This window comes from Enterobacter cloacae complex sp. P13B (assembly GCF_014895915.1).
Taxonomy (GTDB): Bacteria; Pseudomonadota; Gammaproteobacteria; order Enterobacterales; family Enterobacteriaceae; genus Enterobacter; species Enterobacter bugandensis.
On sequence record NZ_JADBQN010000041.1, the window covers coordinates 1 to 57125 of the forward strand.

The 57125-nt window shown below is 58.6% G+C and carries 52 protein-coding genes (1 of these 52 running past the window's edge); 25 read left to right on the top strand and 27 right to left on the bottom strand.

Annotated elements, in window-relative coordinates; genetic code table 11:
- Window positions 1–243: 243 nt before the first annotated feature.
- The 4 genes from IM273_RS17140 to IM273_RS17155 all read right to left on the bottom strand — a co-directional run bounded on the left by IM273_RS17140 (window position 244) and on the right by IM273_RS17155 (window position 3650).
- Window positions 244–1941, bottom strand: coding sequence for an NAD-dependent malic enzyme (locus IM273_RS17140; RefSeq protein WP_028013235.1), 1698 nt, complete (start codon window positions 1939–1941; stop codon window positions 244–246).
- A 176-nt stretch (window positions 1942–2117) separates the two neighbouring features.
- Window positions 2118–2255 (bottom strand): stationary-phase-induced ribosome-associated protein, encoded by a 138-nt coding sequence (gene sra / locus IM273_RS17145; protein WP_008501714.1) that lies wholly within the window; start codon window positions 2253–2255, stop codon window positions 2118–2120.
- Between the two features lie 95 nt (window positions 2256–2350).
- Window positions 2351–2566 carry a biofilm-dependent modulation protein gene (gene bdm, locus IM273_RS17150; RefSeq protein ID WP_028013234.1) on the bottom strand — a complete coding sequence of 72 codons (216 nt, stop codon included), beginning with the start codon at window positions 2564–2566 and terminating at the stop codon, window positions 2351–2353.
- A 232-nt stretch (window positions 2567–2798) separates the two neighbouring features.
- Window positions 2799–3650 (bottom strand): Vmh family MBL fold metallo-hydrolase, encoded by an 852-nt coding sequence (locus IM273_RS17155; RefSeq protein ID WP_192971107.1) that lies wholly within the window; start codon window positions 3648–3650, stop codon window positions 2799–2801.
- 110 nt (window positions 3651–3760) lie between these two features.
- Between IM273_RS17155 and IM273_RS17160 the strand changes: the two genes are divergently transcribed.
- Entirely contained in the window at window positions 3761–4636 is an 876-nt protein-coding gene (locus IM273_RS17160; RefSeq protein ID WP_047365094.1) for a LysR family transcriptional regulator, read from the top strand.
- A gap of 7 nt (window positions 4637–4643) precedes the next feature.
- Here the strand turns inward: IM273_RS17160 and IM273_RS17165 are convergent, their stop codons facing one another.
- Window positions 4644–5603 carry a hypothetical protein gene (locus IM273_RS17165; protein WP_048960013.1) on the bottom strand — a complete coding sequence of 320 codons (960 nt, stop codon included), beginning with the start codon at window positions 5601–5603 and terminating at the stop codon, window positions 4644–4646.
- A gap of 115 nt (window positions 5604–5718) precedes the next feature.
- On the opposite strand from IM273_RS17165, the gene IM273_RS17170 reads away from it, so the two are divergent.
- Window positions 5719–6147: an OsmC family protein gene (locus tag IM273_RS17170; RefSeq protein WP_028013230.1), complete on the top strand. Its 429-nt coding sequence runs from the start codon at window positions 5719–5721 to the stop codon at window positions 6145–6147.
- Window positions 6148–6170: 23 nt separating this feature from the next.
- Here IM273_RS17170 and IM273_RS17175 read toward each other — a convergent pair whose 3' ends face one another.
- A complete protein-coding gene (locus IM273_RS17175) occupies window positions 6171–7076 on the bottom strand; it encodes a LysR family transcriptional regulator (RefSeq protein ID WP_193051601.1) in 906 nt (301 codons plus the stop codon).
- Window positions 7077–7188: 112 nt separating this feature from the next.
- Here IM273_RS17175 and IM273_RS17180 point away from each other — a divergent pair, with 112 nt between their 5' ends.
- Window positions 7189–7938, top strand: coding sequence for an SDR family NAD(P)-dependent oxidoreductase (locus IM273_RS17180; RefSeq protein WP_047368601.1), 750 nt, complete (start codon window positions 7189–7191; stop codon window positions 7936–7938).
- On the opposite strand, the gene IM273_RS17185 is transcribed toward IM273_RS17180, so the two are convergent.
- From IM273_RS17185 to IM273_RS17215, 7 genes are read right to left on the bottom strand one after another with little or no spacing between them, the layout of a single operon-like run.
- Window positions 7935–8864 carry an ABC transporter ATP-binding protein gene (locus IM273_RS17185; RefSeq protein ID WP_193051602.1) on the bottom strand — a complete coding sequence of 310 codons (930 nt, stop codon included), beginning with the start codon at window positions 8862–8864 and terminating at the stop codon, window positions 7935–7937. The two genes, IM273_RS17180 and IM273_RS17185, sit on opposite strands and share 4 nt — an antisense overlap.
- Window positions 8857–9843, bottom strand: a complete 987-nt coding sequence (locus IM273_RS17190) for an ABC transporter ATP-binding protein (RefSeq protein ID WP_193051603.1) — start codon at window positions 9841–9843, stop codon at window positions 8857–8859. Before IM273_RS17190 ends, IM273_RS17185 begins: the two co-directional genes overlap by 8 nt.
- Entirely contained in the window at window positions 9843–10736 is an 894-nt protein-coding gene (ddpC, locus tag IM273_RS17195) for a D,D-dipeptide ABC transporter permease (protein ID WP_059355564.1), read from the bottom strand. The genes IM273_RS17190 and ddpC overlap by 1 nt, the downstream gene beginning before the upstream one ends.
- The gene (locus IM273_RS17200) at window positions 10733–11755 is read right to left on the bottom strand and encodes an ABC transporter permease (RefSeq protein WP_041909885.1); all 1023 of its coding nucleotides are present in this window, start codon (window positions 11753–11755) and stop codon (window positions 10733–10735) included. Before IM273_RS17200 ends, ddpC begins: the two co-directional genes overlap by 4 nt.
- A gap of 23 nt (window positions 11756–11778) precedes the next feature.
- A complete protein-coding gene (locus IM273_RS17205) occupies window positions 11779–13311 on the bottom strand; it encodes an ABC transporter substrate-binding protein (RefSeq protein ID WP_041909887.1) in 1533 nt (510 codons plus the stop codon).
- A 14-nt stretch (window positions 13312–13325) separates the two neighbouring features.
- Window positions 13326–13901 carry a D-alanyl-D-alanine dipeptidase gene (gene ddpX, locus IM273_RS17210; RefSeq protein WP_193051604.1) on the bottom strand — a complete coding sequence of 192 codons (576 nt, stop codon included), beginning with the start codon at window positions 13899–13901 and terminating at the stop codon, window positions 13326–13328.
- Between the two features lie 12 nt (window positions 13902–13913).
- Window positions 13914–14768 carry a MurR/RpiR family transcriptional regulator gene (locus IM273_RS17215; protein ID WP_045260565.1) on the bottom strand — a complete coding sequence of 285 codons (855 nt, stop codon included), beginning with the start codon at window positions 14766–14768 and terminating at the stop codon, window positions 13914–13916.
- A gap of 266 nt (window positions 14769–15034) precedes the next feature.
- Between IM273_RS17215 and IM273_RS17220 the strand changes: the two genes are divergently transcribed.
- From IM273_RS17220 to dsbG, 14 genes are all read left to right on the top strand, one after another.
- Window positions 15035–16516: an alpha/beta hydrolase gene (locus IM273_RS17220; RefSeq protein ID WP_193051605.1), complete on the top strand. Its 1482-nt coding sequence runs from the start codon at window positions 15035–15037 to the stop codon at window positions 16514–16516.
- A gap of 95 nt (window positions 16517–16611) precedes the next feature.
- Window positions 16612–17823, top strand: coding sequence for a diguanylate phosphodiesterase (locus IM273_RS17225; RefSeq protein WP_193051606.1), 1212 nt, complete (start codon window positions 16612–16614; stop codon window positions 17821–17823).
- An 88-nt stretch (window positions 17824–17911) separates the two neighbouring features.
- On the top strand, window positions 17912–18802 hold the full coding sequence (locus IM273_RS17230; protein WP_193051607.1) for an aminoimidazole riboside kinase: 891 nt from the start codon (window positions 17912–17914) through the stop codon (window positions 18800–18802).
- A gap of 172 nt (window positions 18803–18974) precedes the next feature.
- Complete coding sequence (locus IM273_RS17235) at window positions 18975–20492, top strand: carbohydrate porin (protein WP_193051608.1); 1518 nt, start codon at window positions 18975–18977, stop codon at window positions 20490–20492.
- Window positions 20493–20558: 66 nt separating this feature from the next.
- Window positions 20559–21929: a sucrose-specific PTS transporter subunit IIBC gene (locus IM273_RS17240; RefSeq protein ID WP_028013216.1), complete on the top strand. Its 1371-nt coding sequence runs from the start codon at window positions 20559–20561 to the stop codon at window positions 21927–21929.
- On the top strand, window positions 21929–23335 hold the full coding sequence (locus IM273_RS17245) for a sucrose-6-phosphate hydrolase (RefSeq protein ID WP_193051609.1): 1407 nt from the start codon (window positions 21929–21931) through the stop codon (window positions 23333–23335). Before IM273_RS17240 ends, IM273_RS17245 begins: the two co-directional genes overlap by 1 nt.
- Before the next feature lie 28 nt (window positions 23336–23363).
- Window positions 23364–24380 carry a LacI family DNA-binding transcriptional regulator gene (locus IM273_RS17250; protein ID WP_126818094.1) on the top strand — a complete coding sequence of 339 codons (1017 nt, stop codon included), beginning with the start codon at window positions 23364–23366 and terminating at the stop codon, window positions 24378–24380.
- A gap of 89 nt (window positions 24381–24469) precedes the next feature.
- The gene (locus tag IM273_RS17255; protein ID WP_193051610.1) at window positions 24470–26020 is read left to right on the top strand and encodes a methyl-accepting chemotaxis protein; all 1551 of its coding nucleotides are present in this window, start codon (window positions 24470–24472) and stop codon (window positions 26018–26020) included.
- Window positions 26021–26222: 202 nt separating this feature from the next.
- On the top strand, window positions 26223–26642 hold the full coding sequence (locus IM273_RS17260; RefSeq protein WP_193051611.1) for a hypothetical protein: 420 nt from the start codon (window positions 26223–26225) through the stop codon (window positions 26640–26642).
- 5 nt (window positions 26643–26647) lie between these two features.
- The gene (locus IM273_RS17265) at window positions 26648–27208 is read left to right on the top strand and encodes an RNA polymerase sigma factor (protein WP_193051620.1); all 561 of its coding nucleotides are present in this window, start codon (window positions 26648–26650) and stop codon (window positions 27206–27208) included.
- Between the two features lie 87 nt (window positions 27209–27295).
- Complete coding sequence (locus IM273_RS17270; RefSeq protein WP_193051612.1) at window positions 27296–27664, top strand: hypothetical protein; 369 nt, start codon at window positions 27296–27298, stop codon at window positions 27662–27664.
- A 48-nt stretch (window positions 27665–27712) separates the two neighbouring features.
- A complete protein-coding gene (locus tag IM273_RS17275) occupies window positions 27713–29737 on the top strand; it encodes a protein-disulfide reductase DsbD (RefSeq protein WP_193051613.1) in 2025 nt (674 codons plus the stop codon).
- A 6-nt stretch (window positions 29738–29743) separates the two neighbouring features.
- Complete coding sequence (locus IM273_RS17280) at window positions 29744–30355, top strand: DsbA family protein (RefSeq protein ID WP_063942440.1); 612 nt, start codon at window positions 29744–29746, stop codon at window positions 30353–30355.
- A 41-nt stretch (window positions 30356–30396) separates the two neighbouring features.
- A complete protein-coding gene (gene dsbG, locus IM273_RS17285; protein WP_059357572.1) occupies window positions 30397–31155 on the top strand; it encodes a thiol:disulfide interchange protein DsbG in 759 nt (252 codons plus the stop codon).
- 40 nt (window positions 31156–31195) lie between these two features.
- Here dsbG and IM273_RS17290 read toward each other — a convergent pair whose 3' ends face one another.
- The 9 genes from IM273_RS17290 to IM273_RS17330 form a co-directional block, all read right to left on the bottom strand.
- Window positions 31196–32488, bottom strand: coding sequence for a glycoside hydrolase family 10 protein (locus tag IM273_RS17290; RefSeq protein ID WP_028013206.1), 1293 nt, complete (start codon window positions 32486–32488; stop codon window positions 31196–31198).
- A 7-nt stretch (window positions 32489–32495) separates the two neighbouring features.
- Window positions 32496–32783, bottom strand: coding sequence for a VF530 family DNA-binding protein (locus IM273_RS17295; RefSeq protein WP_041909918.1), 288 nt, complete (start codon window positions 32781–32783; stop codon window positions 32496–32498).
- 94 nt (window positions 32784–32877) lie between these two features.
- Window positions 32878–35052 (bottom strand): glycoside hydrolase family 2 TIM barrel-domain containing protein, encoded by a 2175-nt coding sequence (locus tag IM273_RS17300; RefSeq protein WP_193051614.1) that lies wholly within the window; start codon window positions 35050–35052, stop codon window positions 32878–32880.
- Entirely contained in the window at window positions 35049–37715 is a 2667-nt protein-coding gene (locus tag IM273_RS17305) for a response regulator (RefSeq protein ID WP_193051615.1), read from the bottom strand. Before IM273_RS17305 ends, IM273_RS17300 begins: the two co-directional genes overlap by 4 nt.
- 11 nt (window positions 37716–37726) lie before the next feature.
- Window positions 37727–38152 (bottom strand): hypothetical protein, encoded by a 426-nt coding sequence (locus IM273_RS17310; RefSeq protein ID WP_028013202.1) that lies wholly within the window; start codon window positions 38150–38152, stop codon window positions 37727–37729.
- Complete coding sequence (locus tag IM273_RS17315; RefSeq protein ID WP_193051616.1) at window positions 38149–39543, bottom strand: DUF3131 domain-containing protein; 1395 nt, start codon at window positions 39541–39543, stop codon at window positions 38149–38151. The genes IM273_RS17310 and IM273_RS17315 overlap by 4 nt, the downstream gene beginning before the upstream one ends.
- On the bottom strand, window positions 39528–41075 hold the full coding sequence (locus IM273_RS17320; RefSeq protein ID WP_193051617.1) for a DUF3131 domain-containing protein: 1548 nt from the start codon (window positions 41073–41075) through the stop codon (window positions 39528–39530). Before IM273_RS17320 ends, IM273_RS17315 begins: the two co-directional genes overlap by 16 nt.
- Window positions 41072–42391: a DUF3131 domain-containing protein gene (locus tag IM273_RS17325; RefSeq protein ID WP_193051618.1), complete on the bottom strand. Its 1320-nt coding sequence runs from the start codon at window positions 42389–42391 to the stop codon at window positions 41072–41074. Before IM273_RS17325 ends, IM273_RS17320 begins: the two co-directional genes overlap by 4 nt.
- Window positions 42388–44205 carry a glycosyltransferase gene (locus tag IM273_RS17330; protein WP_193051619.1) on the bottom strand — a complete coding sequence of 606 codons (1818 nt, stop codon included), beginning with the start codon at window positions 44203–44205 and terminating at the stop codon, window positions 42388–42390. The genes IM273_RS17325 and IM273_RS17330 overlap by 4 nt, the downstream gene beginning before the upstream one ends.
- 280 nt (window positions 44206–44485) lie before the next feature.
- Here IM273_RS17330 and opgC point away from each other — a divergent pair, with 280 nt between their 5' ends.
- From opgC to IM273_RS17355, 5 genes are read left to right on the top strand one after another with little or no spacing between them, the layout of a single operon-like run.
- A complete protein-coding gene (gene opgC / locus IM273_RS17335; RefSeq protein ID WP_193049932.1) occupies window positions 44486–45703 on the top strand; it encodes an OpgC domain-containing protein in 1218 nt (405 codons plus the stop codon).
- 11 nt (window positions 45704–45714) lie between these two features.
- A complete protein-coding gene (locus IM273_RS17340) occupies window positions 45715–46614 on the top strand; it encodes a hypothetical protein (RefSeq protein ID WP_193049934.1) in 900 nt (299 codons plus the stop codon).
- 9 nt (window positions 46615–46623) lie between these two features.
- A complete protein-coding gene (locus tag IM273_RS17345; protein ID WP_193049936.1) occupies window positions 46624–47838 on the top strand; it encodes a PP2C family protein-serine/threonine phosphatase in 1215 nt (404 codons plus the stop codon).
- Window positions 47828–48166 (top strand): STAS domain-containing protein, encoded by a 339-nt coding sequence (locus tag IM273_RS17350; protein WP_028013194.1) that lies wholly within the window; start codon window positions 47828–47830, stop codon window positions 48164–48166. The genes IM273_RS17345 and IM273_RS17350 overlap by 11 nt, the downstream gene beginning before the upstream one ends.
- Window positions 48167–48592, top strand: coding sequence for an ATP-binding protein (locus tag IM273_RS17355; RefSeq protein WP_041909935.1), 426 nt, complete (start codon window positions 48167–48169; stop codon window positions 48590–48592).
- 24 nt (window positions 48593–48616) lie between these two features.
- Here the strand turns inward: IM273_RS17355 and IM273_RS17360 are convergent, their stop codons facing one another.
- The gene (locus tag IM273_RS17360; RefSeq protein WP_193049939.1) at window positions 48617–50104 is read right to left on the bottom strand and encodes a UbiD family decarboxylase; all 1488 of its coding nucleotides are present in this window, start codon (window positions 50102–50104) and stop codon (window positions 48617–48619) included.
- A gap of 113 nt (window positions 50105–50217) precedes the next feature.
- On the opposite strand from IM273_RS17360, the gene IM273_RS17365 reads away from it, so the two are divergent.
- Window positions 50218–51102, top strand: coding sequence for a LysR substrate-binding domain-containing protein (locus IM273_RS17365; protein WP_041909939.1), 885 nt, complete (start codon window positions 50218–50220; stop codon window positions 51100–51102).
- Here the strand turns inward: IM273_RS17365 and IM273_RS17370 are convergent.
- From IM273_RS17370 to IM273_RS17385, 4 genes are all read right to left on the bottom strand, one after another.
- Window positions 51093–52004 (bottom strand): LysR family transcriptional regulator, encoded by a 912-nt coding sequence (locus IM273_RS17370; RefSeq protein WP_193049941.1) that lies wholly within the window; start codon window positions 52002–52004, stop codon window positions 51093–51095. The two genes, IM273_RS17365 and IM273_RS17370, sit on opposite strands and share 10 nt — an antisense overlap.
- Window positions 52005–52008: 4 nt before the next feature.
- Window positions 52009–52995 carry an MBL fold metallo-hydrolase gene (locus IM273_RS17375; RefSeq protein ID WP_193049943.1) on the bottom strand — a complete coding sequence of 329 codons (987 nt, stop codon included), beginning with the start codon at window positions 52993–52995 and terminating at the stop codon, window positions 52009–52011.
- A gap of 141 nt (window positions 52996–53136) precedes the next feature.
- Complete coding sequence (locus IM273_RS17380) at window positions 53137–53889, bottom strand: 5'-nucleotidase, lipoprotein e(P4) family (protein WP_193049945.1); 753 nt, start codon at window positions 53887–53889, stop codon at window positions 53137–53139.
- Window positions 53890–53966: 77 nt separating this feature from the next.
- Entirely contained in the window at window positions 53967–54494 is a 528-nt protein-coding gene (locus IM273_RS17385) for an N-acetyltransferase (RefSeq protein WP_041909946.1), read from the bottom strand.
- 132 nt (window positions 54495–54626) lie between these two features.
- Here IM273_RS17385 and treZ point away from each other — a divergent pair, with 132 nt between their 5' ends.
- Both treZ and treY read left to right on the top strand, forming a co-directional pair.
- Window positions 54627–56414, top strand: coding sequence for a malto-oligosyltrehalose trehalohydrolase (gene treZ, locus IM273_RS17390; protein WP_193049947.1), 1788 nt, complete (start codon window positions 54627–54629; stop codon window positions 56412–56414).
- Window positions 56411–57125, top strand: the 5' portion of a protein-coding gene (gene treY / locus IM273_RS17395) for a malto-oligosyltrehalose synthase (RefSeq protein WP_193049949.1). It continues 1754 nt past the right edge of the window; the window shows 715 of its 2469 coding nt (coding positions 1–715); the start codon lies at window positions 56411–56413; its stop codon lies off the right edge, out of view. Before treZ ends, treY begins: the two co-directional genes overlap by 4 nt.

Here is a 57125-nt window from a genome sequence, read left to right on the forward strand (position 1 = left end):
GCTCCTTACTTTCCTCGCAATTATTAGTAATGCAAAACGTTACTAAACTCTTAAAAAAATACGTTTGTTAGACAAAAAGTGTTATGCGAAATTTTTATATTTCAATGGGGTATGAATAGTTGTTGAAATATTTATTTTTTTAATAAGGGGAAGAGGAATGCCGTAGAAGCGGCAAAGAAAATAAAGGGAGGAGGGTGTTCACGTTCCCTCTCCCTTTTGAGGAGAGGGAAGGGTCGGAGCTAATTAAATCGAGGTACGGCGATAGCTGCGGTATTCCGGCATCCAGAAGTTATCATCAATAGCCTGCTGCAGCGCGTCGGCAGAGGTTTTCACCGCCACGCCCTGCTGCTGCGCCATTTTACCCACCGCAAACGCGATAGCGCGCGACACCTTGTGAATGTCCTTCAGTTCCGGCAGCACCAGCCCTTCGCCGTTGTTGACCAGCGGCGAATAGCCCGCAAGGGTTTCGCTCGCTGACATCAGCATCTCATCGGTAATGCGGGACGCGCCGGAGGCGATCACGCCCAGACCAATGCCCGGGAAGATATAGGAGTTGTTGCACTGGGCGATCGGATAGGTTTTATCCTTCCATACCACCGGATCGAACGGGCTGCCGGTGGCAACCAGCGCGTTACCTTCGGTCCAGGCGATGATGTCCTGCGGCGTCGCTTCCACGCGGGAAGTCGGGTTAGACAACGGCATCACGATAGGGCGCTCACAGTGCTTGTGCATCTCGCGAATAATCTCTTCGGTGAAGAGACCGGTTTGCCCGGAAACGCCGATCAGAATATCCGGCTTCACGTTGCGCACCACGTCCAGCAGGGAGAGCACTTCGTTGTCGGTGTCCCAGTTCTTCAGGTTCTCGCGCTTCTGCACCAGCTTGGTCTGGAACGGCAGCAGGTTCGGCATACCGTCCGTCAGCAGGCCGAAACGGTCAACCATAAAGACGCGGGAGCGGGCCAGCTCTTCGCTTAAGCCTTCGCGCTGCGTCTGGGCAATAATCTGCTCGGCGATGCCGCAGCCCGCAGAGCCTGCGCCCAGGAAGACGATTTTCTGGTAGCTCAGCTGGCTGCCTGCCGCGCGACTGGCGGCGATAAGCGTGCCCACGGTCACTGCTGCGGTGCCCTGGATGTCGTCGTTAAAGGAGCAGATCTCATCGCGATAGCGGTTCAGCAGCGGCATCGCGTTTTTCTGCGCAAAGTCTTCAAACTGCAGCAGAACGTCCGGCCAGCGGTGCTTCACGGCCTGAATGAAATCGTCGACAAACTGATAGTACTCGTCGTCGGTAATGCGCGGATGACGCCAGCCCATGTACAGCGGATCGTTCAACAGTTGCTGGTTGTTGGTGCCGACATCCAGCACCACCGGCAGGGTGTACGCCGGGCTGATGCCGCCGCAGGCGGTGTAGAGAGAGAGTTTACCGATTGGGATCCCCATCCCGCCAATGCCCTGGTCGCCGAGGCCGAGAATACGTTCCCCGTCCGTCACCACAATCACTTTAATATTGTGGTTCGGCACGTTCTGCAGAATGTCGTCCATGTTGTGACGGTTCTGATAAGAGATAAAGACGCCGCGTGAGCGACGGTAGATCTCAGAGAAGCGTTCGCACGCCGCACCCACCGTTGGGGTGTAGATCACCGGCATCATCTCTTCGAGATGGTTTTGCACCAGGCGATAGAAGAGGGTTTCGTTGGTGTCCTGGATGTTGCGCAGGTAGATGTGTTTGTCGATCTCGGTTTTGAAGCCCTGATACTGGATCCACGCGCGCTCCGCCTGTTCTTCAATGGTTTCAACCACTTCCGGCAGCAGGCCAAGCAGGTTAAAGCTGCTGCGCTCTTCCATGCTGAAGGCGCTGCCTTTGTTGAGCAGGGGGAATTCGAGTAAAACCGGGCCGGCGTATGGGATGTATAAGGAACGATGTTTTTTCAGTTTGTTGTCCATGTCACTCACTCTTTTTTTGAAGATCCGTCCCTGACACTGCTGTTTGTCATCTTTCTGGCCTGTGCTACGGGGTGCGGTCGGGCGGTATTATAAAGGAGCTAAATATTAATTACCGCAACACATAAACAAAAACACCATCGGTTTTGCCGATGGTGTTCTGGATCTCAGTCGGGAACTTACTTGCCCGCGTGGCGTTTTCTGCCGGTGGCGTGAGTGACTTGCGTTTCGTGGTCGCCTTCAATCACCACTTTACGCTGATTAGAAAGCTTGTAGTTCAGTCCCAGAATGTGGCGTGCCTGACGGTTCGATTTCATGTTAACTCCTCAATCCTGTTGATAGTTTTAAGGACCAGTTTGCTTTCGCAAACGAAATGTAACCCCTTAGGTTGCAGATCCAGCTTAGCAGGTTTTTACAAAGGTGCGCTTTGCCCGCTGACGACGTAGTTAATGGTCTGCTGGTAGATGTCACTGAGGATGTCATTATCCGTGGATTCCACCCACTTGGTCAGTTCCATTAAAATGTCATCTTCAGTCACAGCACCGTGCTCAGCGTGAAGACCCTGCGCAATCGCGTTAACGAGTTCAGGTTGTGCTGCTGTGGTATTAGCCGGGTAATAAGTAAACATGCTGCCTCCGTGTCGTTGTCTGTTTAATGGTACGGCTCGCAAAAAATTTAATTCATAAACAGAATGGCAAATATTTCCCCGGTTGTGTCTCAGATTCATCTTAGAAATAAAAATGACATAAGTGCATGCTTTTATGCGTTTTTAAAACGGAGGGATATATTGGCGTGAGGCAGTGCGGATATTATGGCGGTGCTCCTGCTATCGCGGGAATATAGCAGGAGCCGTTTTTAAATTACCACTTCATTTCGCCGGTATTCACTTTTGCGCTTAATTCCAGAGAGCTCTCTTCTGCCAGATCCGGATACTGTTTTTTCACTGCACCGATGACGCCCGCAGAGTTTTTATGTGCCGATAACGCCTGTTCAAAATGCTGCAGATAGCCACGGGTAAAATCAATAGCCCCGGTTCCGGACGGTGGTGTGCCCAGATAGTGGCCTGGGATCACGCGTTCCGGCTTGTGCGCGGCCATGTTGTCCAGGGTCTGCTGCCACTGCTGACGGCGAGCCGGCGTCTGGGTATCAGCCGTCCAGACGTGAATCCCCCAGGAGACCCCGGTGCCGCCGAGGATGGTTTTCACGGACGGGATCCACACGTAGGCCGCGTAGCTGTCCGGCTGCTCGATATCGACCTTTTCCCCGTCAATCATAAAGGTGGTGGAGGCGAGCACCTGCGGCACCACCAGTTCAGTTGGCGCGCCGTCTTTCATCTGCGGGCCCCAGAAGGCGAGCTTGGCGTCTTTGGTGGCCTTAATATGGTCAACCACCTGCTGCGTGGCCACCACTTTGGCATTCGGGAAGGCTTTCACCAGCGGCTGCAGGCCAAAATAGAAATCCGGATCGCCGGAGGTGATCACAATCTTATTCAGCGTTTTACCGCTGCGGCGAATTTTCTCTACCAGCGCTTCGCCATCCTTCACGCTGAACTGGGCGTCAAACAGCACCGCCTCTTTCGGGCCGGAAACGAGCGTGGAGGAGACCGCGAAAATGCCTTTTTCCTGCGGGTTATAGGTATCAATCGTCAACGGCGCGGCAAAAACGGCCGGAGCGAAAAGGGTGGAAAGCAGGGCAATATGAGTGAGTTTCATGCTGTTGTCTCTGTTGTTCAGTAATGTCTCTATTGTACGGATATTCTCATTTGCCAGAATTCCTGAAACAAGACATGCTTAGTTTCATAAATCGAGCAGATGGAGCTTATATGGATCGCGTTATTGCCGCTCAGGTCTATAACCGGATATGCGAGCTGGGAAGCCTGAGCGCGGCGGCCCGCGCGCTGGGCATTTCCCGGCCGATGGTGAGCCGTTACCTTGAACAAATGGAGAAGTGGGCGGGGACGCGGCTGGTAAACCGCTCCACGCGCAAGCTGACGCTGACGGCGGCAGGGGAAAAGGTGCTGCAAAAAACGCGGACGCTCTCGCAGATCTCGCAGGAAATCGAAGGTCAGTCGGAAAAAGATCTGCCGTCCGGCACGCTGCGGGTAGCCTGCGCGCACTTTACCGCCATGCACCTGATTGCGCCGGTCCTGCCCGGCCTGCTCTCGCGCTACCCGCAGCTGCGCATTGAGCTGGACGTGAACAACCATCCGGTCAGCCTGGTGGGAGAGCGCATTGACGTCGCGGTGCGCATTACCGATAACCCGGAGCCCGGCATGATCGCCCGCCGGCTGGGGGAGTGTCGATCGGTGCTCTGCGCCTCGCCGGCGTATCTGGCACAGCACGGCACGCCCGTCAGCCCCGAAGAATTGGCGCAGCATAACTGCCTGCACTACAGCTTTTTCGCGGGGCAGTCCTGGCACTTCCTGACGCCGGAAGGCGAAAGCCTGAGCGTGGCCGTCAGCGGCAACCTGAGCGCCAGTATCTCTTCACTGCTCATGAACGCGGCGATCGAGCACTGCGGCATCGCCATGCTGCCGGAGCGCGAAGCGCGCGCCGCGCTGGAGCAGGGATTACTGGTGCCGGTACTGGCGTCGCTGGAGCCGAAACCGCTTGCCATCCACGGCATTTATCAGTCACGGGAATACCAGCCTGCCGCGCTGCGCGTGTTTCTTGACGAACTGTCCCGCCACCTTGCCTGAGGGGCGATTATTTTGCCTTTAGCCAGGGAGAGGCCGTGCTCCAGAAAATAATATCGGCCCCGAGATAATTTTCGCCGAAGCGGACAAACTCGGCTTTGGTGAACGGTTTTCCGGTCTGAGGATCCTTATAGGTCAGAGTCGGCTCCTGAACCGCCATGGCGATGAGCGGCAGCGCCTGTTTATTTTTATGGAAGAAGGGATAGGCATTCTTCATGTGCGCCTTGCGGTTGGGCACAATGTCCGGCCCGCCCAAGCCAATATTGTTGGCGCTGGCATACGCAAAAAGACGCCCCATATAGTTGTGGTCGTTATCCCACTCGCACGGCCAGAAGTTCACGTACTGCACCACATGTGATTTCTGAAAAACCTTGCGCGCAAAGGCCAGATTTTCCATCTCACCCGCGAAATAGCTGTCGCAGGTGAAGCCCGCTGGCGGATTTTTCTCGTCAATATCAATCGCGGTTTCAGGCAGGTTTACGCCATACACCTCGCCATCAAAGCGTTTTGCGAGCGCTGCCAGCAGTGCCTGGTAGCGCTGGCGCACCGTGGGATCCCACTGACGCGCTACCCATCCCGCGCCGACAGGCTTGCCCTCGCCGGGGTTATCAAACTGCGGCGCAATCCCGCCGCTGTATTGCTTATCGTGCATCAGATAGTCCGGAACGTAGCGGGCGTCCCGCTCAAAGAAACGATCCTGGATCTGAATAAAGAGTTTTTTCCGGGCGGCCTTAAGACGCGCCAGATCCTGCTCAATCCGCGAGAAGTCATAGCTGTCCTTCTCGGGTTCAAGCTGGCGCCAGTTGTACACGATCTGCACGCCGCCGATGTCGCCACGCGCAACCAGCGGGAGCGCCGCGTCGAGGTCGCCTGAGCTGGTATAGATAAAGTTTTCCGGCGTTTTGGCCAGTGAAGAAAGAGAGAGAGCCAGCGTGGCTACCGCGACGGCCATCCTGATTTTTAGCGTCATATCATTATCCTTGTTGTCGGTACAGCAGGTGAAAGACACGGAATCGTCTGTGTTCCAGGGCGTGTCAGATGCGTAGTCTATACTTAACCCTTTGTAAGCCAAAAGGAGAGCAAGAATGACGATTCATAAGCACGGTTCGGCACACTGGTCTGGCGACATTAAGCGCGGGAAAGGAACGGTTTCCACCGAGAGCGGCGTTCTCAACCAACAGCCTTACGGCTTTAACACCCGCTTTGAGGGTGAAAAGGGGACCAACCCGGAAGAGCTGATCGGCGCGGCACATGCGGCTTGTTTTTCCATGGCGCTGTCGCTGATGCTGGGTGAAGCGGGCTATACCGCTGATTCGATTGATACGACCGCGGACGTCTCTCTGGATAAAACCGACGGCGGCTTTGCCATCACTAAGGTTGCGCTGCAAAGTAAGGTCACCGTACCGGGCATTGCGCCACAGCAGTTTGACGGCATTATTCAGAAAGCCAAAGCGGGCTGCCCGGTTTCACAGCTTCTGAAAGCCGAGATCACCCTGGACTATAAGCTAAATTAACTTCCCGCCGGGTTTGCGCCCGGCTATCCCTTCAGCGCGGCGGGGAACACCTCCGCCAGCCAGGCGATAAACACCTTCAGTCTGTGCGTTAAATGCCGGTTCTGCGGGTAGACCACGTGAAACGGGTACGCGGCAGGCTGCCAGTCACCCAGAATCGCCACCAGCGCTCCCGTCTGCAAATAGGTCTTTGCTGAATACTCAAAAGTTTGAACGATCCCCAGACCCGCCGCGGCAGCCGCCAGATGAGCGTTACTTTCATTGACGCCGAGAAAGTGCGGAATAGTGATTTCCAGCGCCTCGCCGTTCTGCCGGAAGCGAAACGGAAACGGCCGCCCGGTGACGGGAGAGAGATAACTAACAAGCTTGTGGCCGTTGCGCAGCTCCTGCGGATAGGCCGGAACGCCGTGGTTTTTAAGGTAACCCTGCGTCGCGCAGGTGACCATCTGAGCGTCACCGAGATGACGGGCGATAAGCGTTGAATCGTTCAGCGGGCCGCCGCGGATCACGCAGTCTACGTTACCGCTGATAAGATCGACCGGACGATCGGCCACGCCAAGATCGATACGGATATCCGGGTAGCGCTGCATAAAATCCGGCAGCAGGGGGATGAGCACGTCCCGTGCGGTGGAACCGCCCACGTCAACCCGCAAATGTCCCTTGGGCGTCGCGCGGGAAACGCGAAACGAGGTGTCGATATCTTCGATATCAATCAGCACCCGGCGCGCTTTTTCATAGTATTCCAGCCCTTCAGGCGTCGTGACCACCCGACGAGTCGTCCGGTGAAGGAGACGTATCGCCAGGTGCGCCTCAAGGGATTTAACCAGTTTGCTCAGCGTGGCGATCGGCATATTCAGCGAGTCCGCCGCGCGGGTAAAACTGCCGGATTCCACCACCCGCGTGAAGGCGCGCATCGCCATTAGCTGATCCATGATGACCTCTGATTATTTCCATAGGTGAATAGTCATTTTCATTTTTGCCCATTTTTCATAAATGCCGCAAGGGATAAAGTCTGTCCAACGCAAACACAAAAAGGTAAATGACATGAACACGACTCTCTCAGGAAAAATTGCACTCGTCACCGGCGGCAGCACCGGTATCGGTCTTGCCACGGCGCAGGAGCTGGCGGCACAGGGCGCGAAGGTGTACATCACCGGGCGTCGTCAGGCCGAACTTGACGCCGCGGTAGCAGAGATTGCTTCTGACGCAGTGGGCATTCGCGCGGACGTCTCTAAGCTTGCCGATCTGGATGCGGTTTATGCCCGGATAGCAAAAGAAGAAGGCCGTCTCGATATTCTGTTCGCCAATGCGGGTGGCGGCGATATGCTGCCGCTGGGCGCGATCACCGAAGAGCAGTTTGACCGGATTTTTGGCACCAACGTTCGCGGGGTGCTGTTCACGGTGCAGAAGGCGCTGCCTCTGTTATCAACCGGCTCGTCGATCATTCTGACCGGCTCGACGGTGTCGATTAAGGGGACGGCTAACTTCAGCGTCTACAGCGCCAGTAAGGCCGCGGTGCGTAACTTTGCCCGCTCCTGGGCGCTGGATTTGCAGGGCCGTGGGATCCGCGTCAATGTCGTAAGCCCGGGCCCGATCAAAACGCCTGGTTTAGGGGACCTGGTGCCGGAAGAACACCGCCAGGGGCTGTACGACGCGCTGGCCGCGCAGGTGCCGCTCGGACGTTTAGGTGCGCCGGGCGAGGTGGGTAAAGCGGTGGCGTTTCTGGCCTCCGACGCGGCCAGCTTTATTAACGCCACCGAGCTGTTTGTGGACGGCGGGATGGCGCAAATTTAACCCAGGCTGCGCCAGCAGCGAACGTGACGGCCCTCGCGAGAGGGCTGTAGCGGCTGAGGACGTTCGCACCCCTGCGCGGCCATCGGGCAGCGGTCGCGGAAAAAACAACCTTCGGGCAGGTGACGGTTGCCGGGCAGCTCCGTTTTGCGTAACGCCAGCGTTTCATCCAGCGGCTCTCCGGTGCGGGGAACCGAATCGAGCAGCAGGCGGGTATAGGGGTGGCGCGGTTCGCCAAGTACCTGCGCGGCGCTGCCCAGCTCCACAATCTGTCCGAGATACATCACCGCCACGCGGTCGCTCATGTGTCTGACCACCGAGACGTTATGCGAGATCAGTACGTAAGTCAGATTACGCTGCTGCTGTAGCGTCACCAGCAGGTTGAGGATTTGCGCCTGCACGGAGATATCCAGCGCGCTGGTGGGTTCATCGAGCACGATGATATCCGGGTCGGACGAAAGTGCCCGGGCGATGGCAATGCGCTGGCGCTGCCCGCCGGAGAAGGCGTGTGGAAGGCGGTCGAGATATTCCGGGCGAATGCCCACCTGCAGCGCCAGATCCGCCGCCAGCTGGCGGCGTTCGCGCTCGCTGCTGCGTTTTTGCACCCACACCGGCTCGGTGATGATGCGCCAGACCGGCAATCGCGGGTCGAGCGAGGAGAGCGGATCCTGAAACACCATCTGCATGCCGCCCGCGTGGTGCGCCCGCTGGCATGCGCCGGTGCTGGGTTTAAGCATCCCCATCAGCAGTTGGGCCAGCGTGCTTTTCCCGCAGCCGGATTCCCCGACAACGCCCAGCGTTTCGCCCCGACGGATCTGGAGATCCAGCCCGTTGAGCGCATGGACCCGTTCCGTCACGCGGCCCAGCCAGTTTTTGCGCGCCGTAAAGTTCACGTGCACGCTATCCAGTTCCAGCAGTACATCAGACATGGTGTTTCTCCCGTTGTGGATACCAGCAGGCAGCCAGTTGGCCCTCTGCGCCATGCGGCTGAAGGCGCGGCGTTTCGCTGCATTTTGCCCCCGCGGCAAAGCAGCGCTCGCGGAACGCGCACCCCTGCGGAAGCTGGCTCAGGTTAGGCACCGTGCCGGGAATGGCGGGAAGCAGATCGCGCGGCTGGCCGTTTTCCGGCGCGCACCGCAGCAGGCCGATAGAATAGGGATGCACAGGGCGGTGGATCAGCGTTTGCGTGGCACCGCTCTCTATCACGCTGCCCGCATACATTACGTACATTCTGTCGCAGAGCTGGGACACTACGGCCATATCATGGCTGATAAACAGCACCGAGGTGCCGCTGGCCTTCGCCTTATGCTTCAGTAAGCGCAGCACCTGGAGCTGGACGGTCACGTCCAGCGCGGTGGTCGGCTCGTCGGCGATGATCAGCTCCGGCTCGCAGGAGAAGGCAAGGGCGATCATCACTCGCTGGCGCATGCCGCCGGAGAGTTCAAACGGATAACGCGCCATGACCTGCTTCGCGTCCGGAATTTGCATCTCTTCCAGCAGGGCGATCGCCTTCTGCTGCGCCTCGCGCCGGGAACGCGGCTGATGCTGGCGGATCACCTCCACCATCTGTTTGCCAATCCGCCGCGTCGGGTTGAGGGCGGTCATGGGCTCCTGAAAAATCATCGCCACTTTAGCGCCGCGCCACTGGCGAAGCTGTTTCTCGGACGCTGTCAGGACGTTTTCACCGAGTAATCTCACCTGACCGTGATGAATACGGTAGCTGCCCTCTGGCAGCAGGCGCATGGCGAGCATGGCGGTAACGGATTTGCCCGACCCTGATTCGCCCACCACGCCGACAATTTCGCCCCTGCCGATCTCAAGCGAAACGTGGTTCAGGGCGTGGACCTCCCCGCGAAAAACCGGGAAGCTCAGATGCAGGTCTTCAATATTGAGTACCGGTTCGGTCATTACTGTTTGCCTCCTGACTTCGGATCCAGCAGATCGCGGATACCGTCGCCAAACAGATTAAAGCCCACGGCGGTAATCAAAATTGCCGCACCGGGAAAGGCGCAGTACCACCACTGGTCCAGGACGTAGTTACGGCCCACGGCCACCATCGCGCCCCATTCGGCGGTGGGCTGCTGCGCGCCCAGGCCAATAAACCCCAGCGTGGCGGCCATCAGAATGGCGCTGCCGATATCCAGCGACGCCTGCACGATCAGCGGCGGCAGGGCGTTGCGCAGGATATGCCAGCGGATCAAATGCCAGCGGGACGCGCCAAACGTGCGGGCGGCCTGAACGTAGGTGAACTGTCGCACCACCAGGGTTTGACCGCGCGCCAGCCGCACGTAGAACGGTATGCGGACAATCGCAATCGCCAGCATGGCGTTAAACAGGCTCGGACCGAGCGCGGCGGCCAGCGCCATGGTCAGCACCAGAGAAGGAATGGAGAGCATAATGTCCATCACCCGCATGATGACGGCGTCGCCGCGCCCGCCCAGTACGCCGGACAAACAGCCCAGCAGCGAGCCAATGCCGCCCGCAATCACCACCACCGCCAGCCCGGCGGTAATCGACTGCTGGCTGCCCGTCAGCACGCGGCTGAACAGGTCGCGTCCCACCTCATCGGTACCAAACCAGTGTTGCGCAGAAGGTGCCTGCAGGCGGGCGGTGAGATCCAGCGCGTTCGGGTCATGCGGCACTATCCACGGCGAGGTCACCATCAGCAAAAGCATCGCGATCATAATGACGCCGCCGACAATCGTGAGCGGGCTTTGGCGCAGCATCCAGAACAGCTTTGCCCAATTGATACGTTGTCTGGCGGTTTTCGCCGGGACGGGCGTTTCCTGCGTTAACATCATTCGGCACCTCCGCGCCCGATTCGCGGGTCAATCCACAGGTAAAGCAGATCGACCACCAGATTAACCAGCACGTAGGCCAGCGAAACGACGACGGCAAAGCCCATCACCGCCGGGAAGTCCAGCGCCTGAATAGATGTCACCACCCAGGCGCCCATACCCGGCCAGGCAAAGACGGTTTCGGTCAGGACGGCGCCGTAAAGCAGATCGCCCAGCGCCAGCCCGAGCACGGTAATGGACGGGATCATCGCATTTGGCAGGGCGTAGCGCAGGACGATGTACCAGCCGGGCAGCCCGCTGGCGCGAGCGGTGCGGATGTAGTCCTCGCTAAGCTGCTCCAGCATCGCCGAGCGCACCTGGCGCGCCACGATGCCCAGGTGAACAAACGCCAGCGTCAGCGAGGGTAAAATCAGGTGCTGCAGCGCGTTGAAAAAGACTTCACCGTTGCCTTCCAGCAGGGCGTCCAGCAGATAAAACCCGGTGACGTGCGTCGGCGGATCGAGCCAGTCGTCCAGCCTGCCGCCGCCCGGCAGAATCTGCAGATGCCCGTAGAACAGGACAATCACGCCCAGCCCAAGCCAGAATGCAGGCGTGGAAATCCCGGTCATCGCCATTAAACGCACCAGGTGATCCAGCCAGCGGTTGCGGTACACCGCCGACAAAATCCCCAGCGGCACGCCGATAACCAGCGCCAGCAGCAAAGAACAAAAGGCCAGCTCCAGCGTGGCGGGGAAAAAGGCCTTCAGGTCTTCCGCAACCGGGCGTCCGGTACGGATGGAGGTGCCTAAATCACCGTGGGCCAGGGCGTCCACGTAGCGGCCAAACTGCACATACAGCGGCCGATCCAGCCCCAGCTGCTGGCGAATGTTCTGCACGATTTCGTCGCTGGCGCGATCGCCCGCCAGCAAACGCGCCGGGTCGCCGGGGATCATGTGTGAAATAATAAAGGTAATAATACAGACACCGGCCACCACCAGGAGTAACCCCCAGCAGCGCTGGCGCACGATGCTCCAGAACGTCATACGCTTTCCCCCGACGAGAACCGTTATTTACTCATGGTGGCGATGTTGAACACCTGCTCGAGCATCGGATTAAAGGTGAAGCCTTTGACCTCTTTGTTCATCGCCAGCTGGTAGTTCTTCTGGAACAGATAGACGTAGGCCGCTTCGTCAATCACCACTTTTTGCGCCTGCTGGTAATCTTTGGTGCGTTCCGCCTGGTCGGTGGTTTTCAGCGCGGCCTGCAGCAGCGAATCCACCTCTTTGTTCTCATAGAACGAGCGGTTGCCCGGCAGCCCTTTTTTGTCCGATTCGAACCAGTAGTTCATGAACATGTATGGGTCGGCAAAGTCCGGGCTCCAGTTGCCGATGGCAATGTCGTAATCGCCTTTGCCGACGCGGTCGCGCATGGTGGCATTGGCCAGTTTTTCCAGCTTGACGTTAATGCCGATCTTGCCAAGGCTCGCCTGAGTGGAGAGGGCGATAGGCTCCCAGTTCGGATCGTTGTCCGAGTAGAGGAAGGTCAGGCTGGCGGGTTTGTCTTTGACCTTCTCCAGCGCCGCTTTGGCTTTGGCCTCGTCGAAGCTGTACTGCATTGCCGCGGCGTCAAAGCCCCACATGCCTTCCGGGATCGGGCCGCGCATCTGCTTGCCGTTGCCGCTCAGAATGCCTTTTACCATTCCCTGATAGTCCGTCGCCCAGGAGATGGCCCGGCGTAAATCCACCTGATTGAGCGGCGCTTTGCTGTTGTTGAGATAGAGATAGGTCACGCGCAGGGAGGGGTATTCCGCGACGGCGACTTTACCTTCCTGCTTCAGGGCCGCAAGCTGATCGACCGGCAGGGAGTCGGCAATGTCCAGATCGCCGCGGGAAAGCTGCAGTCGGCGCGAAGCGCTCTCGCCGATAATTTTCACCGAGACGCGCTTAAAGTGCGGCTTGTCGCCCGGCCAGTGAGGGTTCGGCACCAGGATCAGCTGCTGGCCTTTCTGCCAGCTCTTCAGCATAAACGGCCCGGAACCGGCGGTGTTTTGCGCCAGAAAACCGCGCGCGTCGTCCGCGGCATTGGCCTTCAGCACCGCCGGGTTAATGATGGACGCCCCGTCGTTTGCCAGCGTGTAGAGGAAAGGCGCGAACGGCTGGCTGAGGGTGAATTTCACCGTGTGGTCATCGACGGCATCAATTTTCAGATCCTTCGGGAAGGCTTCAGACGGCCCCTGGCCGAGCTTCAGCAGGCGCTCAAAGGAGAGCTTGACCGCTTCGGCGGTGACCGGCGTGCCGTCGGAGAATTTGGCGTTATCCGCCAGGGTAAAGGTCCACTCTTTCTGGTCGTCGGACGCCTTCCAGCCCGTCGACAGATCGCCCTCGACCTCGGTAGAGCCGGGCTTGTACTTGACCAGACGCTGGTAGGACGGATAGGTGACGGTCCAGTCGTTGTTATCGATGGTGATGGCAGGGTCGAGCGTTTGCGGGTCGGCGGCTTTACCGATCGCCAGCATGTCTTTCGGGACGGCGGCCAGCGCCAGCGGGGCGCTCAACGCCAGCGTGGCGGCAATCAGAGTCGTGAGAAGCGATGTTTTCATGGCAGTGCTCCAGGTTAAAGAGAGGTGTGCGTCAGGGGAAAACAGGCAAAACGGTCATCAAGCAGCGGGTAGCTGGCGGCGTTCGGCAGTTCGAAGTGCCACCACTCGCTGCTAATCCCCACAAAACCGCCGCCGAACATGATGGCGTTCAGCAGCAGACGGTTGCGCTGCGCGTGCGGGGGTACGGAGGGGTGATAGGGATGCGAACGGTCATGCATTTCGTCAAAACCGGCGCCCATATCCAGCACGCTGTTATGCTCGTCCATCAGGGTGACGTCGATGGCCGTACCGCGGCTGTGATTGGAGCCAATTGCCACATCGACCACATACTCCGGGTTCGGGCAGGCGTCCCACAGCTGGGCCTGCGCCTGCTGCGGCCGGTAGGCGTCGTACACCATCAGCTTCAGCCCGGCCAGGGCGGCAATGCTGATGGCTTTTGCCAGCGCGGTGGCGGCGTCGGTATGCAGCAGGCACAGCGCCTCCTGATAGATCGGCCTGCCGGTGATGTTGTCGGCGGTGGCGTACTTCAGATCGATATGCAGCGTGGGAAACGTCTTCGCCACGTCAATCAGTTCACTCTCTTCGGGCATAGCTCCGCTCCTTTAGCGTTCGAATTGACCAAACTCTTGTTGTAATTGTCGGTTTACCGCCAGACGCGTCGGGAGCGCATCACCCAGCGCTTCCACTACGCCCGACAGCAGCAGGTTGAACAGACAGCTCACGGGGGCAAGTGAATCCCAGAAATGACCGGTATCGGTTTTCACCTGCAGTAAATCCATCGGGTAATCCCGCGCCCACGGGCACCAGATGTCGGTGATTAAGGCCAGCGGGATCCCTTTTTCGCTCGCCACGCGGCAGTACTGGCGGGCCATCGTGGAGTAGGTGCGCGTATCGGTCAGCACAACGTAAGGGTGCGAAAACCCGGAGTTGAGGGATTCCACCCAGCTGCCGGACGCGCCTTCGGAATAGCTCACGCGCGGGCGAAGGTACTCGAGGTGGCTGAAGAAGGCGTTGGCGATCCCGCGCGTGGACTGGATCCCCAGCACAAACACCGCGTCGGCGTGGGCCAGGTTGTGCACCACCTGACGGAAGGCGTCCGTTTGCGCCAGCTGATACACCTGCGTAATGGCGTCCACCTCCAGCGAGAGGGCATGCTGAAGGCGGTTGGGGAGGGGACGCTGCTGCTGCCAGGAGTCCAGCCGCTCGTTCATGCCCCAGGGCTGATACGGATCGCGCAGGCTCTTTTTGACATCTTCCAGGTTGCGATACCCCAGCTTGCGCAGGAAGCGTCCGACGGTGATCCCGCTGGTCCCGCTCGCCAGACCGACGCTCTCCGCGGTTTCAAACGGGATTTGCGCGGCGTGCGCCAGCAGCCAGCTCCCGACCCGCTTTTCGCTGGGAGTGAGCTGGCTGAACGTCGCTTCGATACGGCTCAACATCTCGGGTTTCGTCGTCATACCGCCTCGCTGTTAACTGGCTGTCAAAAGCTGGTTTTGTGTTACCGGGTTAACAATGCACGACGCGTGCCATGTTCACGGTGAGGTAAAAACCCGCCGTGCTGTTAATTTCACGCAATATTTAGTTAACCAATGATCAACATTTGTGCAGCGTAGTTCACTTTTGGTGCAGCGGCTGACGCGGCAGGTATGAATTTGATGAATACGTCAGTCCGTTCACATTTTTGATAAGATAAAAGGACAGTGAACATAAAAGGGATCCCGGCATGGCGAATTTGCCCTGGCGAATCAGCGTGCGCCTGGCGGCGCTTGCAAAGAAAACAGGGATGGTCGGGGGGATCGTCCTGGTCGTTCTGTTGGCGGTGCGGGGCTATCTCTCGCAGCAGGGGCCGGACCTGCACCTCTGGCACACCTGGCGGGCGGACGAGATGTCCGTGCGTGAACTCGATAACGCCAACTTTGCCGGGTATGTTGCCCGGGAAAACGCCATTTTCGCCGAGCTTGATAGGGCGGTGACGGCGAAAACAGCGGGCGAGGAACAAACGCCGCTAAACCGCTATTATCGCCAAAGCCTGGTTTGGCCGGGACAGTTCACGCCCGATGCCAACCGTTCGTTTGTGCTGATGCCAGCAGGAAAACCCCGTGGCGCGGTGGTATTGCTGCACGGACTGACGGACTCGCCTTACAGCGTCAGGCACCTTGCCGAAAATTATCAGCAGCACGGCTTCGTGGCCGTGGTCCCGCGCCTGCCCGGACACGGCACCGCGCCCGGCGCGCTGACCGACGTTGACTGGGAGATGTGGCTCGCGGCGACGCGTCTTGCCGTGCGGGAAGCCACGCGCCTGACGGGAGATAACGTGCCGCTGCATCTTGTGGGGTACTCCAACGGCGGGGCGCTGGCGATGAAATATGCTCTCGATGCGCTGGATTCCTCTGCGCTTCGTCGGCCGCAGCAGGTAATCCTGCTCTCACCGATGATCGGCGTAACGGCCTTTGCGCGTTTTGCCGGTTTTGCGGGGCTACCGGCGCTGCTGCCGCCGTTTGCCAAAGCGGCGTGGCTGAATATCTCCCCGGAATATAATCCGTATAAATACAACTCGTTCCCGGTGAACGCCGCCCGCCAGTCGTGGCTGCTGACGAAGGCCCTGCAAGAGCAGATTGGCCGCGAGGCGCGGGAGAACAGGCTGGCGAATTTGCCGCCGATCCTGGCGTTCCAGTCGGTGATGGATTCTACGGTCAGCACCCGCGCGGTGGTGACCGGCCTGTTTGACCAGCTTCCGGCAAACGGCAGCGAGCTGGTGGTGTTTGACATCAACCAGGCGGCGAGCTTCCGCCCGCTGTTCAAGCCGTCGTCGTGGACGGCAACCTTGGCGCTGCTGCCGGTTGCGCAGAGACGTTACGGTGTCACGATAATTACCAATGCGGACGCACACAGCTTCTCGACGGTGGCGAAAACAACGCCAGCAGGCAGCACGCGGGAGACGGTTGTGCCGCTTGTGCAGACCTGGCCGCAGGATGTCTATTCCTTGTCGCATATCGCCGTGCCGTTCCCGCCGGATGACGATCTCTATGGCCGTGAGCCTGGGGTGAAAAACCGCTACGGGATAAGCCTGGGGACAATTGCGCTGTGGGGAGAAACGTCCGTGTTGAGCGTCGGAAAAGAGGCGCTGATGCGGGTCACCTCGAACCCGTTTTACGACTATATGCAGGAGAGGATCGACAGCAGGATTGGCGATGGGGAAAAGTAATGTTCCCTTGTGGCGTGAATATGTTAGGTCGCATTGATTAAGTATGTTACATAGTAGCTTCAAGGCACCTCTCATCATCATTGGAACCCCTTTTTGTGCTGACGACGCTGATCTACCGAAGCCAATTGAATTTATCCCGCCCGTCCACAGAACTGCGGGAGCTGGTGGAGCGCGCCAGAGGCCGCAACACAAAACTGGATATTACCGGCGTCCTCCTGGCAAAAGGGAATGACGTTCTGCAGATCCTCGAAGGGTCGGAAGAGAGTGTGGTCAAACTGTTCCACACCATCCGTGAGGACAAGCGTCACAGTGGGGTGGTTGAACTGCTGCGGGACTATGGTCCGCGCAGACGCTTCGAAAACGTCGGTATGCTGCTGTTCGACCTGCAAACGCAGTCGCCGAAAGAGGTGCTGCAGTCGGTGCTGCGCTACAGCAAGCTGGACAGCTATCTGACCTCCGACGATCGGGTGTTCAAATTTATTCAGACCTTTATAACCTGTAAACGTCCGGCCCCGTCGGGGACGCGTTACACCTCGGACAAATGGACGCTCTCGACCGAAGCGCTACCCTTTGGCGAACATCTGGGCCTGATTGCCGGGCAAACCTGCCAGTTTGCGCTGCAGCCAATTGTCGAGCCCTCGGAAGGGAAAATCAGCTCCCTTGAGGCGCTTATCCGTAGCAATGACGGCGGCAGCCCGGAACATTTCTTCAGCTCCCTGGACCCGGCGAAAATCTATGAAGTCGATCTCCAGACGAAAGCGTATGCCTTCGCGCTGGCGGAAAAGCTGGGCATTGGTAGCCATAAAATCGCGGTAAACCTGCTGCCCATGTCGCTGGTGAATGTCCCTGGCGCGGTGGAATTTCTGGTCGATGAGATTAAAAAACATGGCCTTCAGCCGGAGCAGGTGGTCATTGAAGTTACTGAAAACGAGATGATCTCCGGGTTCAACCAGTTTAACAGCGCCATCAAGCGGCTTCGCGGTGAGGGGGTTGGCCTGGCGATCGATGATTTTGGCTCGGGCTATGCCGGTCTTTCGCTGCTGACCCGCTTCCAGCCGGATAAAATCAAAATCGATCGCGAAATCATCAGCGATATCCATCTCAGCGGCCCGAAGCAGGCGATAGTGCGCTCCATCATCAGCTGCTGCTCCGATCTTGAAATTACCCTGGTGGCCGAAGGGATCGAGAAAATCGAGGAGTGGTGCTGGCTAGAATCTGCCGGGATCCGCCGCTTCCAGGGCTTCCTGTTTGCCCGTCCGCAGCTTAACGGCGTTGGCGATATTCGCTGGCCGCATCTGAAGCGTTAGGCAATTTTCCTCCCGCGTTATTTCCCCTTTTCCCTGCCTGTGCTTAAATAGCTAAAACGGTTTAATATGGTTTAGCTAAGAGGATCACATGGAAAAAATCTGGGTACTTGGCGATGCGGTGGTGGATTTATTGCCCGATGGCGAAGGGAAATTACTGCAGTGCCCCGGCGGTGCACCGGCAAACGTCGCGGTGGGCATTGCCCGGCTGGGGGGCAAAAGCGCGTTTATCGGCAGGGTTGGCGACGATCCTTTCGGGCGCTTTATGGCGAAAACGCTCGCTGACGAGCGGGTCGACGTGAAGCATATGCGCCTTGACCCGGCGCACCGCACCTCTACGGTGGTGGTGGATCTGGACGACCACGGCGAACGCTCGTTTACCTTCATGGTGCGCCCGAGCGCCGATCTGTTTCTTGAACCCGCCGACCTGCCGACCTTCAGCGCGGGCGAGTGGCTGCACGTCTGTTCCATCGCGCTAAGCGCAGAGCCGAGCCGATCGGCGACCTTTCAGGCGATGGACGCTATCCGGAAGGCGGGCGGCTACGTCAGCTTCGACCCCAATATTCGCCCGGATCTCTGGCCGGATGAGAACGCGCTGCGTCGCTGCCTGGAACAGGCCCTGCAGAGCGCCGACGTGGTCAAGCTCTCCGTTGAGGAACTGGCATTTTTAACCGGCGATGCGGATGTAAGAGAAGGTCTGAACACGCTGATGGAGCGCTGCCCGGCGCGCCTGGTGCTGGTCACCAAGGGAAAAGAGGGCGTTATCGCCTGGCATCAGGGCGCGGTGAAACACTATCCGGCTACCCCTGTGCAATGTGTCGATACCACTGGCGCGGGCGATGCCTTCGTCGCCGGGCTGCTCTACGGGCTTGCCGCCGGTCAGGAGCTGGTCCCGGCAATCGCCTTAGCCCAGCGCTGTGGCGCGTTAGCCACCACGGCAAAGGGGGCGATGACCGCGTTGCCCTGGCAGCACGACCTGTAATCCTTCCTTCACTGGCCGCCGTCCGGCGGCCTGAATTGTCGCCTCGATCACACTTACTAAATCGGTTTAGCAAAAAAGATTGCCGATCCAAAATTCCCGGGTTTAGTATCAGCAGCCTAAACCGGTTTAGCAATTTAGCACGTTCGATTAATACTTTTAGGGATGCGACAAAATGTATAAAAAACGCAGACTTGCCGTGATGATAGGCATGCTGGCCGGCAGTACCTCTGTTTTTGCCCAGACGGATATGACAAGTATCGAAGCGCGCCTTGCCGCGATGGAGCAGCGCCTTCAGGCTGCTGAAACGCGTGCGCAGGTCGCCGAAAAACGCGCCACCGAAGCCGAACAAAAAACGCAGCAGCTGGTCGCCGCCCAGCAGCAGACGCAAACCACAACCCAGGCGGTGGCGCAGCGTACCGCCGCGCTGGAGAAAAAAGCGGATCAGAGCAGCGGATTTGAGTTCCACGGCTATGCCCGCTCCGGCCTGCTGATGAACGACGCGGCCTCCAGCAGCAAAAGCGGCCCGTACCTGACGCCAGCCGGGGAAACCGGCGGTGCGGTAGGGCGTCTGGGTAACGAAGCCGACACCTACGTCGAGCTGAACCTGGAGCACAAGCAAACCCTGGATAACGGGGCGACCACGCGCTTCAAGGCGATGCTGGCCGACGGTCAGCGAACCTATAACGACTGGTCAGCCGATACCAGCGATCTCAATATTCGCCAGGCCTTTGCGGAGCTGGGTAACCTGCCTGATTTTATCGGCGCGCTGAAGGGCAGCACCTTTTGGGCGGGTAAACGCTTCGACCGCGACAACTTTGACATTCACTGGCTGGATTCCGACGTGGTATTCCTGGCCGGTACCGGCGGCGGCGTCTACGACGTGAAGTGGAACGACTCGCTGCGCAGCAACTTCTCGATCTACGGCCGCAACTTCGGCAGCGTGGAGCAGACCGACAACAACGTTCAGAACTACATCCTCAGCATGAACCACTTCGCCGGGCCGCTGCAGGTGATGGTGAGCGGCCTGCGGGCGAAGGATAACGACGATCGTAAGGACGCTAACGGCGATCTCATCAAAACCGACGCGGCCAATAACGGCGTTCATGCCCTGGTGGGGCTGCACAACGAGAGCTTCTACGGCCTGCGGGAAGGGAGTGCCAAAACGGCGCTGCTGTACGGTCACGGCCTGGGCGCAGAAGTTAAGAGCATCGGTTCCGACGGGGCGCTGCTGTCTGATGCCGATACCTGGCGCTTCGCAAGTTACGGTGTCACGCCTGTCGGCGGTGGCTGGAGTATCGCGCCTGCCGTGCTGGCGCAGAGCAGCAAAGATCGCTACGTCAAGGGCGACAGCTATGAGTGGGTGACGCTCAACACCCGCCTGATTAAAGAGGTGACCCAGAACTTCGCGCTGGCGTTTGAGGGAAGCTATCAGTACATGGATTTACATCCGGAAGGCTATAAGGACCGGAACGCCGTTAATGGCAGTTTCTACAAGCTGACCTTTGCGCCAACGTTAAAAGCGAGCAAAATCGGCGATTTCTTCAGCCGCCCGGAGCTGCGCCTGTTTGCCACCTGGATGGACTGGAGCAGCAAACTGGATAATTACGCCAGCGATGATGCCTTTGGCAGCAGCGGCTTCAACGCTGGCGGGGAATGGAACTTTGGGGTCCAGATGGAAACCTGGTTTTAACCCATCACGCTCCCGCCCGGCGGGAGCGTTTCGCACATCATAAAAAGAAGTCAGGCAGAGGTATCTATGGATGTTAATCAAATCGCCCGCGAGCTTATTCCGCTGCTGGGCGGCAAGGAAAATATCGCCAGCGCTGCGCACTGCGCTACGCGTCTTCGTCTGGTGCTGGTCGACGACGCGCTTGCCGATCGGCAGGCGATTGGCAAGGTCGAGGGCGTGAAGGGCTGTTTTCATAACGCCGGGCAGATGCAGGTCATTTTCGGCACGGGCGTGGTGAATAAGGTCTACGCCGCGTTTATTCAGGCGGCGGGGATTAGCGAGTCCAGCAAGTCTGAAGCGGCGGATATCGCGGCGCGCAAGCTGAACCCGTTCCAGCGCATTGCGCGTTTGCTTTCCAATATCTTTGTCCCGATCATTCCCGCCATTGTGGCGTCCGGCCTGCTGATGGGCCTGCTCGGCATGGTGAAAACCTACGGCTGGGTCAATGCGGATAACGCCCTCTACATCATGCTGGACATGTGCAGCTCGGCGGCGTTTATCATTCTGCCAATCCTGATCGGCTTTACCGCGGCGCGGGAATTTGGCGGGAACCCGTATCTGGGCGCGACGCTGGGCGGCATTCTGACCCACCCGGCGCTGACCAACGCCTGGGGCGTGGCCTCCGGCTTCCACACCATGAACTTCTTCGGCCTTGAGATCGCGATGATTGGCTACCAGGGCACGGTATTCCCGGTGCTGCTGGCCGTCTGGTTTATGAGCATCGTCGAGAAAAACCTGCGCCGCGCTATCCCGGACGCGCTGGATCTTATTTTGACGCCGTTCCTCACCGTCGTTATCTCTGGCTTCATCGCCTTGCTGATTATCGGCCCGGCAGGGCGCGCGCTGGGCGACGGCATCTCCTTTATTCTGAGCACGCTGATTGAACACGCGGGCTGGCTGGCCGGGCTGCTGTTCGGCGGGCTGTATTCAGTGATTGTGATCACCGGTATTCACCACAGCTTCCACGCGATTGAAGCCGGGCTGCTGGGTAACCCGTCCATTGGCGTAAACTTCCTGCTGCCGATCTGGGCCATGGCGAACGTGGCGCAGGGCGGCGCCTGTCTGGCGGTGTGGTTCAAAACCAAAGACGCCAAAATCAAAGCCATTACCTTACCGTCGGCGTTTTCTGCGATGCTGGGCATTACCGAAGCGGCCATTTTTGGTATCAACCTGCGCTTCGTGAAGCCGTTTATCGCGGCGCTGATCGGCGGCGCGGCGGGCGGAGCCTGGGTGGTGTCAGTGCATGTCTACATGACCGCCGTCGGGCTGACCGCTATTCCGGGCATGGCTATCGTTCAGGCCAGCTCGCTCCTTAACTATATTATCGGCATGGTGATTGCCTTCGGCGTGGCGTTTACCGTCTCGCTGCTGCTGAAATATAAAACGGACTCTGAATAATGACGCAACTTTCCCGCTGGCCTGCGATCCTGCAGGCCGTTATGAAAGGGCAGCCGCGGGCGCTGGCGGATAGCCATTACCCGCAGTGGCACCCCGCGCCGGTGACGGGGCTGATGAACGACCCGAACGGGTTTATCTGGTTTGCCGGACGCTACCACCTGTTTTATCAGTGGAACCCGCTGGCCTGCGAGCATCGCTTTAAATGCTGGGGGCACTGGAGCTCTGCGGACCTGGTGCACTGGCAGCATGAGCCGCTGGCGCTGATGCCCGACGAAGAGTATGACCGCAACGGCTGCTACTCCGGTAGCGCCGTGGACAACCACGGCGTTCTCACGCTGTGCTACACCGGCAACGTAAAGTTTGATGACGGCAGCCGCACCGCCTGGCAGTGCCTCGCCGTGGAGCAGCCGGACGGAACCTTTACGAAGCTGGGGCCGGTGCTGGCGCTGCCGGAAGGCTACACCGGCCACGTGCGTGACCCGAAGGTATGGCAGCACGACGGGGAGTGGTACATGGTGCTGGGTGCGCAGGATGTGCAAAAGCGCGGCAAAGTGCTGCTGTTTAAATCAGCCGATTTGCATGCCTGGACGTCCTGCGGGGAGATCGCTGGTCACGGCGTCAACGGCCTGACGGATGCGGGATATATGTGGGAGTGCCCGGACCTGTTCGCCCTCGACGGAACGCACGTCCTGATCTGCTGCCCGCAGGGGCTGGCGCGCGAGCCGCATCGCTACCTCAATACCTATCCGGCCACCTGGATGAGCGGGGCGTTTGACTATGCCAGCGCCGCATTCGATCACGGCGAGCTTCACGAGCTGGACGCGGGCTTTGAGTTTTACGCGCCGCAAACCACCCTGGCGGAGGATGGACGCCGCATTCTGATCGGCTGGATGGGCGTACCGGACGGGGAAGAGATGCTTCAGCCAACCCGGGCGTACGGCTGGATGCACCAGATGACCTGCCCGCGCGAACTCAGCTATCGCGACGGCAGGCTCTGGCAGACCCCGGCGCGCGAGCTGGCGGCGCTGCGTGAAGATGAGCAGCGCTGGCAGGGGCGCGCCAGCGAGGCGCCGGAACTGGACGCGACGCGCCTGGAGTTTGAGCTGGGCGCATCGCAGGTGAATATCGATTTCGCAGGCGCGCTGCGCCTCACGGTCGATGAGCAGGGTTTACGCCTTGAACGCGCGAGCCTGAAAACCGGTGAAACATTGACCCGCTACTGGCAGGGTGAGGTTCGTCATTTACGCGTTCTGTGCGACCGCTCCAGCGTCGAAATTTTCATCAACCACGGTGAAGGGGTGATGAGCAGCCGCTATTTTCCTGACCATCCGGCCCGGGTGCGATTCGAAGGTGCGTCCGACATCACATTACGCTACTGGTCGCTGCGCGCCTGCATGATAGAATGAGGGTTTTGGCAGCCGGATCTAAGTCGTTGTGAGAAAAACAAAACGCGTCACCATAAAAGACATCGCGGAGCTGGCGGGTGTGTCAAAAGCCACCGCCAGCCTCGTCCTGAACGGGCGCAGCAAAGAGCTTCGCGTGGCGGAAGAGACGCGCGAGCGCGTGCTGGCGATTGCAAAAGAGCACCACTATCAGCCCAGCATTCACGCTCGCTCGCTGCGCGATAACCGCAGCCACACCATTGGTCTTGTCGTTCCTGAGATCACCAACTACGGTTTCGCCGTCTTTTCTCACGAGCTGGAGACGCTGTGCCGCGAGGCCGGCGTTCAGCTGCTTATCTCCTGCAGCGATGAAAATCCGGGGCAGGAGACGGTGGTGGTGAACAATATGGTAGCGCGTCAGGTGGACGGGCTGATTGTGGCCTCCAGCATGCTGAACGATGCGGACTACCTGAAGCTCAGCGAGCAGCTGCCCGTGGTGCTTTTTGACCGGCACATGAACGACAGCGCACTGCCGCTGGTGATCACCGACTCCATTTCCCCGACAGCGGCGCTGGTAGCGGACATTGCGCGCCAGCATCCGGATGAATTCTACTTCCTCGGCGGCCAGCCGCGCCTGTCTCCGACGCGCGACCGTCTGGACGGTTTTAAGCAAGGTCTGCGAGAGGCCGGCGTTGAGCTTCGCCCCGAGTGGATCATTCACGGCAACTATCACCCGAGCTCCGGATACGAGATGTTTGCCGAACTCTGCGCCCGCCTGGGGCGTCCGCCAAAAGCGCTTTTCACCGCCGCCTGCGGGCTGCTGGAAGGGGTGCTGCGCTATATGGGCCAGCATAACCTGTTGCAAAGCGATATCAGATTAGCCAGCTTTGACGATCACTATCTCTACGATTCACTGACGATCCCGGTGGATACCATTCGTCAGGACAATCGTCAGCTGGCGTGGCACTGCTTTGATCTGATTGGCAAATTGATCGAAGGGGAGACGCCGCAGCCATTGCAGCGCAAGCTGGATGCCACCCTGCAGCGGCGCTATAAGTCAGGGGTATAGCGTCGTTCGATACATCAATAACTTTAATTAATTTAAGTTTTGGAAGCGCCGATAACCATAAGGAATAATTCTCCTTGAGGTATTGGTTTATGTCGTTGAAAAAGTCGTCCCTGATTGTCCTGTTCTCGCTGCTTTTGTTCTTTATCGTCAGCACCGTCACCAGCGTTGGCCTCATCATTAAAAGTAATAACTCGCTGGATAACGTCAACAAAGAGATCCAGGTGGTACTGTCGATTATTGACCCCATCAACCACAGCCGTACGCTGCGCGTGCGGGTGATGGAGTACGTGAAGATGGTGGAAGCGGGCAACGCGGCGGACGGCGCTGCAAAGCTTACCGCCGTGAAAGAGGCGCTGACCAAAGCGGATCACGCCTTTGCGGCCTTTATGGCGTCGCCGCGTCTGCCGGATGAAGCGCCGCTGGTGAGTGCCTATCAGGACGCCTGGCAAAACTACCGCAACCAGGGGCTGGCGCCGCTGATCGATGCCGCTGCGGCGCACGATGTCGCCAAATTTGACACGCTGATCCCGGAAGTTTCCCGTCTCGATCGTCAGTACGAAATCGTGCTCGACCAGGTGCTTTCGGTCCACCAGAAATACGCTAAAAGCCTGAACGAGGATGCGAGCAGCAATTTCGTCTCCGGCCTGGTGATGATTGCCGTTATTGCTTGCCTGTTTGTGGTGGTGATCGTTGCAGTCAGCATCTTCATGAAGCGCTTTGTCTTTGCCCCGGTCAACCTGGCGCGCGAGCACTGCAGCCAGATTGCGGCAGGCAAGCTGGACGTTCCGGTGCCGGTGAAGGGCAGTTCACATAACGAAATCGACCACCTGATGGGCTCGATGGAGCAGATGCGTCAGGCACTGCTGGCGACCATCGCCCAGGTGCGCGATGCGAGCCATACCGTGACGCACGCGGCGCAGGAGATTGCCTCCGGGAATATCGATCTGGCTTCGCGTACCGAGCAGCAGGCTTCCGCGTTGACCCAGACGGCGGCGAGCATGGAGGAGCTGAGCGCGACGGTGGCGAACAATACCGATAATGTCTATCAGGCCGGAAAACTGGTGCAGGACGCGGTGAACAATGCCCACACCGGGGAAGCGGTGACCCGCGAAGTCATCGACACGATGAACACCATCGCGGCGAACTCGAAGCGCATCGAAGACATTACCAGCGTGATCAACAGCATCGCCTTCCAGACCAACATTCTGGCACTTAACGCGGCGGTTGAAGCGGCGCGCGCCGGTACGCAGGGCCGGGGCTTTGCAGTGGTGGCCAGCGAAGTGCGCACTCTGGCGCAGAAAAGCGCGGTGGCGGCTAAAGATATCGAAAGCCTGATCGCGCAGTCGGTCTCCAGCGTCAAAAACGGTGCGGAGCTGGTGAGTCGCTCGGGCGAGGTGATTGATTCGATTATTTCGTCGGTGAATAAGGTGAATACGCTGATGGAGCAGATCTCCGTCGCCTCCGAAGAGCAGAGCCGCGGGATCGGCCAGGTCGGGCAGGCGGTGACCGAGATGGATGGCGTGACCCAGCAGAACGCCGCGCTGGTGCAGCAGTCCGCGGCGGCAGCTGCCTCGCTGGAAGAGCAGGCGCAGCAGCTTTCGCGGAGTATTTCGAGTTTTAGGTTGCCGGTGCAGGCGTAAGTCTTTGACACGTGCCGGGTGGCGCTAACGCTTACCCGGCCTACGAAACCTGCAGGCCCGTGCAAGCGTCAGCGCGCCGCCGGGCATTAACCGCGAATGTGCGGCCAGAGTAATTATTTAATTCACCCCAGCAATATTTCCCTCCCTCATCCGTCTACTTCATCACAAGCCATAATCAGTTACTGCACACGAGGTAAACACCATGAGAGATTTTGAACTGCACGGCAGAGGTCACGGGCGCGGATTTGGTCGCCACCGTATGGGCAAGGGATTAATCATCGGCGCGGTGATTTTCATCGCGCTCGGCCTGCTGGTGATGTCCCTGTGGAATGCCTTGCTCCCCGCGATCCTGGGCGTGAAGGCCATCGGATTCTGGCAGGCGCTGGGCATTCTGGTGCTGAGCCGCATTCTGTTCGGCGGGTTAGGTTTCCGCCCGGGGATGTTTGGCGCGCACCGCCGGATGCACGAGCGCTGGATGAACATGACGCCCGAGCAGCGCGAGGCGTTTATTCAGCAGCGTCGCGAAGGCTTTGGTCGTCACGGTCGCGGTCACTGCGGCTGGCACGGCCATCGTGACGATAAGCGCGATGACGCCGCGCCCAAAACCCCGGAAGCAGAGTGAGCGAAATGAAAGCCGGGGAGGCGGGCGGATCCATGCTGATATCGGCGCTCAACGCCTGCCGCGCCCGGCTGAAAGCCTTCATTCGCGGACGGACGTCCGTTCGCGATGATGCCGACGACATTTTGCAGGAAGTCACGTATCAGCTGATGAAAGTGGAGCAGCCGGTCGAAAACGTCGCGGCCTGGCTGTTCCGCGCGGCGCGTAACGAGATGACAGACCGGGCGCGCAAAAAGCGCGAGGTGCCGCTCTCCGGCTATTTTACGGGCGAAGACGAAGAGAGTTTTCCCGAGGACGAGCTGGCCGAAACCCTGTTCGGCGTACCGCAAACGCCGGAGGAGGAGTATCTCAAAACGCTGCTGTGGGAAGAGCTGGGGCAGGCGCTGTCAGAACTCCCGCCACCGCAGCGCGAAGTGTTTGAAAAGACCGAGCTGCACGGCTACAGCATTAAAATGCTGGCAGAGGAGACGGGGGCCAGCGAGCAGGCGCTTCTATCCCGCAAGCACAAGGCGGTGCTGTTTCTGCGCACGCGGCTGCGGGATATCTACGACGCGCTGACGGGTGAATAGCGGCGACAGACAAAACCTTACACTTCCGGCACTTGTAGATTCATCACTATCGTTTATGATCGGGGCATCTTGTTACTCTGGAATATTATGCGCAACCGTCAGCTCCTCGGAAAATGGCTTCTGATCATCACCTGTCTCGCGATGGCGATTTGCCTCGTGCAGCGTGCGGTGATGCTCAACCATTTTTTACAGGGACTGGATCCGCAGATTTCACTGAGTGCAGATGCCCCAACCCAAAGCAGCACCGAGCAGTCCGGGCCATCGCCCTGCCAGCTGGGCGCCCAGTCGCTTCTTTGTGCCCAGCCGCTGTTCTTCGACGGCGCGCTGCCGGCTATCATTATCTTCTTCGCGCTGTTACAGCTGCTGACGCAAGGGCGGGCATTCGCTCCCGCGGAACAGCCGGTTCAGGCACCGCCTCTCCGAATACACCTTAAAAACTGCGTTTTCCGTGAATGAAAATCATCGTCACCACACGATAATTTTTCACTGTTCACGGAGTAATACATGGTTAACCTCTTCAGGGGATTCGTCTTCCTGTGGCTGTCCTGCATCGGCATTGCCCATGCGGCAGACACCGGCTGGCAGGTCTCCCCACAAAACGATCACGCCCGCATCCGCTTTCAGGCGGAAAGGGAACAAACGCACGTTAAAGGCCTGCTCACCGTTGAGCTAAAGCCCGGCTGGAAAACCTACTGGCGATCGCCGGGCGAGGGCGGCGTCGCGCCAAAAATCAGCTGGCCGGAAGGCGTAACGGATAGCTGGTCCTGGCCGGTACCCTCGCGCTTCGATATCTCCGGCATGACCACGCAGGGATATCACGATAAGGTCACGATTCCGATCGTTCTCGACGGGGTGAAGAGCGACGCGCTCAATGGAACGCTCACGCTCTCCACCTGCAGCAACGTCTGCCTGCTGACGGACTACCCGCTGCATCTCGATTTTACCCAGCCGGTGGATGAGGGCTTCCGTAGCGAGTTCGAACAAGCGATGCGCGCCGTGCCCGGTACGTCAGGCGTATCCGCAGATCTTTCCGCATGGCTCTCTGGTGACAAGCTGGTGATTACCGGCACGACGGACGGGAAGTGGGACAATCCGGGGATCTACTTTGACCCGCTGGAGGGTGACATTCTGCCAGGCGAGCCGGCCATTAAGCACGACGGCAACATGCTTCGGGTGACGGTACCCGTGACCGACGAATGGGGCGATAAACCCGCCTCGCTAGAAGGCAAGAGGCTGTCATTTGTGCTGACCAATGGCGGTAACGCGCAGCAAACCACCATGACCGTTGGGGCAACTCCCGCAGAGTCTTCCGCGCCTGAAGGAACGGGTAAAATGGTGCTTTTTGCCCTGCTGGGCGGATTGATCCTGAACCTGATGCCCTGCGTGCTGCCGGTAATGGGCATGAAGCTTAACAGCATCCTGCAGGCGGGATCGGACAGGCGCGCCATCAGGCTACGCTTCCTGGCCACCAGCGCCGGGATCCTCACCTCCTTTGCGCTGCTGGCCGCGATGGTGACCGCGCTTAAACTGACCGGGGCGTCGCTGGGGTGGGGCATTCAGTTCCAGAACCCGTGGTTTATCGGCCTGATGGTCGCCGTCACCTTCCTGTTTGCGCTGAACCTGTTTGGGGCGTTTGAGATGCTGCTCCCTTCTGCCGCCACCGGGCGGCTGGCAACGGCAGGCGGCAGAGGGCTTGGCGGCAGTTTCTGCGAAGGGATGTTCGCCACGCTGCTTGCCACGCCGTGCTCCGCGCCGTTCCTCGGCACGGCGGTTGCCTTTGCCCTTGGCGCGCCGCTGCACGCCCTGTGGCTTATCTTCCTGATGCTGGGCGTGGGCATGAGCCTGCCGTGGCTGTTTGTGGCCCTGGTGCCGAAAACGGCCATGCTGCTGCCAAAACCCGGCCGCTGGATGAACACGCTCAAAACGATCCTGGGCCTGATGATGCTGGCCTCCAGCCTCTGGCTGGTTACGCTGCTGAGCCTGCATCTGGGCGAGGCGGTCAGCCAGGTCGTGATGTTGGTGCTGATCGTTATCGCGCTGGCGCTGTTCGCGAAGAAGGGGCAAACCTCCTCGCCGTTATTCTGGGTCGTGGTCATCGCGCTGTCGGTGTTCGGCGGGTATCAGCTGCGCGGGTTGCTCAACTCACCGTCTGACGCCACCACGCAAAGCGTCGCACAGACCATCCCGTGGCAGCCGCTCAGCGAGGAGGCCATTGAGCAGGCGCTGGCGCAGGGGAAACGGGTGTTTGTGGATATCTCGGCGGACTGGTGCGTGACCTGCAAAGTTAACGAGCACCGGGTACTGCGTCAGCCGGACGTTATTGCCGCGCTGAGTCAGCCGGACGTGGTGGCCCTGCGCGGAGACTGGAGCCAGCCCTCCGCGCTGATCGCGGAGTTTCTCGCGAAGCGAAACCGCTACGCCATTCCCTTTAATGAGGTCTATGGCCCCGGCACGCCTGAGGGGGACATCCTCTCGCCGCTGCTGGACAAGCGCACCCTGGTCACCACCCTGAATAACGCAAAAGGCTAATTCATTATGAAAAAATTCTTTATTACGCTTATGCTCCTGCTGGCCTCGGCTCAGGTCATGGCAGCCCAGCCGCTGACGCCGGACCAGGAACAGCGTGCGCAGAAGATGATCGCTGATTTTCTGTTTAACGATCCGAACTCCCCGCGCATCGGCGCGAAAAATCCAAAGCTTACCCTGGTGGTGTTTACCGACTATAACTGCCCGTACTGTAAGAAATTCGATCCTTACCTGGAGAAGATCGTCGAAAAACACCCTGATGTGGCGGTGGTCTTTAAGTTTTTACCTTTCCGCTCGGAAAGTTCGCTGACCGCCGCGCGCGACGCGTTAACCGTCTGGCGCGCGCATCCCGAGCAGTTTATGAAATTTAACCATACCCTGATGGCAAAAAAGGGATACCACGATGACGCCAGCATTCAGGAGGCGCAAAAGCGCGCGGGGGTGAGCGTGACCGCGCCGGATGATGAGAGCATGGTGTCGATCAAACGCAGCCTGATCGTCGCGGAAAAAATGGGAATTCAGGGCACGCCCGCCACGCTTATCGGCGAAGGGCTACTGCCCGGCTGGGTTCCTTTTGAACAGTTCGACGAAATGGTCAGTGACGCACTGAAAAACCGCTAACCTGAAGGGGGCGGAATGCCCCCGACAAACCGGAGAGGGAAATGAAAAAATTACTGTTACTTTCGGCGCTGGCGACCTCAGGGCTGGCCCAGGCCGCTGATGCCATACCGGATGTGGTAAAGCAGTTCAGCGAGCAGCAGCAGATCAAAATCATTAAGAAACTGGATGCCCCCGGCGGCGCACCGGCCTGGCTGGGGCAATATCAGGACATGGGCGTGACGCTGTTTTTAACCCCGGACGGCAAGCACGTTATTTCGGGCTATCTGTACGATGACAAAGGAAAAAACCTCAGCGAAGGCTATTTCCAGAAAGAGATCTATGCTCCGATGGGACGCGAGATGTGGAAGAACCTCAACGCGGCGCATCCCCTGAAGGAAGGGGCAGATAACGCCCCGCGTAAGGTCTTTGTCTTCGCCGATCCGTTCTGCCCGTACTGCAAGCAGTTCTGGGCCGAAGCGCAGCCGTGGGTGAAGGCGGGCAAGGTTCAGCTCAACACGCTGCTGGTGGCGTTTCTTAACCCCAACAGCGGACGTAACGCCTCTGCGATCCTGAATGCGAAAGATCCGGTTTCGGCCTGGCGCGAATACGAGCTTTCTGGTGGGAAAAAATTGCCAAAACCTGAAGGGGACGCTTCCCGCGAAACGGTAGCGATCCTGCAAAAACATCAGGCGCTGATGGACAGCCTGGGCGCAAACGCCACGCCGGCCATTTACTATCTGAATGCGGAAAATGAGCTGCAGCAGGTGGTCGGTATGCCGGACGCGCAGCAGCTTGAGGCAATGTTCGGGCCGAAGCCGTAAAAAATCAGGCAGAAACGGGGTGTTTCTGCCTGATAGTCACTTAACTACCCCAGCGTCCTTTGAGGTAGTTCACCGCCTGCTGGGTCTGCGGCTGGTTCAGGTAATCTTCCCGGAACAGGATGGTGCCGTTCACGTTGGGCAGCGAATCGTTAAGGTCGAGCTGTTTTTTCAGCTCCGGCACGCCGCCCTGTACCGTCCAGTCCGGCTCATTTTTCGACGGTTCGCCCACTTTGTAAAACGCGATACCGATATACAGGCGGGTGTGGGTCGGCTTGACGACGTCGGCCCACCATTTGGTCAGCACGTCGTAGCGCGCGGCGTCCCGGGAGAAGGGCCAGTATATCTGCGGGGCAATGTAGTCCAGCAGGCCCTGCTGCACCCACTGCCGCGTATCGGCGTAGGATTCATCGTAGGCCGCGGCGCCGCGCGTGTCCGAACCCGCCGGGTCAAAGGAGCGGTTTCGCCACACGCCCGCCGGGCTGACGCCAAACTCCACGTTGGGCCTGGTCTGCTTGATCGCGCGGGACACCTGCACGATCAGCTGCTGCGTATTGTGTCTGCGCCAGTCGGCTTTTGAGGCAAATCCCTGGCCGTACTGCCGCCAGGTTTGCGCGTCGTTGAGCGCGGATCCCGGCGACTCGGCATAGAAGTAATCATCAAACTGCACGCCGTCTACCGGGTAGTTCGCCACCACTTCGGTCACCACTTTGGTTATCCAGTCGCGCACTTCGGGAATGCCCGGATCGAGAACAAAACGATCGCCGGAGACGCGTACCCATTCCGGGTGCTGAACATAGACGCTGGACGGGGTCAGATATGAAGTCCGGTTCAGGGCGGCGATGGTTGAGGGCTTAGTATTGGTCGACACGCGGTAAGGGTTGAACCAGGCATGAACCTTCATGCCGCGCTTGTGCGCTTCATCCAGCATAAACTGCAGCGGGTCGTAACCCGGATATTCGCCGATGTTGCCCGTCAGCATATCTGACCACGGTAGAATTTTTGATGACCAGAGCGCGGTGCTGTCCGGCTTCACCTGGAAAAATACGGTGTTAATCCCGAGGCGCTTAAGGTTGTCGAGCTTGCCGATCAGCGCCTGCTTTTGCATGGTGATGCGCTGGTCGGCGCTGCGGCCGTTCACCGAGGCCACCGGCGGCCAGTCGAGACGAGAGACGGTCGCCAGCCAGACCCCGCGCATCGGCTCGTTTGCCTGCTGCGTCGGTTTGCTGGCGGTGGGAAGAGGGGTAACCAGTGATTTAGGTGGTTTTGAGGAGCAGCTTACAAGTAAAAGCGCGCAGGCAGCCAGCGCACCGATCCGTTTTACGTGTCGCGTCATTTGCGTATTAGCTCTTGATAATCCGACTGTTAGCCCAGGGATTAAAGGCGGGCGCCGCCTGTTCTGCGCTTTCCTCATCGTTGAGGGAATCCAGATACAGGGCTTCCACTTCCGCGCGCGCCCACGGGGTACGGCGCAGGAATTTCAGGCTCGATTTAACGCTGGGATCTTTTCTGAAACAGTTAATTTTGATGCGGTCGCCCAATTCGCTCCAGCCATACTTCGCCACCAGGGCGTTGACCATCATCTCCAGCGTTACGCCATGTAAAGGATCTTTGGAAATGTGTGCAGTCATAGGCGTCCGGATGTCTCGATTTTTTGGGGATTGGGGTAAACGCTGAAAGGGTACAAGAAAGCAGGGGAAGCGGCAATTTTCCTTTTCCCCTCGCTCACTTTATGACGGACTCCGTGCGCTGATTTTCACCGACAATTTTTCCCGCGCTGTTTTCAATCGTAAACCGAATCGACACGTCGTCCTGGCCCACGGGCGTAGCCGTCAGCGTTTTGACCATCGTTCCCGAGTCTGCTGCGATCGTCATCGTCGTTGTGCCTTTAGCCAGCACCTTGTCGCGCTGCGTGATACGCCAGGTCAGGCGGCATTCGCTGCACGGTTTCCAGGTGTCGTTGATGGCCCAGAGGCGCACGGTCGCCGCCGCGCCGGATTGCCACTGCGCGGTGACCGGTTCAATGGACGGCAAAACAGGCTGGTACGCGCGCTGGAGCGCGTAAAACCCGGCTTTAGGTTTACGCAGATAGTCCACTACGCCCCAGTTGATGGAGGGCCAGGTTTCCACAAACATAAAGTGGAACAGGGCCGTCACCGGCTGGTATCGCTGTCGGCGATAGCTTTCGGCCGCCGTGGCCACCAGCTGAGACTGGTACGCCTGGGTATTGCGAATCATCGCCTGAATATTCTTCCCGCGCGAAATACCGGCGAACTTAAAGGTCTGGAAGGGCTGAAAATTATGGTATTTCCAGACGGTCCAGCCGGGATCGTCGGCGGCGGTCGTTTTTGGCCAGAGTGACGCCGCCGGGATGATGGTTTTTAGCGTTGACAGGCAGGGAAGCGCCTGCGCGCCGAACTCGGTAATGATCCCCGTTTTGGCTGGGGCAAGCAGGTCGCGCACGGTGCCGAAGTACCAGCCCGCCCAGTAATGCTCCTCAACGGCGGAGAAGCGGTGCACGATGCGGGAGGTATCTTCGGCAAGCGTATCCGCTACACGCTTCGTGAGCTCGCGATTCAGATCTTTATTCCAGTCCGGGAAGCGTTTTTCCATCCACGGCGAATTCCACGGCGGTTCGTTATGCCCGCCCCAGACGATGATGGCGGGCGAATTGCCAAACTGTTCGATCATCTCCCGCGTCTGTCGAACCGCATTTTCCGTGAAAGCCGCACTGTTGTTGTAGCCCCACTGCAGCGGAACATCCTGCCAGATCATCATGCCCATCTCATCGGCCACGTCATACAGCGCACGTCCGGCAACGTGTCCGTGCACGCGTATGGCGTTGGCGTTCATGGCTTCCACCAGACGAAGGTCGCGTCGGTATTTTTTCCGCGTCATGGTGCCGAGCCAGGGGGAACCGATGTAATTACTGCCCTTAATAAAAAGGCGCCTGTCGTTTATGAGCCAGCCCTTATTGTCGGGCTGCTCGACGATTTTGCGCAGCCCGGTGCGGGTTACCGCCGTGTCCATTAAGCCGTTTGCATCTCGCAACGCCACGCGAACGGTATACAGGTGGGGTTTCCCCGTGCCGATCGGCCACCACAGCTTTGCCTTCGGCATGGGCAGCGTCACCTGCACGGAATGGGCACCGCTTTCGAGGGTAACCGGAAAGTCAGCCTGATACGGCCTGCCGCTGAAGTTGGCGGGTGTGGCGGTGAGCCGCACGGTCGCCGGGCCCTGACCGAGCGCGCGGTAGCGAATCTCCGCTTTTAGCGTCGGGCGAGTCAGCCCCTGCGACCAGTCGGGCCGCAGGATGGTCTCATCAAGGGTGGCGCCCCGGCTAAGGTGTAGCCGGACCGGGGCCCAGATGCCGCCCGAGTTAGCGTCCTGTCCTTCCGGCGACCAGGCGCCACCGGGACGCGTGTCATGCTGATTCAGAACCCCCTTCATGACCGTTTTATGCAAAGGCCAGATCTTGTGCGGATCTTCGTAGGGGCTGTCTACCCTGACAATGAGCCGATTGTGACGTTGTAACGCCGGGCTGGCGTCCAGCGAAAAGCGCTGAAAGTAGCCCTCATGCTTGCCCAGCGGCTGGCCGTTCAGGGTCACCTCTGCCAGGTAATCGACGCCGTCAAACACCAGGGTACTCATCACGTCGGGGGGCTGCACGGGCAGGGAAAACGCGTGCTTGTACCACAGCGCGCCCTGATGATCGTACCCGGCGCTGTACCAGTTGGCAGGAACCTGAAGCGGGTGCCAGCCTGATGCGGCAGGATGTGCGCTGTCATTGGCATCCTGAACCTGCCATTCTCCGGCCAGAGACCAACTGACCGGCGCAGAGTTCGCCACCGCGTGGGTGGTCAACAGGGCAACGAGCAGCGTGCAGTTGCGAGCGTTCATTTGTTTACCCCGCGCGCGTTGAGCCACGCCATCAGGCGCAGCGATTCCTGGCGAAGATTTTCTTTCAGGGCCGCAAGCTGGCGCCCATCCAGCGTATGCGCGTCGCTTTCCAGCACCTGCAGCTGCTGTGCGAGCGTGCTGAAGTCCAGGGTGACGGCTTCTCCGCGCAGCTTGTGGGCCGCGCGTCGCAGCGCCTCGCGGTCGTTGCTGTCGATCGCCTGGGTAATGGTCTTGATTGCTTCATTTAGCCCTTCGCCAAACAGGGCCAGCAGCTCCTGCACCAGGGCGGGATCGTCAGCGCACTGCTTCAGCAGGCGTGCTTCATCCGGAAAACCGGAGGCGTCTTCGTGGTGCTGGAGCACGCGGGCAATCTCTTCAGCGAGACGCTCCTGGCTGATGGGTTTGGCAATATAGCCGTCGAACCCCATGTTCAGGCAGCGCTCTTTATCCCCCTGCATGGCGTGTGCGGTCATGGCGACGGTGGGTTGAGGCGGTCCGGGCCGGGACTGCTCTTCTTCACGAAGCAGGCGAATGGCGGTCTCACCGTCCATCTCTGGCATCTGAAGGTCGATCAGTAAAACGTCCCACGCATCCGCGCGCCAGCGTTCCAGCAGCGCGACGCCATTGTCGACGATCTGACAGCTATGGCCGAGCCGCTCGAGCAGGCGCGCGGCGACCTTCTGGTTGACCAGATTATCTTCGGCCAGCAGGATCCGCAGTCCCGTGGCTGCAGGCGAGGCGACAGGCGCGGGCGTGCTTTCACCCACGGGAGCTGGCGAACGTTCAAACGCGGCGGCAATCGCCTGATGTAATTCATCCTGGGCGATAGGCTTATGCAGATAGGTTTTGATCCCGATCCGCTTCAGCATATTGATATCAAAATGTCGGCTCATGGAGCTCAGCATGATGATATGGCTTTCAGCAACCTGTGGCAGAACCGAAAGCTCAAGGGCCAGAGACACGCCGTCCATATCCGGCATCTGTGCGTCCAGCAGGATCAGGGGCCACGCCGTTCCCGTTCTAACCCGGTCAATGGCCTCGCTGGCGTTGTTAACGCAGGTGGGTTTCAGTCCCATCTGGCTGAGCATCGCGGCCAGCAGCCGCAGGTTGGTCGCGTTATCATCAACCACCAGCACGGGTTCACCGTTAAAGCGCTGGCTATGTGGGCGCTCTCCGGGCGCAAGGGTCTGCGCCGCCAGGGGCAGCGAGAACGAAAATTCGCTTCCTTTTCCCGGCTCGCTGGAGACCGTTAATTCGCCCCCCATGGCCGCAACCAGTCTTGCCGAGATGGTTAGCCCGAGCCCCGTACCGCCGTAGCGGCGGGTGGTTGAGTTGTCCGCCTGGCTGAAGGCTTCAAAAATGGCCTTCTGCTTATCTGCCGGTATGCCAATGCCGCTGTCGCGCACGCGAAAACGCCATCTGCCCGCGCTATCGCCGGGCTCAACCACCAGGATAACTTCTCCCTGATGGGTAAATTTCAGCGCGTTGCCCAGCAGATTGGTCAGGATTTGGCGCAGCCGCGCGCCGTCAACCAGCAGCACGTCGGGAACGTCGGGCGCAATATCAACCAGCAGCTCGATGCCTTTTTCGCTCGCCCCCGGCATGTGCGGACGAATGAGCGACTGAATAAAGGGGCGGACAGGAACGGGTTCCGTCTCCAGCTCCACTTTGCCGGCTTCAATTCGGGAAAAGTCGAGAATATCGTTGATGATATGCAGCAGAGACTGGGCAGAGCTCATCACCAGGGTCAGATAGTCGCGCTGATCGGCGCTCAGAGACGTATCCAGGCACAGCTGGGTCATGCCAATAATGCCGTTCATCGGGGTACGAATTTCATGGCTCATATTCGCCAGGAACGCGCTTTTGGCCTCATTGGCTTTTTGTGCCTCAATGGCCGAGGCGAACGCCTGAATTTCAGCCTCTTTGCGCCGCGTAATATCCTGCAGCGTGCCAATAACGCGCTCTGCGTTTCCCTCAATGGAGAGCGTAACCACCTGGCCGGACAGCAGCATCCAGCGCAGTCCTTCGGTAGGGTGATGCACGCGAATTTCACATTCAAAGACCGGACGATGATCCTGCTTCGAAGCGTGCAGCGCCTTGCGTAGCGCTGCGCGATCGTCCTCGTGGACCTGATTGAGGAGAAAACGCACCGGATATCGCCACTGTGTGCGCGACTGGCCCAGCATGGCAAGCAGGGTATCGTTGACCTGGAGCGTGTCGCTGGAAACCTGCCAGTCCCAGATCCCGATATGAATGGATTCCGCCGTCAGCAGAAAGTCGTCATGCAGCTGGTGGCGCGCGCGCTGCGCTTCATCCAGCTCCGTAACATCGCTGTGCAGGCTGACAATACCACCGTCCGCAAGCCGCTGATGCTGGACGAAGATCCGCCGCTGGCCCGCCTGGCGCACCTCGCAGTGTTTATCCTGCCGACAGTTGCGCACGATCGACTCGCGCAGCGTCTGCCGCAGGCCGGGGTCGACGTTGTAAACGGCATCGATAAAGCGTTCCGCCAGCGCCTCAAGTGTCGTTCCCACCGTCAGCCACGGGGTTATGACCGGATAAAACAGGGCCACGTTGTGATTCCAGGCCTGAAGGCGTTCCTCGCGGTCATAAATCATGACGGCGGCCGGCAGCGCGTTAAGATCGTACGTGAATGAACTCATCGTGATTCCCCCTACGCGCGGTAGTGCAGTTCTGCCTGTCGGCGAAGGTATTCCAGCCCGGGCGCGATCGCCATGGCCCAGGCGGTGAGGATCTCATCGTCGCACTGCGGATCGCGCAGGCTCACCGCATTCAACATCGCTTCGCGCCAAAGGGCAAAAAACCGCGGGGGAAGGTGGAGGCCGTCGTCGCTTTGCTCCCGCGCCAGGCGCTCGAGAAAATCAGGGACGATCAGGGCGCCGTCGACCGCAAGCATGGCGAAGAAGCTTTTAAACAGGGTCTGCTGACCCTCCCGATCCGGCAGACGAGAAAAATGCGCCTCGGTTTCGGGTGACATATGGACGAAGGCGTCATAGAACGTCTGAAAAAACGCGGTTTTTTCATTATTCGGAAAGACGCGGTTCAGGCTTGATTCAAACAGATCGCGATAGAACTTCACGGCGTCCTCCTTATGGTGCTTTCGCCCGGCAGACAGTGCCCGATGGGCGTGTATTGCTCCGCCAGACGGCGTGAGAAGTAGCTCTCTTTCTTCGACCGACGCACGTCAAACAGAGGCCCGGCGTTGTGTTTAAAGAAAAGGGCTTCCAGCACCGTGGCGTTGGTCGAGAGGGTTAAGGCAGCGTTGGTATCGCCCGTGGCTTCCTGACGGCCTTCATACCAGCCTTTCTGCGGATCGTTAAGGTGTTTGGTGACCGTCATCAGCACGTCGGTGTACGGGGTGTCCCACAGGGCCCACAGGGCAAAAACCGCTTTGGTCGATACCTGCGCGAAACGGGTGTAGTCCCGGCCATCGTCTCCGACAGAGTTCCAGGCATAGCCATTTCCCCAGACGGTATCCTGGATATGCCAGGGCGCCTGAGAGAGCGTGAAATCTGCCCTGGCCGTCAGGATTTTATCGGTCTCCCAGCGGGTCTTCTGGCTCAGCCAGACGTTTTCGGCCTGCTTGCGCAGACGCTGTTGCAGATCGGCCGCAACGCCTTCTGGCTCCCAGCCAAACTCCAGGCCCGGCAGCATATAGGGAAGGGTGGTAATCAGAGAGGGCTGCCACGTGGTGCGCGGATCGCGGGCATCGACGGCCAGACGCCGCTGGGCGATGATGACGTGGTGCGCCGGGGGCGTAAACGCTTTAGCCGGGGAAAATCCCCACAGCTGAAACGCCGTCGCGGCATATTCACTTTCGCCTAGCCGCAGTTCCTCCCGCACGACCGGCTGACCGTTTTGCAGGGAAGAGGACCATAGCTCGCCTTCGCTATCGATGACCGGGCAGAAATTCCAGCGCAGGATAATTTTATCCAGGTATTCGCTGTACTGCGGCTCCCGCTCTGCGGTAAGGCGCAGGGCGAGCATCAGACGCGCCATGTCGCGCGCGGACCAGCCGTTTTTGCTGGGCTTGCCGCTAAAGTCGACTGGCGTCGCCGTCTGGCTGGAATAGAGTCGACCCGGCGTCCGGGCATCGGTCAGCATCAGGCGGTTAAGGGTGCCCATGAGGCGGGTTAAGCGAGCGTCATACTCGGCGTCCTCAATCAGTCCCAGCTCTTTTGCCGCCAGCAGGGCGATAAGCGTATCGCCCATTTGCCAGAGCGTGACGCGGGGCTGTTTGTCGCTCCCGTTGACCAGGCCCGTTTGCGGCTGGGTATTATTGACGAAATAGCGCCAGGCGATCGTCGCCCACGTCTGCTCTTCCGGCGTCAGGGCGGCGATACGCGCGCTGGAGTGCCAGCCGCCGTGGATTAGCCAGCGCCAGCCTGCGCCCTGATGGCCAAACAGGGCAAAAATGACCCCGCCTGCAAGGAGTAATCCCGCGAGCCCTCTGGCTAAGGTTTTAAGCATTGCGCAGTCACCGGAGGCAGTTTAACGGGCTCGTCCACGCTGCATGACGCGCACTGACAGGCCTGACAGGCGGGTTTGGTACGCTGCGTGACGCCCGTCCGGTCGCACCAGCTTTTTATGGCCGGTGTGCTGCTAAGGAACGGACGGCTGCGCAGCGCGTTGTTCTCTTCAAACTGATCGAGCAGCTTGCGATCCCACAGCGAGGGGGCAAAATCCTTGCTCTTTGGGTTGTCGGTGTTGAAGGCCAGCAGTTTTCCCTCTTTCTTGAACAGCAGGGCTTCCAGCATGATGCCGTTATTGTTCGCGGTGAACTCTTTGATCGGGCCGTCACCGTTTTCATACAGCCCTTCGTAGTAGCCTTTTCCCTCTTCGTTGGCATTCTCAATGGTATTCAGCAGGCGGTCGGTATAGGGGGAGTTCCACAGCACCCACATGCCCAGCGCCGCCTTCAGCGATATTGCGGCAGCGTTGGGGACGAACTGGCCTTTATCGGTAATGGTGTTCCAGTTGTATCCGTCGCTGAAGACGGTGTCATAGACGAAGTAAGGAGCCTTATCGAGCTGGTGTTCGGAGCGCGCGGTGAGGACGCCGGTAATGGTATAGCGGTTCTCCTGAGCCTGATAAACGCGGTCAGCAAAGTTTTTCATCCACGTCAGGGAGTAGTCGCGCGGGGCGTTATCCCGGTCAGTCGGTTTATCAAAGCCGAACTCCAGCCCGTAGAGCAGGTAGGATTCCGTCACCACGTAGTTATGCTGCGACGTGTTGCGCGGGTCGCGCGTATCGTACGGGACCAGCACGCAGTAGATTTCGGCCAGCTCGTAAGGCTGCGGACGGCTGGCTTTACAGGTATTAAACCCCCAAAGCTGGAACCCGGCCGCGCCGTACTCTTCATAGCCCAGCCGACCTTCCTGAACGTACTTCGGCTGGCCGTTCTCGAGATAGGCCCCGTACAGCGTGCCGCAGGGGTCGATCGCGTGGCTGAAATCCCAGCCGAGCACCACGTTATCAATGCTGTTGCCGTATTCCGGATAGCGCTCTTTGACGATTTTCAGCCAGACCAGCATTCGCCCGATATCCAGCGCCGAGAAGCCAATTTCGCCGGGCTTGTTGGTGTAGTCCACCTTCTGGGCGCTGATGGTGTTATAGGCCTTGTTGGGCAGCTCGTTGCGGAACAGTACCAGGGTGTTTAACGTGGCGAGAAATTTCAGCATCCGGCGGTCAAATTCCGCTTTATCAATGATCCCGAGCTCGCGCGCCGCCGTCAGGGCGGCCAGATAGGAGGCGCTGTCCCACATGGTGGTGGAGGGAAATTTGTTGACCGCATTCACCAGGCCCGTCGTGGGCTGATAGTTGGTGACGAAATACTGCCAGGCGTTTTTCGCGATGATCATCTCTCGGACCGTCAGCTCGCCGCTGCGCGGGGAGTAACCTGATGCAGGAAGCTCGGTGTCCGCACGCACGGTCGATAACGCCAGCCAGCAGATCGTTATTCCCGTGAGCAGGTGGAAAAGGATCGGGGATCGTGGCTTCATGGCGTTGCTCCTGCTGAGGGGGAAGTGTAGAGGCAGGCCAGACAGAGCATCTGACCATGCGCGATGTAAGACAGACTTTCCAGCACAATGGCATTGGTATCGGCGTCCACGACGGCATTGACGCTGTTGTTAAGATTTAATCCGCGCTGCCAGCCTTTACCCGGTACCTGAAGCGGCAGAACCTGCTGGCGCAGCGCTTCGCTCCAGCTGTTGCGGAACAGGGCATACCAGGCAAACGCGGTGCGGGTGGAGGTAATTGCCACTTTCTCCGGCACCTCGTCGCGCAGGTTGCGCGCCTGTACCGGTTGCCTGTCCGGCAGATCGTTGACGTAATCCGGCGCCGGTTCGGCGTAATCCGTGCTGACAGGGGGTTTTGGGCTGCGCAGGCTATGACGCCGCTGCTGGATCTGCATAATCCGCCACGCAATCTCAGCGCTCTGCGCGTCAAAGCCCAGTTCAAGGCCGGTTAACAGGTAGGGGAGACTGATCAGGGAGGTTTGCTTGCCCCAGGGCGTGCGTAGCCCTTCATCCGGCACCATCACGCCGTCCAGATCGATCATCTTTTGCCCTTCAGGCGGGTTGGTTACCGCGAGGCCTGCCGCGCTGTCAATCAGGCGCAGCGTATGGCTGGCATAGAGACGGTAGCCAAAACTGTCCCGCTGTTCATCATCGGTCAGCGTCCAGTGATGGAGCGGCACGGCCGCCTGGCTTTGGACGTTATGTTCAATCAGAGCGCCGGTGTTCCAGAGGCTGAAGAGATCGTGGATAGCCGCCGCGTGCTGAGGATAGCGCCACAGGAGGGTCTGAAGCGCCGTCAGCAGGCGGCTCAGCCCAATTGCCGAGGCGTCGGGTTTGCCGAGGATTTTCAGGGTGTCGGCATGGTAATACGCAGCTGGGAGGCCTCGCTCGTTGAGCGGCAGCTGCCCCAGCGCGAACAGGGCCGTACCGATCCTCTCGTCGAACTCATCGGCGGAAATAATGTTGAGCTGCTCTGCGGCAGCGGTCGCAAACAGGTAGCTTCCCACGCTCCAGAGGCTCAGCCAGGGTTCTCCGTCGCTGGCATTCGGCAGGCCGTTTGGCTGGGTATTATTCACGTAGTATTGCCAGGCGACTCGCGCCCAGATGGCTTCGTCATAGGTCAGGGCGCGTTTCGCAGGCAGCGGCGGGAAGTCTTTGCTGAGCGCGATGCCGCCGCTGCTTTCCACGCGCGTGGGCATCTGTTTCTCCACCCAGACCACAATGGCAAAGCCGAGCAGGAACCCGAGCAAAATGGTGAGGTAGCTGCGCGCGGGCAGCAGGGCATCACGTATCCTCATTGGGTGACCTCATCCTCTTCGGCGGGCGTCCACATGGCCGCGAAAATCAGCGGCAGCATGGCGGCGATGTTCACCCCTCCCCAGAAAATATTGATGACGTAGCCGGAGGGGTCGTCCACCTGTCCACGCGCCACCTGAATACCGCCCCAGATAAGCCCTGCGAGGGTCAGCACCACAATGGCAATCTGCGGCTTCACCAGGTAGAGAAAACGGCCCGTCTGCCGCTCTTTTGGCGTGACGTGAAATTTGATCTGCTCGCCCCGCAGCACGGTATTGAGCGCGCGCAGGTTCATGGAAAAGAAGGAGAGGTAAGAGGCCCTGCCGTCCCAGGCCGAGATCCCCCATGTCCCGAACATAAACGCCAGTTCAGAGAAGATAAAAAAGGGGAGAAAGTGGAGATAGAACGGCGTCGACCATGCGGATACCGGCGGAATGCCGGTGAACAGATAGATAATGGGCGAAATCAAAAATACCGTGTTCCACACGCAGGCCATGTAAGACCAGAAGGTGGTGGCATACATTAGCGTCTGGGGGAGGGAAAGCCGGAAGCGGCGACGGCTGAAGATATTGTCATGGAACAAAATATCCAGCGAGCCGGCGGCGTATTTAAAGCGCTGGATCATCCAGGTCAGCATATCCTGCGGAGAGAGCATCTTCGACTCCACCCGCGGATGCATGACCGAGCGCCAGCGTCGCGCGGCGTCACCGTGCAGCAGCACCGAGGTGTAAATATCTTCGGAGACGTGAAATTTGTAGGGGGTGAACTCGGTGTCAAACGCCACGTGCGGGCGCATCGCCTCCTGCAGCGCTTCGCGGGTTTCTTCATCGCGGATGTCGCGGGTATGGCGATGGATCTCCTCTTCGACGGACCAGACGTAGCTTCTCAGCGCGGCCTGCATGACCGCCTCGCGCCGGTGGATGGAGGCCGCGCCGCAGCAGAAAGCCGCGTTCGCCCAGTTGCGCCGCCGCAGGATCACGTCATAGAACATGCGCGGATCGTTAAAAAACGGGTCGCGGCCTACGGTGACCGGGCCAACGCACTTTTGAATCAGCCAGCCCAGACCGTAGCCCACTTTTCCGGCTTTTCGCTGGCCCCAGCGTGAAAGATTTTCTCCTTCCGGAAGGTCGAAGAACCACTGCGGCGTCTGCACCCAGGCCACGTCCGGATCGCGAAAATAGCCCAGCGTATGGCTGAGCAGGGTGGGAAATACGCGGGTATCGGCGTCGCAGATAACAATGAAATCACCGTCGGTTTGCTCAAGACCGTTGCGCAGGTTGCCGGCCTTAAAGCCGATGTTGGTCTGGCGGCTAATATAGTTAACGCCTTCCTCGTCGCAGACGGCTTTCATCTCCGGGCGGCGGCCGTCATCAAGCACGTGGATCCGGTAGTCAATCGGGTACGGGTAGGCCATCTTCAGGGCGTCGCGAATGGACAGCCTGACCAGCTCGGTGTCTTCCGAGTAGGTGGCAATGAACAAATCCACTTTAACAGGACGAGGTTCTACGGCCTCTTCCGGAAACAGGCATTCGTTGATTTCGCCGGGGGGCGGACACTGGGGGGGATCCTGTTCTTTCCATAAGTTGATGGTAAACAGCACGGTCCCTATCCACGCCAGCGTTTCGGCGAGGACCAGCGGTATGGCATACCATAGTGCGTCAGTATTCAGGGAGGCGGTCCAGCGCCAGTAAATATAATTTGCACCCAGAATAAGCGCCGCGACCGCTAATACCTGCCAGGTCATCATGACCCAACGCGGTGTTGTTAACGGTTCCGGAGGACGACGATGTTCAAAACGGGAAAAATAAAAATCCATAGTTCCGGCGTTCCTGATTCCGTGAAAATGCAGACCCATTCTGCTGCGCAGACAGTTGCCCAAAAGCGAAAGAAAATAGCGAGTAAACAAGATTTAAGATAAGTGTAGAACGCCGAATAAAAGTGTCCAGCGTCGTTTTTATTAATATGTAGCAGTGATTAATTTGGATTTAATTCTGCTTAATATATTTCATATGCCGGTGATAAATTGCAGTTACTATTCCTTTAGACTATCTACTTTATTTAGACCTTAATTTTCGTTTTCAGGCAAAGGACACCCTATGAGCCATGTTGCGCCGTCTATTTCGCAAGAAGATGACGCTAAATCAATGACATGGAGGTATGTCGTTGCAGGTGCCCGTGACCTGAGAATTGACTTTATGCGCGGCATTGCCCTCGTCATGATGGTCGTGGCGCATACGGAGGTGATGTCGATATTTAATATATTCTCTTGGGAGCGTTTTGGGTTAACAACAGGTGCAGAAGGCTTTGTCATTCTCTCCGGGTTTATGCTGGGAATGCTGAATCGCGCGCGTCTGCAAAAAGTGGTTTTGCTTACGGTTTCCTGGGGACTTTATCTCAGGGCATGGAAAATATATCGCGTAAATATCATTATCATAGTGTCGTTTATTCTGCTGGCCTATATCCCACATATTAACGTTTTCGAGGTCACCCATTTTACCGACCGCTTTTCGGGTCAAAGCTGGTCGCTTTATCCTGTGACGCCGCAAATTAAAGAGACCTGGTTCAACATTATTCTCTATTTGCAGATCGGCCCCCACCAGACGCAAATTCTCGGACTGTATATCTTTTTGCTGCTACTCAGCCCGCTATTTTTAGGGATGCTGCAGAAAGGAAAAGTCTGGTGGCTGTTAGGGCTGTCGCTGCTGGTGTACAGCCTGTGGCAGCGGTGGCCGCTTCGGCTGACGCCGTCGGAATTCGAATTTGCCTTCCCGCTGCTCGCCTGGCAGTTCATCTTTGTGCTGGGCATGGCCAGCGGCTGGTATAAAGCCGAACTGCTCTCGTTCGCCCGGACGCCCCCGGGCAAAGGGGTGGTGGTGGCGCTGGTCATGGTGTCACTGGTGCTGGGATTTGTTGCCCAGAACCATACCAACCCGTTTATGCCGCCCGCGCTGCTGATGCACGTCATCCCGCCTGACAGCTTCAATTCGTTTTATCACACCTGGGCGGCGAAGAATGGGCTGGGCCCGGTGCGGGTATTGAACGATATCGCCCTGATGGTCACCGTCTACCTGGTGCTGACGTATTGCTGGACGCCGCTCAACCGCCTGCTGGGATGGTTCCTCATCCCGCTAGGGCAGCACTCGCTCTATACCTTTATTTTGCATGTTTACGTGGTGCTGCTGGTGAGTCAGTTCATTACCTTCGATTTATGGCGTCACGCCTGGATAGAGAACACGTTAGTGCATGCGGCGGCACTGGGTATTTTGTGGCTGATGGCAAAATACGACGTCGGCGCACGCTGGATACCTAACTAAGGATGGCGGTTATGCGCGAAAAATGGCTTCTGGCGGGCGTGCTGCTCGCCGCGATACCCGCCGCGGAGGCGGCGCAAAGCAGTGATAAAGAAACCCTGCGCGATAAGAACGGTGAACCCGTTCAGGCAGGCGTTTTTACCAGCCGTTGGGGGCGCCTGTTCTCGGGTAACGACAAGAAATTCTCAGGTGCGCTTAGCTTTAGCTCGGGACTGAAAGAGCAGTGGATGAGCATTCCTAACAGTTCAGACACCGCCACGGAAAAGAAAAAGATTAACCAGACGCTGAATCTCAGCCTTCAGTATTCCCCCTACAGCTTCTGGTTTGCCAACATTACGTCCCGACTGCCGGTAAGAGACACCAGCCGCTACACCGCCGATTTTCGCTACAGCTTCGGCTACGATGACTGGCACGCCAACACCGTGAGTCTGGTTTACAGCAACTACGGCGATAACCATTTCTGGACATCGGGCAGCCGACGACACACCTATTTCGAACAGGGCGCCTTCACGCTGGCTTATAAGTTTTCGCTACCGAAACCGGTTGAAAACACACTCCTGATTAATAAAGGGGATTCCATCATTTGCCAGGTCGGGTACAGCTGGGTACCGCGCTACTACGACCTCAGCAGCGATGACATCCGCAAAAATAAAAACGTCATGCTCGGCGGCTGTGGCTACACCTTCAAACAACATTTCTTCTTTCGCGCGACGGCATTCTGGTTCCCTGACAGCAGCCAGCAGCAGCCCTGGAACGGCGATTACAGCTACAGCTTCGGTTATGCCGGCTATACGCCGGGTTCGTTCTCCATCCAGTACGCGAACTATGCGGGAACGCGCTATCCGGGGCACGGCAACGGGAATGCAAAATTCAGGGAAGGGACCGTGAGCCTCATCTGGTTCTTACCGCTTTAGGAGGGATGTATGTCGGCGCTGCACGTGTTAATCGTTGAAGATTCGCTGATTTATCGTCGGTTACTCTCCCGAATGCTCACCCAGTGGGGATATATCGTGAGCGAGGCGGAAAATGGTGTCGACGCGCTGGAAATCTTGTCCAGCCAGCCGGTCAGCATGGTGATAAGCGACTGGGAAATGCCGGAAATGGACGGACTGACGCTGTGTCAGACCATCCGCAACCGTCAGTTTGGCCGCTACGTGTATATCATCCTGTTGACGGCCCGCGAGAATGCCGGGGACGTGACGCAGGGGTTTGATGCCGGAGCGGATGATTTTTTGAGTAAGCCCGTTGAGCAGGCTGAACTGCGGGCGCGGCTCCATGCCGGGGTCCGTATTCTTACGCTGGAGGCGACCCTCGCGGCGCACAACAAGCGCCTGAGTGAAGCGTTGCATCAGATTGAAAAAGATCTGGAACTGGCTGCGCGCGTTCAGCACTCGGTGCTGCCTTCACGCCGCTTACGCTATGGCGACTACTTCTCCGACTGGCTTTTCCTGCCGTCAGCCTGGGTTTCGGGCGATGTGTTCAATATTTTCCCTCTGGATTCACATCTGGGATTCTATTGCGTTGATGTCTCGGGTCACGGCGTGGGGGCCGCGATGATGTCCCTCGCGGTGGCTCGCCAGTTTTTACATGGCCGGGTGGTGGATCGCTTTCTGTTTACCGAAGAGGGGGGGATTCAGTCACCTGCGGAGGTTGTCAGGATGTTGAACAGCCGCTTTTGCAGTGAAGAGAGCGACATCACCAGTTATTTCACGCTCATTTACGGCGTGATCGATCCAGAGACTGGTGAAGGGTGGCTGTGCCAGGCCGGGCATCCTACTCCCTTCATTGTGAATGCGGACAGCGCCGTCACGTCCGTGGGCGATGGCGGACCGCCGGTCGGGCTAATCCCGGATCTGAGCTGGGAAGACGTCGCGTTTACCCTCCATCCGGGGGATCGCTTATGCTTATTCAGTGACGGTATTACCGAGTGTGAGAACGTCAGCGGCGAGCAGTTTGGCACGCAACGTCTCGAACGCTGGCTTCATGAGCATGCCCGGCTCCACGTTGACCAGCTCCTGCCGCGGTTCGGTGACCACCTGACCGGCTGGCGCAATGCAAATCGTGATGAACCGATCGCCTTAACCGATGACGTGTCACTGCTCGTGATTGAGCGTCAGGGAGAACAGAATGATAATTAACACCGAACGATTACCGCATGCCAACATTCTCACGCCCGCGGTCCGACGGCTGGACGCCTCCGTTGCTGCGACGTTTAAAGCGTCCGTGACGGAGGAAATCGGCAGCGATCGTAAAGCCTTAATCGTCGACTTTAGCAAAGTGGATTTCATCGACAGCAGCGGGCTGGGGATGCTGGTGTCGTTGTTTAAGCTGATGAACGGAAAAGGCGACATGGCGCTGTGCTCTCTGAACCCCGGGATCATGAACATGTTCACCCTGACCCGAATGGATCGCATCTTCCGTATCTATCCGGATAAACATAGCGCGCTTGCACAGCTGGGGCAGTAGATGCAGAGGCCAGAGCATGCTGAATTTCCGGCGGCGATCGCGTCCCTGACGCCGCTGTCCGACTGGCTGAGAGACAGGCTGAGCGCGCTTCCCGTCGATGACGAGTGGCGTTTCGCCTTCGATCTCGCCGTTTGTGAAGTGGCAACGAATATCATCCGCTACGCGCTTCATGAGGATAATTCGTGCGTCTTTAGCGTACAGTTCGCCATCCGCGGCAATGACGTCTGCCTTGTTTTTACTGACGCGGGTGACGCGTTCCCGCAGGAGCGTCTTGAGATCGCCCGGCGAGACCGTTTTTGCGAAATGTCGCCGCTGCTGGAGAGCGGCAGGGGGCTGATGCTCATATTGCTGAGCGTCGATCGTTTCACTGTTGAACGCGTGGCGGGTGAAAATATCGCCACGCTTGAAAAGAAAATACGCGTATGATCTGCGGGCCATACGCGCGTGATTTTATTTCTTATCGGCAAACAGCTCCGGCGCCCACGGACGTGGATCCACTTCCATAAACGGCGCGCGCTCGAAGCGGTCCTTCAGCGCCCACGGCACCGTGCAGTCGAAGATCGTCTTGCAGGAGATGCCGTTGCCGCGAATCGAGGTGCTGTACTCCGGCGACTGGGACGGATCCAGCTGGTGGCCGCGGATCCCCGGAATATTGGTGATGCTCACATCGCCCTGCATGCGCGTCGTCATCGCCCACAGGATGTCGTCGCTGTCGAAAATATCCACATCTTCGTCGACAAGAATAATGTTTTTCAGCTCCGAATAGGTGGCTAAGGCGATGAGCGCCGCCTGGCCCTGGCGTCCTTCGTCTGACGGCTGGCGTTTTTTCACCTGCAATATGCCGAGGAACTTACCGCCGCCCGCGGTATGGGCATAGACGTTTTGCAGGAAGCCCGGAATTGCCTCTTCAACGGCATTACGGATGCTGGCCTCGGTCGGCAGTCCGGCCAGCGTGGTATGTTCTTCCCCCGGTCCCACCAGCGTCTGCAGGATCGCGTGGTTGCGCATGGTCACGGCTTTCACTTTGATCACCGGCAGGGAGGGATTCGCCTCACCGCAGTAGCCCGGGAACTCCGGCATCGCGTGGCCAGTGTTGGTATGCTGATCCTCTCTTACGCGCACGCCCGGAAGCAGTTCGCCTTCGATGATGATTTCCGCCCGTGCGATGGCTTTCTCTTTGACCGCCACGCCCTGCACCAGCTCGACCGGCTGCTGGCGCAGCGCCCCGGCGACGCCCAGCTCGTTGTAGCCAAACGGCGTGGTAGGGGCCTCAAAGCATGCGCCGATATAGATGGCGGGGTCGAGACCCATGTTGATCGTCACCGGCAGCGGTTTTCCGGCATCCTCCGCTTTTTTACGGAAGACTTCGATATGTCGCCCGGCGGCAAGGAACATGGAAAGCTCGTCGCGCTCCTGCACGCAGAGGCGGTGAATGGTGACATCCGTCAGCGAGCTGTCTTCCGGATCGCTTGCCAGCACCAGCCCCAGGCAGAAAAACGGACCGGCATCAATTGGCGTATTGGTCGGTGCCGGAAGCAATTTGCGAAGATCGAAGTCAGGATCGTCAGCGTAGAAGACCTGTTCCTGGCAGGGGGCCTGCGAGGCCGGAACGACAACCGGTGCGACCGGCTTTTTCACCGCATGGCCAACGTGTTTTGCCAGTTCAGACGGTTCGCAGCCTAACAGCAGCGCCGCGCGCTTGCGGCTGGCGTGCATGCCCACCAGAATGCGGGAGCCCGGATAGCCCTTAACGCTGTTGAACATCATGGCCGGACCCGTGCGGGTCGGACGTTTGACCGTGCCGCCTGCGCCGATATGGCGATAGACACCCGCCAGTTCCGCGTTGGGATCGACCGGATGATCGGTTTCAATATACTGGCCTTCGTGGCGCTGCAGTAAGGCGATGGCGCTGCGGAGATCGTTGACTTGATTTTCCATATTTTCCTCCCTCGGTTGAATACCTCCATTTTTCTGGCAAAGACCAATAGCATCAATTAAATCATTTCTGTTAAATTGATAAGTAAATTTATATCAATACAGGGAGACGTCTCGTGCAGTTTCGTCAGATGCGCCACTTCATTGTCGTTGCCGAAGAGCTCCACATGCACCGGGCCGCCGAGCGTCTGAACATCGCCCAACCGGCGCTGAGCCAGCAGATAAAGGCGCTGGAAGAACGTTTAGGCGTCACGCTTTTCAGCCGGGCGAACCGCCGCTTAACCCTGACGCCCGCGGGCGAAGCGTTTCTGGTCAAAGCCCGGCTTGCCATCTCGTTGACCGAGCAGGCGGTGCTGGATGCCAGACAAACGGCACGGGGTGAGCAGGGGGAGTTAAACCTGGGGTGCGTGTCGAGTGCGATGTTTGACGGCAGGCTGCCCGCCGCGCTGCGCCAGATGCACAGCCGCTGGCCGGCCATTACCATGTCCCTGATGACGGGAAATGTGCAGACGCTCTACGCCGCCGTGCAGAGCAACCAGCTGGACGTGGCCATCATCCGCGCGCCGCTGCCGTCGCTGCCTGACGATCTGCAAAGCCGGCCGTTCACCTCGGAGAAAACGGTGCTGGCGCTCTCTCGTCAGCATCCGCTCGCCGGATCGTCCGCGCTGACGCTTTCGTCGGTGAAAGACGAAAAATGGATCTCGCTGCGCGATCCGGAGGGAATGGGGCTGGAGCAGTACTTCTATGACGCCTGCAGCGGGGCGGGCTTTCAGCCGGACGTGGTGCAAAATGCGACCGACGTGCCCACGGTGATAAGCCTTGTTGCGGCCGGATTTGGGCTGGCGCTGCTGCCCGCGTCGGCAAAGGCAGTGAGCGTTGAGAATGTCGTCTACGTGGACATCCTCGACCGGCTGCGGGAGAGCGAACTCACCCTGGTTTGCCACCGGATTATTCGTTCAGAAGTGCTTAAAAAGTTTCTGGTCACGCTCGATCACACCTGACGTCCGGCGGCCCGCAGCAGCTGCCCGCGCAGCCAGGCGTTCGCCGGATCCTGGCTGTTTTTCGGGTGCCAGTACATGTTGATGGTAATCGGCTGGAGCGGCAGCGGCGGTGGGAAAATATCCAGCGTGCTGGCAAACTGCTTCAGCATCCGTTCCGGCAGGGTACATACCAGGTCGGTACCGGCAACCAGCGCAGGCGCCATAGCGTAGCTCTGGGTGGACATGGCAACGTGTCGCTGATAGCCCAGCCCGGCGAGGGTTTGGTCGACAAATCCGGTAAAGGGATCTCCCGCCGACGACACCACCAGATGGGAAAGCGCGCAGTAGCTTTCCAAATCTAACGGACCTGTTCCACGCGGATGAGCTTTGCGCTGGGCGGTGGCAAACGCGTCGTCGAGAAGTTTGCGCCTCACCCATCCGTCATGGGCGCCCGCGCTCACGCCGATGTAGATATCCACATCACCGTTTTCCAGCTGCTGCGGCAGGTCTACCATCTCCGGCAGGGCGAAGCGCAGGCGGATGCCGGGGGCATCGGTACTCACCTGGTTAAGCAGCGCGGTGCCGAGCATCAGCGCCGGGTTTTCATGTAGCGCGATAACAAATGTCCGGCTGCTGGTGTGCGCCTCAAACGTGGTGGGGGCGAACATCGCGCGGATGCCTCGTAGCACGCTTTCAACCTGTGGCCTCAACGCCTCCGCTCTCGGTGTGGGTAACACCCCACGTCCGTGTGGGGAGGGAATAAACAGCGGCTCGCCAAACAGCGTGCGCAGACGCGCGAGACGGGCAGAGAGCGCGGGCTGGCTGATGCCCAGCCGCGCGGCCGCATGAGTGATGTTCCTGTCCTGAAGCAGGGCGTCCAGCGCCAGGAGCAGGTCGATGTCCATGTCAGATATACGCGACATCACTCTACTTCGCGCCGCTGGCGTCCCGGTTGGTATAGGTAACAGGGACCCAGGCATAGCCGCCTTTCTCACCTTTCGTCACATAGCCGATGCCCGGGAAAGGCAGATGGGGCGCGGCAATAAGGTCTTTATTTTTCACAAAGTCAGCGAACGCATGCTCGCGTACGCTTGCCGCTTTGTTCTCATCTTCATCGTAGGTGATGGTCACCGCAGGCTGCGGGAACTGGACCGCCGCTGCGTGAATGATGTCGCCGACAAAGGTGATCTTCTCGCCTTTACTTGTCAGCGTGTAGAAGGCCGATCCCGGCGTATGTCCGGGGTGAACCGTGCCGGTCAGCCCCGGAAGAATCTCCGATGTGCCGCTAAACGGCACCACTTTACCCGCGTCAAGATAGGGTTTTAAGGTCTTCTGTGCGACATCAAAGTAGTTCTTGCCGTAGCCGGTTTTCTTCTGATTGTCGTCGTTAAAGAAAAAGTCGACGTCCGGTTTGCCAACGAAAACGCGCGCGTTGCTGAACACCACCTTGCCGTCTTTCACCAGGCCGCCCGCGTGGTCGGAATGGGCGTGGGTCAGCAGAACTTCAGTGATGTCCTCGGGTTTGACTCCCTGGGTGGCGAGGCTTTCAATCAGACGTCCGCCATTGCCGGGGCCAAAGAGCTGGCCGGAACCGGTATCCACCAGGATTTTGTGTCCGGGAATCGCAATCAGGAAGGCGTTGATGGACACTTCCGCCGGGTTGGTCTGAAAGTTTTTCGCGAGCAGTGCATCAATGTTTTGCGGCGTTGTCCGGCGCAGTAGCTTATGCAGATCCTGCGCAACGGTCCCGTCCGTAAACGACGTTACCAGAACGTCACCGACCTGCACGCTGTAACCGCCCGCCGGTTGTTTAACGACGTGCTGCGGCGTTTCTGCCGAGGCCTGCAGCGCAGGGTAGAACAGCAATGAACTGGAAATCAGCGTGGAAAGAGCAAGTTTTTTCACGGTAAGCATACGAGTCTCCTTTGAAAGTGCTCATCTTACTGCTCCGTAAAATTATAAGAACCTGCTCAGAAATGATAGGACCTATAAACGAGATAAATAGCACAGCGCAACAGCCGGGTGGTGGTGAAGCCTTTCCCGGCCCGTAAAGCGTTATTTTTTCAGCGGTACGTTCCAGCTATCCAGCGTGGCCCTGGACCAGGCACCATAAGCGGCATTTGGGAGCACAATCCAGTCGTTGCCGAAGTGTTCGGCGCTGGCTTCAACCAGCTCACGCTGCTGCTCGCTCGGTTTTTTGTTTTTGAACTGTACGGCGAAGTCCGGCAGGCTGTCGCCGAACAGCATCACGATCTGCTGCTTTTTGAGGATGCTCTGACGGCGCTCTTCCTTGCTGACCGTATCCAGCAGCACGCTTTCGTCAGACACCTGCGGCAGGCCGAGAGCGTTTAACGTCTTCAGCGTGTCGGCTTTGTTTTCCTGCATACGGTCCGAAACATAATAGATGCGGACCTTGCTTTGATTCACGTGGTCAAGAAAGGCCTTTGCTCCCGGAATTAAGCCGGGTTTTCCCTGTTTTTCCCAGTCGCTCCAGGTATCCCATTTTGTATAGTCGTGACACTGCGCCATGTCGCGCACCAGCAGAGGGGTGTTATCCAGCACCGTTTCATCCAGGTCCATCACCACGGCGTAATTTTCAGGTGTTTTCAGATCTTTTAATTTTTCGTTGAAACGCTCGGTGGCAAACCGATACGTCTGCAGCTGAAGGGCCAGAATCTCTGCCGATTTCTGCTGATAGCGCAGCGCCATTTCGTACGCTTTGGGTTCACACAGCTCGCGCTCAGCGGCCGTCGCCGCTGCACTCAAAACGGGTAATGCCAGCAGTAATGCCTTAGCCATTGAATTCACACTTCTTTCCTCAACACCGTGGTTAAAATCCCGAAAGCGTAATGAAGTTCAATGACAGAAATATGAAGGCTGCGGCGCTACACCAGCATGTAATACCAGAACAGGGCGACCTCGTCTTTTTCCGGTAAGGCGTTGTAGAGATACCGATCGTACCCGCCCAGGGTGAACCCGTAGTTACGGTAAAACAGACAGGCAGAGACGTTCACATTTTGTGTTTCAAGGCGTAATCCTGGCGCGTTTACGCTGCGGGCCCACACGTGCGCGGCAGCCATTAATTTTTGCGCGGCGCCGGTTCTGCGTCTGGTGCGATCAACGGCAATATAATCCACTGAAATAAATTTATTCCAGCCGATTGACGCGGTAATAAATCCGGCTAATTCACCGTCATCGGTTTCCGCAACAAGAAATATGGCGTCCGGATTAACGCAATGGTTTTCAAGCGTTTGGATGTCGAGTTCGTAGGTTTTTATCCAGGGCTCGGCGACGGCTTCAATATGCAAATCACAATGGATAAAGGGCTCTCGCGCTATGTGGCTAATGGTGAAAGAAAAGTCACAACATTCAAGACGGACGAGGTCCGTATTTAATCCTTTTCGAATCTGCATAGTATTCCCGGTAGTGAGTTATTTCATAAAGAATAGACGACGCGGTTAAATCCGCTGAGCTCACGCACTTGTGATCCTGGACTAAGCTTGTACTTCGTTCCGCGTAAAATGTGGGTCATTCGAGGACAATGAATGGAATTCAGGACATTTCAAAAGCAGTGGGGTGCTGAGTTTATTTCCGATGACGTGGTACGTTTTCGCGTCTGGGCAGAAGGACAGAAAGAACTTACGCTACGTCTGGCCGCCACCGACGTGCCGATGACGGCAACCGGCAACGGCTGGTTTCAGGCGGACGTCCCCGGCGTCATGCACGGTGCAGAGTATCAGTTTGTCCTGCAGGACGGCATGGCGGTACCCGACCCGGCATCGCGCGCGCAAAAGGGCGACGTTAATGGGCCATCGGTTGTTATCAATCCCCGACGCTATCAGCCGGTTAACCGGGACTGGGCAGGGCGGCCGTGGGAAGAGACGGTCATTTACGAGCTGCACGTCGGCACCTTTACCCCGGAGGGCACCTTCCGGGCGGCCATCGACAAGCTGCCCTATCTGGCGGAGCTCGGTATCACCCAGCTTGAAGTGATGCCCGTTTCCCAGTTTGGCGGAACCCGCGGCTGGGGCTACGACGGCGTGCTGCTGTATGCCCCGCACGCTGCCTACGGCACGCCGGAGGATTTTCACGCGTTTATCGACGCCGCGCACGGGCTGGGGCTTTCCGTGGTGCTGGATATCGTGCTCAACCACTTCGGCCCGGAGGGGAATTATCTCCCTCTGCTGTCGCCCGCGTTTTTTGATGCGGATCGAATGACGCCGTGGGGCAACGGTATCGCTTACGAGCGCGAGCCGGTGAGGCAGTACATCACCGATGCACCGCTATACTGGCTGACGGAGTACCGTCTGGACGGCCTGCGCTTTGATGCCATCGACCAGATTAAAGACAGCTCCGGGACGCACATTCTGGAGGAGATTGCCGCGAAGATCCGCGAGGCGATCCCGCACCGTCACGTTCACCTGACAACGGAAGACAGCCGCAACGTGATTTTCCTGCATCCGCGCGATGAACAGGGCAACACGCCGCTGTTCACCGCCGAGTGGAATGATGACTTCCACAATGCTGCCCACGTGTTTGCCACCGGCGAAACGCACGCCTACTACCAGGATTTTGCGTGTGAGCCGGAGAAAAAGTTCGCCCGTGCGCTGGCGGAAGGGTTTGTCTACCAGGGCGAGATTTCGCTGCAAACCGGGGAATCTCGCGGGGTGGAGTGCCGTACCCAGCCGCCGCAGTTCTTCGTCGATTTCATTCAGAACCACGATCAGACCGGCAATCGCGCCCAGGGGGAGCGGCTCATCACCCTCGCGGGGGCCGACAGGACGCGGGTGCTGCTTGCCGCGCTGCTGCTCTCTCCCCATATCCCGCTGCTGTTTATGGGCGAGGAGTTCGGTGAAACGCATCCGTTCCTGTTCTTCACCGATTTTCACGGCGACCTGGCAAAAGCGGTGCGGGAAGGGCGCGCGAAAGAGTTTACCGGCCACGCCGGGCACGATGAAGCCGTCCCGGATCCGAACGACGTTAATACCTTCGTTCGCTCAAAGCTCGACTGGCATAAGATTGCTACCGACGAAGGGAAAACGTGGCTGCGCTTCACCCGCCACCTGCTGACGTTGCGCCATCGCTATATCGTTCCGCTTCTGCATCAGGGCGGCATCGTTGAAGGCAAGGCGATCGAGACCGCGCCCGGCATGGTGGCGGTGAGCTGGCGCTTCCCGTCCGGGACGCTCTCTCTGGCGCTCAATATTGGCCCTAAGCCTGTCGACTTGCCCGCGCTCGCAGGGGAGACGCGCTTCGCCTGGCCGGAGGTAAACGACGTTTTGCCGCCGAACAGTATTGTCGTTCGCTTTGCTGATGGAGACGCATCGTTATGATCCCTTCCGCCACGTACCGTATTCAGTTCCGCAACGGCATGACGTTTGACCGCGCTGTCGAGCTGGTGCCGTATCTGAAAGACCTCGGCATCAGCCACCTCTACGCCTCGCCCGTGTTTACCGCCACAACGGGTTCCACCCACGGCTATGACGTGACCAACCCGAATGAAATTGACCCCGCGATTGGCGGTCGGGAAGGGTTTGACCGCATGGCCGCGGCGCTCAGGCAGGCTGGCATGGGGCTGATTCTGGATATTGTCCCGAACCATATGTCCACTTCGCTTGAAAACGCCTGGTGGCGGGACGTGATTGAATACGGGCATCAGAGCCGCTATTTCCACTATTTCGATATCGATGCGTCGCGCCCGCTTACGCTGCCGTTTCTCGGCGACACCTTTGAGGCGGAGCTGGAGAAGGGTGCCATTACATTAAAACGTGACCCTGTCACGAATAAAGCCTCTCTGGTCTATTACGACACGGCGTACCCGCTTAATCCGGGCACGTACAGCGAGGATAAAAGCATCGCCGAACTGCATGAGGCGCAGAGCTGGCGGCTGATGTCCTGGCGGGAAGCGCCGAAGCAGCTCTCATGGCGGCGCTTCTTCGAGATCACCGGTCTTGTAGGCGTACGGGTTGAAGACGAGGCGGTCTTTGACGACACGCACCGTCTCATTCTTGAGCTGGTTCACGCGGGCGTGGTTGACGGACTGC

What these genes read in the sequence shown, in the direction of transcription:
- IM273_RS17140 (WP_028013235.1), bottom strand. Translation starts at nt 1,941, where the DNA reads ATGGACAACAAACTGAAAAAACATCGTTCCTTATACATCCCATACGCC.
- sra (WP_008501714.1), bottom strand. Translation starts at nt 2,255, where the DNA reads ATGAAATCGAACCGTCAGGCACGCCACATTCTGGGACTGAACTACAAG.
- bdm (WP_028013234.1), bottom strand. Translation starts at nt 2,566, where the DNA reads ATGTTTACTTATTACCCGGCTAATACCACAGCAGCACAACCTGAACTC.
- IM273_RS17155 (WP_192971107.1), bottom strand. Translation starts at nt 3,650, where the DNA reads ATGAAACTCACTCATATTGCCCTGCTTTCCACCCTTTTCGCTCCGGCC.
- IM273_RS17160 (WP_047365094.1), top strand. Translation starts at nt 3,761, where the DNA reads ATGGATCGCGTTATTGCCGCTCAGGTCTATAACCGGATATGCGAGCTG.
- IM273_RS17165 (WP_048960013.1), bottom strand. Translation starts at nt 5,603, where the DNA reads ATGACGCTAAAAATCAGGATGGCCGTCGCGGTAGCCACGCTGGCTCTC.
- IM273_RS17170 (WP_028013230.1), top strand. Translation starts at nt 5,719, where the DNA reads ATGACGATTCATAAGCACGGTTCGGCACACTGGTCTGGCGACATTAAG.
- IM273_RS17175 (WP_193051601.1), bottom strand. Translation starts at nt 7,076, where the DNA reads ATGGATCAGCTAATGGCGATGCGCGCCTTCACGCGGGTGGTGGAATCC.
- IM273_RS17180 (WP_047368601.1), top strand. Translation starts at nt 7,189, where the DNA reads ATGAACACGACTCTCTCAGGAAAAATTGCACTCGTCACCGGCGGCAGC.
- IM273_RS17185 (WP_193051602.1), bottom strand. Translation starts at nt 8,864, where the DNA reads ATGTCTGATGTACTGCTGGAACTGGATAGCGTGCACGTGAACTTTACG.
- IM273_RS17190 (WP_193051603.1), bottom strand. Translation starts at nt 9,843, where the DNA reads ATGACCGAACCGGTACTCAATATTGAAGACCTGCATCTGAGCTTCCCG.
- ddpC (WP_059355564.1), bottom strand. Translation starts at nt 10,736, where the DNA reads ATGATGTTAACGCAGGAAACGCCCGTCCCGGCGAAAACCGCCAGACAA.
- IM273_RS17200 (WP_041909885.1), bottom strand. Translation starts at nt 11,755, where the DNA reads ATGACGTTCTGGAGCATCGTGCGCCAGCGCTGCTGGGGGTTACTCCTG.
- IM273_RS17205 (WP_041909887.1), bottom strand. Translation starts at nt 13,311, where the DNA reads ATGAAAACATCGCTTCTCACGACTCTGATTGCCGCCACGCTGGCGTTG.
- ddpX (WP_193051604.1), bottom strand. Translation starts at nt 13,901, where the DNA reads ATGCCCGAAGAGAGTGAACTGATTGACGTGGCGAAGACGTTTCCCACG.
- IM273_RS17215 (WP_045260565.1), bottom strand. Translation starts at nt 14,768, where the DNA reads ATGACGACGAAACCCGAGATGTTGAGCCGTATCGAAGCGACGTTCAGC.
- IM273_RS17220 (WP_193051605.1), top strand. Translation starts at nt 15,035, where the DNA reads ATGGCGAATTTGCCCTGGCGAATCAGCGTGCGCCTGGCGGCGCTTGCA.
- IM273_RS17230 (WP_193051607.1), top strand. Translation starts at nt 17,912, where the DNA reads ATGGAAAAAATCTGGGTACTTGGCGATGCGGTGGTGGATTTATTGCCC.
- IM273_RS17235 (WP_193051608.1), top strand. Translation starts at nt 18,975, where the DNA reads ATGTATAAAAAACGCAGACTTGCCGTGATGATAGGCATGCTGGCCGGC.
- IM273_RS17240 (WP_028013216.1), top strand. Translation starts at nt 20,559, where the DNA reads ATGGATGTTAATCAAATCGCCCGCGAGCTTATTCCGCTGCTGGGCGGC.
- IM273_RS17245 (WP_193051609.1), top strand. Translation starts at nt 21,929, where the DNA reads ATGACGCAACTTTCCCGCTGGCCTGCGATCCTGCAGGCCGTTATGAAA.
- IM273_RS17255 (WP_193051610.1), top strand. Translation starts at nt 24,470, where the DNA reads ATGTCGTTGAAAAAGTCGTCCCTGATTGTCCTGTTCTCGCTGCTTTTG.
- IM273_RS17260 (WP_193051611.1), top strand. Translation starts at nt 26,223, where the DNA reads ATGAGAGATTTTGAACTGCACGGCAGAGGTCACGGGCGCGGATTTGGT.
- IM273_RS17265 (WP_193051620.1), top strand. Translation starts at nt 26,648, where the DNA reads ATGAAAGCCGGGGAGGCGGGCGGATCCATGCTGATATCGGCGCTCAAC.
- IM273_RS17270 (WP_193051612.1), top strand. Translation starts at nt 27,296, where the DNA reads ATGCGCAACCGTCAGCTCCTCGGAAAATGGCTTCTGATCATCACCTGT.
- IM273_RS17275 (WP_193051613.1), top strand. Translation starts at nt 27,713, where the DNA reads ATGGTTAACCTCTTCAGGGGATTCGTCTTCCTGTGGCTGTCCTGCATC.
- IM273_RS17280 (WP_063942440.1), top strand. Translation starts at nt 29,744, where the DNA reads ATGAAAAAATTCTTTATTACGCTTATGCTCCTGCTGGCCTCGGCTCAG.
- dsbG (WP_059357572.1), top strand. Translation starts at nt 30,397, where the DNA reads ATGAAAAAATTACTGTTACTTTCGGCGCTGGCGACCTCAGGGCTGGCC.
- IM273_RS17290 (WP_028013206.1), bottom strand. Translation starts at nt 32,488, where the DNA reads ATGACGCGACACGTAAAACGGATCGGTGCGCTGGCTGCCTGCGCGCTT.
- IM273_RS17295 (WP_041909918.1), bottom strand. Translation starts at nt 32,783, where the DNA reads ATGACTGCACACATTTCCAAAGATCCTTTACATGGCGTAACGCTGGAG.
- IM273_RS17300 (WP_193051614.1), bottom strand. Translation starts at nt 35,052, where the DNA reads ATGAACGCTCGCAACTGCACGCTGCTCGTTGCCCTGTTGACCACCCAC.
- IM273_RS17305 (WP_193051615.1), bottom strand. Translation starts at nt 37,715, where the DNA reads ATGAGTTCATTCACGTACGATCTTAACGCGCTGCCGGCCGCCGTCATG.
- IM273_RS17315 (WP_193051616.1), bottom strand. Translation starts at nt 39,543, where the DNA reads ATGCTTAAAACCTTAGCCAGAGGGCTCGCGGGATTACTCCTTGCAGGC.
- IM273_RS17320 (WP_193051617.1), bottom strand. Translation starts at nt 41,075, where the DNA reads ATGAAGCCACGATCCCCGATCCTTTTCCACCTGCTCACGGGAATAACG.
- IM273_RS17325 (WP_193051618.1), bottom strand. Translation starts at nt 42,391, where the DNA reads ATGAGGATACGTGATGCCCTGCTGCCCGCGCGCAGCTACCTCACCATT.
- IM273_RS17330 (WP_193051619.1), bottom strand. Translation starts at nt 44,205, where the DNA reads ATGGATTTTTATTTTTCCCGTTTTGAACATCGTCGTCCTCCGGAACCG.
- opgC (WP_193049932.1), top strand. Translation starts at nt 44,486, where the DNA reads ATGAGCCATGTTGCGCCGTCTATTTCGCAAGAAGATGACGCTAAATCA.
- IM273_RS17340 (WP_193049934.1), top strand. Translation starts at nt 45,715, where the DNA reads ATGCGCGAAAAATGGCTTCTGGCGGGCGTGCTGCTCGCCGCGATACCC.
- IM273_RS17345 (WP_193049936.1), top strand. Translation starts at nt 46,624, where the DNA reads ATGTCGGCGCTGCACGTGTTAATCGTTGAAGATTCGCTGATTTATCGT.
- IM273_RS17350 (WP_028013194.1), top strand. Translation starts at nt 47,828, where the DNA reads ATGATAATTAACACCGAACGATTACCGCATGCCAACATTCTCACGCCC.
- IM273_RS17355 (WP_041909935.1), top strand. Translation starts at nt 48,167, where the DNA reads ATGCAGAGGCCAGAGCATGCTGAATTTCCGGCGGCGATCGCGTCCCTG.
- IM273_RS17360 (WP_193049939.1), bottom strand. Translation starts at nt 50,104, where the DNA reads ATGGAAAATCAAGTCAACGATCTCCGCAGCGCCATCGCCTTACTGCAG.
- IM273_RS17370 (WP_193049941.1), bottom strand. Translation starts at nt 52,004, where the DNA reads ATGTCGCGTATATCTGACATGGACATCGACCTGCTCCTGGCGCTGGAC.
- IM273_RS17375 (WP_193049943.1), bottom strand. Translation starts at nt 52,995, where the DNA reads ATGCTTACCGTGAAAAAACTTGCTCTTTCCACGCTGATTTCCAGTTCA.
- IM273_RS17385 (WP_041909946.1), bottom strand. Translation starts at nt 54,494, where the DNA reads ATGCAGATTCGAAAAGGATTAAATACGGACCTCGTCCGTCTTGAATGT.
- treZ (WP_193049947.1), top strand. Translation starts at nt 54,627, where the DNA reads ATGGAATTCAGGACATTTCAAAAGCAGTGGGGTGCTGAGTTTATTTCC.